Origin of the sequence: Acinetobacter terrestris, assembly GCF_004331155.1 — a bacterium.
Classification (GTDB): domain Bacteria; phylum Pseudomonadota; class Gammaproteobacteria; order Pseudomonadales; family Moraxellaceae; genus Acinetobacter; species Acinetobacter terrestris.
Genome location: NZ_SJNZ01000006.1, coordinates 1 through 57,671, shown reverse-complemented (window position 1 = coordinate 57,671; position 57,671 = coordinate 1). Strand labels below are relative to the sequence as shown.

49 protein-coding genes, 4 tRNA genes and 1 riboswitch (1 of these 54 running past the window's edge) are annotated in these 57,671 nt (G+C 41.0%); of the genes, 31 read left to right on the top strand and 22 right to left on the bottom strand.

The window, feature by feature from the left end:
• The 3 genes from E0H81_RS04975 to E0H81_RS04965 all read left to right on the top strand — a co-directional run.
• Positions 1-729, top strand: the 3' portion of a protein-coding gene (locus tag E0H81_RS04975; protein WP_131317033.1) for a branched-chain amino acid transaminase. Its footprint begins 198 nt before the window's first position; 729 of the gene's 927 nt are visible here — the last part of the coding sequence; the start codon falls outside the window, past its left edge; the stop codon is at positions 727-729.
• Positions 730-820: 91 nt separating this feature from the next.
• Entirely contained in the window at positions 821-1,711 is an 891-nt protein-coding gene (locus E0H81_RS04970; RefSeq protein ID WP_131317030.1) for a mitochondrial fission ELM1 family protein, read from the top strand.
• Positions 1,712-1,724: 13 nt separating this feature from the next.
• A complete protein-coding gene (locus E0H81_RS04965; protein ID WP_131317028.1) occupies positions 1,725-2,531 on the top strand; it encodes a polysaccharide deacetylase family protein in 807 nt (268 codons plus the stop codon).
• 9 nt (positions 2,532-2,540) lie between these two features.
• On the opposite strand, the gene E0H81_RS04960 is transcribed toward E0H81_RS04965, so the two are convergent.
• Positions 2,541-3,467, bottom strand: a complete 927-nt coding sequence (locus E0H81_RS04960) for a glycosyltransferase family 2 protein (protein WP_131317026.1) — start codon at positions 3,465-3,467, stop codon at positions 2,541-2,543.
• Positions 3,464-4,438 (bottom strand): ELM1/GtrOC1 family putative glycosyltransferase, encoded by a 975-nt coding sequence (locus tag E0H81_RS04955; RefSeq protein WP_131317024.1) that lies wholly within the window; start codon positions 4,436-4,438, stop codon positions 3,464-3,466. The genes E0H81_RS04960 and E0H81_RS04955 overlap by 4 nt, the downstream gene beginning before the upstream one ends.
• A 90-nt stretch (positions 4,439-4,528) precedes the next feature.
• Here E0H81_RS04955 and E0H81_RS04950 point away from each other — a divergent pair, with 90 nt between their 5' ends.
• The 3 genes from E0H81_RS04950 (at position 4,529) to E0H81_RS04940 (ending at position 7,563) form a co-directional block, all read left to right on the top strand.
• The gene (locus E0H81_RS04950; RefSeq protein ID WP_131317022.1) at positions 4,529-5,596 is read left to right on the top strand and encodes a glycosyltransferase family 4 protein; all 1,068 of its coding nucleotides are present in this window, start codon (positions 4,529-4,531) and stop codon (positions 5,594-5,596) included.
• A gap of 90 nt (positions 5,597-5,686) precedes the next feature.
• Positions 5,687-6,835 carry a UDP-galactopyranose mutase gene (gene glf, locus E0H81_RS04945; protein ID WP_131268156.1) on the top strand — a complete coding sequence of 383 codons (1,149 nt, stop codon included), beginning with the start codon at positions 5,687-5,689 and terminating at the stop codon, positions 6,833-6,835.
• The gene (locus E0H81_RS04940) at positions 6,835-7,563 is read left to right on the top strand and encodes a DUF4422 domain-containing protein (RefSeq protein ID WP_131268155.1); all 729 of its coding nucleotides are present in this window, start codon (positions 6,835-6,837) and stop codon (positions 7,561-7,563) included. The genes glf and E0H81_RS04940 overlap by 1 nt, the downstream gene beginning before the upstream one ends.
• Before the next feature lie 3 nt (positions 7,564-7,566).
• Here E0H81_RS04940 and E0H81_RS04935 read toward each other — a convergent pair whose 3' ends face one another.
• The 5 genes from E0H81_RS04935 to E0H81_RS04915 all read right to left on the bottom strand — a co-directional run bounded on the left by E0H81_RS04935 (position 7,567) and on the right by E0H81_RS04915 (position 12,733).
• Positions 7,567-8,493 (bottom strand): capsular polysaccharide synthesis protein, encoded by a 927-nt coding sequence (locus E0H81_RS04935; RefSeq protein WP_131268154.1) that lies wholly within the window; start codon positions 8,491-8,493, stop codon positions 7,567-7,569.
• Between the two features lie 110 nt (positions 8,494-8,603).
• Entirely contained in the window at positions 8,604-9,467 is an 864-nt protein-coding gene (locus tag E0H81_RS04930) for a lysophospholipid acyltransferase family protein (protein ID WP_131317020.1), read from the bottom strand.
• Positions 9,468-9,664: 197 nt separating this feature from the next.
• Entirely contained in the window at positions 9,665-9,883 is a 219-nt protein-coding gene (locus E0H81_RS04925) for a hypothetical protein (protein WP_131268152.1), read from the bottom strand.
• A gap of 114 nt (positions 9,884-9,997) precedes the next feature.
• A complete protein-coding gene (gene aspS / locus E0H81_RS04920) occupies positions 9,998-11,788 on the bottom strand; it encodes an aspartate--tRNA ligase (RefSeq protein ID WP_131317018.1) in 1,791 nt (596 codons plus the stop codon).
• Between the two features lie 177 nt (positions 11,789-11,965).
• The gene (locus tag E0H81_RS04915; RefSeq protein ID WP_131317016.1) at positions 11,966-12,733 is read right to left on the bottom strand and encodes a DUF4184 family protein; all 768 of its coding nucleotides are present in this window, start codon (positions 12,731-12,733) and stop codon (positions 11,966-11,968) included.
• Positions 12,734-12,974: 241 nt separating this feature from the next.
• Here E0H81_RS04915 and znuD point away from each other — a divergent pair, with 241 nt between their 5' ends.
• Positions 12,975-15,032, top strand: coding sequence for a zinc piracy TonB-dependent receptor ZnuD (gene znuD, locus E0H81_RS04910; RefSeq protein ID WP_131317014.1), 2,058 nt, complete (start codon positions 12,975-12,977; stop codon positions 15,030-15,032).
• A gap of 106 nt (positions 15,033-15,138) precedes the next feature.
• Positions 15,139-16,602: a phospholipase D family protein gene (locus tag E0H81_RS04905; protein ID WP_131317012.1), complete on the top strand. Its 1,464-nt coding sequence runs from the start codon at positions 15,139-15,141 to the stop codon at positions 16,600-16,602.
• A 208-nt stretch (positions 16,603-16,810) separates the two neighbouring features.
• Here the strand turns inward: E0H81_RS04905 and E0H81_RS04900 are convergent, their stop codons facing one another.
• Positions 16,811-17,260, bottom strand: coding sequence for a hypothetical protein (locus E0H81_RS04900; RefSeq protein ID WP_131317010.1), 450 nt, complete (start codon positions 17,258-17,260; stop codon positions 16,811-16,813).
• A gap of 200 nt (positions 17,261-17,460) precedes the next feature.
• Between E0H81_RS04900 and E0H81_RS04895 the strand changes: the two genes are divergently transcribed.
• Positions 17,461-17,952, top strand: a complete 492-nt coding sequence (locus tag E0H81_RS04895; RefSeq protein WP_131317008.1) for an RcnB family protein — start codon at positions 17,461-17,463, stop codon at positions 17,950-17,952.
• Between the two features lie 51 nt (positions 17,953-18,003).
• Here E0H81_RS04895 and E0H81_RS04890 read toward each other — a convergent pair whose 3' ends face one another.
• A complete protein-coding gene (locus E0H81_RS04890; RefSeq protein ID WP_131317006.1) occupies positions 18,004-18,501 on the bottom strand; it encodes a phosphate-starvation-inducible protein PsiE in 498 nt (165 codons plus the stop codon).
• Between the two features lie 180 nt (positions 18,502-18,681).
• Here E0H81_RS04890 and E0H81_RS04885 point away from each other — a divergent pair, with 180 nt between their 5' ends.
• Complete coding sequence (locus tag E0H81_RS04885) at positions 18,682-18,891, top strand: hypothetical protein (RefSeq protein ID WP_131317004.1); 210 nt, start codon at positions 18,682-18,684, stop codon at positions 18,889-18,891.
• A 56-nt stretch (positions 18,892-18,947) separates the two neighbouring features.
• Here E0H81_RS04885 and E0H81_RS04880 read toward each other — a convergent pair whose 3' ends face one another.
• From E0H81_RS04880 to E0H81_RS04870, 3 genes are all read right to left on the bottom strand, one after another.
• Positions 18,948-20,729, bottom strand: a complete 1,782-nt coding sequence (locus E0H81_RS04880) for an acyl-CoA dehydrogenase C-terminal domain-containing protein (RefSeq protein WP_131317002.1) — start codon at positions 20,727-20,729, stop codon at positions 18,948-18,950.
• Between the two features lie 171 nt (positions 20,730-20,900).
• A complete protein-coding gene (locus E0H81_RS04875; RefSeq protein WP_131317000.1) occupies positions 20,901-22,703 on the bottom strand; it encodes an acyl-CoA dehydrogenase C-terminal domain-containing protein in 1,803 nt (600 codons plus the stop codon).
• Between the two features lie 297 nt (positions 22,704-23,000).
• Positions 23,001-23,633 carry a hypothetical protein gene (locus tag E0H81_RS04870; protein ID WP_131316998.1) on the bottom strand — a complete coding sequence of 211 codons (633 nt, stop codon included), beginning with the start codon at positions 23,631-23,633 and terminating at the stop codon, positions 23,001-23,003.
• 138 nt (positions 23,634-23,771) lie between these two features.
• On the opposite strand from E0H81_RS04870, the gene baeS reads away from it, so the two are divergent.
• From baeS to E0H81_RS15975, 4 genes are all read left to right on the top strand, one after another.
• The gene (baeS, locus tag E0H81_RS04865; RefSeq protein ID WP_131316996.1) at positions 23,772-25,418 is read left to right on the top strand and encodes a sensor histidine kinase efflux regulator BaeS; all 1,647 of its coding nucleotides are present in this window, start codon (positions 23,772-23,774) and stop codon (positions 25,416-25,418) included.
• Positions 25,419-25,431: 13 nt separating this feature from the next.
• The gene (locus tag E0H81_RS04860; protein WP_081406183.1) at positions 25,432-26,118 is read left to right on the top strand and encodes a response regulator; all 687 of its coding nucleotides are present in this window, start codon (positions 25,432-25,434) and stop codon (positions 26,116-26,118) included.
• 96 nt (positions 26,119-26,214) lie between these two features.
• The gene (locus E0H81_RS04855) at positions 26,215-27,630 is read left to right on the top strand and encodes a hypothetical protein (protein ID WP_244926502.1); all 1,416 of its coding nucleotides are present in this window, start codon (positions 26,215-26,217) and stop codon (positions 27,628-27,630) included.
• 54 nt (positions 27,631-27,684) lie between these two features.
• Positions 27,685-28,761: a hypothetical protein gene (locus E0H81_RS15975; RefSeq protein ID WP_171458577.1), complete on the top strand. Its 1,077-nt coding sequence runs from the start codon at positions 27,685-27,687 to the stop codon at positions 28,759-28,761.
• A 57-nt stretch (positions 28,762-28,818) separates the two neighbouring features.
• Here the strand turns inward: E0H81_RS15975 and E0H81_RS04845 are convergent, their stop codons facing one another.
• From E0H81_RS04845 to E0H81_RS04825, 5 genes are all read right to left on the bottom strand, one after another.
• Positions 28,819-30,264: a protein adenylyltransferase SelO gene (locus E0H81_RS04845; protein ID WP_131316994.1), complete on the bottom strand. Its 1,446-nt coding sequence runs from the start codon at positions 30,262-30,264 to the stop codon at positions 28,819-28,821.
• Between the two features lie 103 nt (positions 30,265-30,367).
• Positions 30,368-31,531 (bottom strand): acyl-CoA desaturase, encoded by a 1,164-nt coding sequence (locus E0H81_RS04840; protein WP_131316992.1) that lies wholly within the window; start codon positions 31,529-31,531, stop codon positions 30,368-30,370.
• A gap of 339 nt (positions 31,532-31,870) precedes the next feature.
• Positions 31,871-32,587 (bottom strand): glycerophosphodiester phosphodiesterase, encoded by a 717-nt coding sequence (locus E0H81_RS04835; protein WP_131316990.1) that lies wholly within the window; start codon positions 32,585-32,587, stop codon positions 31,871-31,873.
• Positions 32,588-32,844: 257 nt separating this feature from the next.
• Complete coding sequence (locus tag E0H81_RS04830) at positions 32,845-33,423, bottom strand: cob(I)yrinic acid a,c-diamide adenosyltransferase (RefSeq protein ID WP_131268136.1); 579 nt, start codon at positions 33,421-33,423, stop codon at positions 32,845-32,847.
• Positions 33,424-33,519: 96 nt separating this feature from the next.
• Positions 33,520-35,388, bottom strand: coding sequence for a TonB-dependent receptor plug domain-containing protein (locus E0H81_RS04825; protein ID WP_131268135.1), 1,869 nt, complete (start codon positions 35,386-35,388; stop codon positions 33,520-33,522).
• Positions 35,389-35,427: 39 nt separating this feature from the next.
• Positions 35,428-35,632, bottom strand: a riboswitch (cobalamin riboswitch).
• A gap of 156 nt (positions 35,633-35,788) precedes the next feature.
• Here E0H81_RS04825 and E0H81_RS04820 point away from each other — a divergent pair.
• The 4 genes from E0H81_RS04820 (at position 35,789) to E0H81_RS04805 (ending at position 39,867) form a co-directional block, all read left to right on the top strand.
• Positions 35,789-36,433, top strand: coding sequence for a phosphoribosylanthranilate isomerase (locus E0H81_RS04820; protein WP_131316988.1), 645 nt, complete (start codon positions 35,789-35,791; stop codon positions 36,431-36,433).
• Positions 36,414-37,658: a tryptophan synthase subunit beta gene (gene trpB / locus E0H81_RS04815; protein ID WP_131316986.1), complete on the top strand. Its 1,245-nt coding sequence runs from the start codon at positions 36,414-36,416 to the stop codon at positions 37,656-37,658. Before E0H81_RS04820 ends, trpB begins: the two co-directional genes overlap by 20 nt.
• Positions 37,659-38,182: 524 nt before the next feature.
• On the top strand, positions 38,183-38,701 hold the full coding sequence (locus tag E0H81_RS04810) for a DUF1543 domain-containing protein (protein ID WP_131316985.1): 519 nt from the start codon (positions 38,183-38,185) through the stop codon (positions 38,699-38,701).
• Between the two features lie 173 nt (positions 38,702-38,874).
• Positions 38,875-39,867, top strand: coding sequence for a DUF2804 domain-containing protein (locus E0H81_RS04805; RefSeq protein WP_131316984.1), 993 nt, complete (start codon positions 38,875-38,877; stop codon positions 39,865-39,867).
• A gap of 101 nt (positions 39,868-39,968) precedes the next feature.
• On the opposite strand, the gene E0H81_RS04800 is transcribed toward E0H81_RS04805, so the two are convergent.
• Positions 39,969-40,847, bottom strand: a complete 879-nt coding sequence (locus E0H81_RS04800) for a metal-dependent hydrolase (RefSeq protein WP_131316982.1) — start codon at positions 40,845-40,847, stop codon at positions 39,969-39,971.
• Between the two features lie 135 nt (positions 40,848-40,982).
• Between E0H81_RS04800 and E0H81_RS04795 the strand changes: the two genes are divergently transcribed.
• Positions 40,983-42,020, top strand: a complete 1,038-nt coding sequence (locus E0H81_RS04795) for an AraC family transcriptional regulator (RefSeq protein WP_131316980.1) — start codon at positions 40,983-40,985, stop codon at positions 42,018-42,020.
• A gap of 44 nt (positions 42,021-42,064) precedes the next feature.
• Here the strand turns inward: E0H81_RS04795 and E0H81_RS04790 are convergent, their stop codons facing one another.
• Positions 42,065-43,396, bottom strand: a complete 1,332-nt coding sequence (locus tag E0H81_RS04790; protein WP_131316978.1) for a Na+/H+ antiporter NhaC family protein — start codon at positions 43,394-43,396, stop codon at positions 42,065-42,067.
• 364 nt (positions 43,397-43,760) lie between these two features.
• On the opposite strand from E0H81_RS04790, the gene trpA reads away from it, so the two are divergent.
• From trpA to E0H81_RS04770, 4 genes are read left to right on the top strand one after another with little or no spacing between them, the layout of a single operon-like run.
• Positions 43,761-44,564 carry a tryptophan synthase subunit alpha gene (gene trpA / locus E0H81_RS04785; RefSeq protein ID WP_131316976.1) on the top strand — a complete coding sequence of 268 codons (804 nt, stop codon included), beginning with the start codon at positions 43,761-43,763 and terminating at the stop codon, positions 44,562-44,564.
• A complete protein-coding gene (gene accD / locus E0H81_RS04780) occupies positions 44,561-45,457 on the top strand; it encodes an acetyl-CoA carboxylase, carboxyltransferase subunit beta (RefSeq protein WP_131268126.1) in 897 nt (298 codons plus the stop codon). The genes trpA and accD overlap by 4 nt, the downstream gene beginning before the upstream one ends.
• Complete coding sequence (folC, locus tag E0H81_RS04775; RefSeq protein ID WP_131316974.1) at positions 45,454-46,737, top strand: bifunctional tetrahydrofolate synthase/dihydrofolate synthase; 1,284 nt, start codon at positions 45,454-45,456, stop codon at positions 46,735-46,737. The genes accD and folC overlap by 4 nt, the downstream gene beginning before the upstream one ends.
• Entirely contained in the window at positions 46,728-47,768 is a 1,041-nt protein-coding gene (locus E0H81_RS04770) for an SPOR domain-containing protein (protein ID WP_205677717.1), read from the top strand. The genes folC and E0H81_RS04770 overlap by 10 nt, the downstream gene beginning before the upstream one ends.
• Positions 47,769-47,787: 19 nt before the next feature.
• On the opposite strand, the gene E0H81_RS04765 is transcribed toward E0H81_RS04770, so the two are convergent.
• From E0H81_RS04765 to E0H81_RS04755, 3 genes are all read right to left on the bottom strand, one after another.
• Complete coding sequence (locus E0H81_RS04765) at positions 47,788-48,369, bottom strand: dual specificity protein phosphatase family protein (RefSeq protein ID WP_131316970.1); 582 nt, start codon at positions 48,367-48,369, stop codon at positions 47,788-47,790.
• 11 nt (positions 48,370-48,380) lie between these two features.
• On the bottom strand, positions 48,381-49,196 hold the full coding sequence (locus E0H81_RS04760) for an MBL fold metallo-hydrolase (RefSeq protein WP_131316968.1): 816 nt from the start codon (positions 49,194-49,196) through the stop codon (positions 48,381-48,383).
• Positions 49,197-49,470: 274 nt separating this feature from the next.
• Positions 49,471-50,112, bottom strand: a complete 642-nt coding sequence (locus E0H81_RS04755) for a peroxiredoxin (protein WP_131316963.1) — start codon at positions 50,110-50,112, stop codon at positions 49,471-49,473.
• A gap of 339 nt (positions 50,113-50,451) precedes the next feature.
• On the opposite strand from E0H81_RS04755, the gene secA reads away from it, so the two are divergent.
• The 8 genes from secA to E0H81_RS04715 all read left to right on the top strand — a co-directional run bounded on the left by secA (position 50,452) and on the right by E0H81_RS04715 (position 56,859).
• Positions 50,452-53,172 carry a preprotein translocase subunit SecA gene (gene secA / locus E0H81_RS04750; RefSeq protein ID WP_131316961.1) on the top strand — a complete coding sequence of 907 codons (2,721 nt, stop codon included), beginning with the start codon at positions 50,452-50,454 and terminating at the stop codon, positions 53,170-53,172.
• A 183-nt stretch (positions 53,173-53,355) separates the two neighbouring features.
• On the top strand, positions 53,356-53,715 hold the full coding sequence (locus tag E0H81_RS04745; RefSeq protein ID WP_131316959.1) for a hypothetical protein: 360 nt from the start codon (positions 53,356-53,358) through the stop codon (positions 53,713-53,715).
• Between the two features lie 159 nt (positions 53,716-53,874).
• The gene (gene argJ, locus E0H81_RS04740; RefSeq protein WP_131316957.1) at positions 53,875-55,095 is read left to right on the top strand and encodes a bifunctional glutamate N-acetyltransferase/amino-acid acetyltransferase ArgJ; all 1,221 of its coding nucleotides are present in this window, start codon (positions 53,875-53,877) and stop codon (positions 55,093-55,095) included.
• A gap of 150 nt (positions 55,096-55,245) precedes the next feature.
• On the top strand, positions 55,246-56,313 hold the full coding sequence (gene nadA, locus E0H81_RS04735) for a quinolinate synthase NadA (protein WP_131316955.1): 1,068 nt from the start codon (positions 55,246-55,248) through the stop codon (positions 56,311-56,313).
• A gap of 150 nt (positions 56,314-56,463) precedes the next feature.
• A tRNA-Pro gene (locus E0H81_RS04730) sits at positions 56,464-56,540 on the top strand.
• Between the two features lie 44 nt (positions 56,541-56,584).
• Positions 56,585-56,661, top strand: a tRNA-Arg gene (locus E0H81_RS04725).
• Positions 56,662-56,703: 42 nt separating this feature from the next.
• Positions 56,704-56,779 (top strand) — tRNA-His (locus tag E0H81_RS04720).
• Between the two features lie 3 nt (positions 56,780-56,782).
• Positions 56,783-56,859 (top strand) — tRNA-Pro (locus tag E0H81_RS04715).
• Positions 56,860-57,671 lie beyond the last annotated feature (812 nt).

Sequence of the window (57,671 nt, the reverse complement as noted above, 5' to 3'; positions counted from 1 at the left end):
AAAATTTATCAAATGAAAGTTCCATTTGATCAAAAAGCTCTAGAGCAAGCTCAAATTGATGTCGTGCGTGAAAATAAATTAGCCTCTTGCTATTTACGTCCAATTATCTTTATCGGTTCTGAAAAACTAGGTATCGCTGCAACTGACAATACCATTCATGCCACTGTTGCTGCATGGAGCTGGGGTGCTTACCTTGGTGATGAAGCGATGGCGAAAGGTATTCGCGTTAAAACTTCATCATTTACCCATCACCATCCTAACGTGACCATGTGTAAGGCAAAAGCATCAGGTAACTATACTTTGTCTATTCTTGCACACCAAGAAGTTGCACATTCGGGTTACGACGAAGCGATGTTGATGGACCCACAAGGCTATGTATGTCAGGGTTCAGGTGAAAACGTATTTTTGGTAAAAGATGGCGCTTTGCATACACCTGATATCTCGGGCGGCGCATTAGACGGGATTACCCGTCAAACCATTATTACCATTGCCAAAGACTTGGGTATTGAAGTATTCGAACGCCGTATCACCCGTGATGAATTCTACATTGGTGATGAAGCATTCTTTACCGGTACTGCAGCTGAAGTCACCCCAATTCGTGAATATGATGATCGCGAAATTGGTGAAGGCTGTCGTGGTCCAATCACCACTCAAATTCAAAAAGCATTCTTTGATGCAGTTCAGGGCAAAGACCCTAAATATGCACATTGGTTGACTTACGTAAAATAAGTTGATCAGCTAAGATCAAAAGGCGAAAACTCGGTTTTCGCCTTTTTTATTGATTAAGATTCAAGTTTATTTTCTTTTAAGGAATCTTGTTATGCATATTGTCTATGTTAGTGATGGCAAAGCAGGGCATCGCTCGCAAGCAGTCGGCTTATATACAGCTATGCAAAGACAAAGTACAAATGAAGTCACTTTTGAAGAAGTATCCATAGATCATTTGCCAGTTTTTAGCCTGTTTTCAGCAATGTTTAAAAAGAGTATGGCCACGCTAAAGCAACAGCCGGATTATATTTTTGGCGTAGGCAGTCATACCCAGTTGCGCGTTTTATTGCTTGGCCGGATCTATCCTGAAGCGAAAACGATTATTCTAATGAAACCAAATTTTCCAGTGACCTGGTTTGATTACGCCATTATTCCTGAACATGATGGAGTTGAGGCATCGGAGCATGTGATTACCACACAAGGTGCACTCAATCCAATTGTGAATGAACAGAGGCATCAGCAAAATAGATTTCTAATCGCACTCGGTGGATCGTCCAAACGACATCAATGGAATGAAGCAAAAGTTTTAGCTTCCATTCAGCAAATCGTCGATCTTCACCCTCAAGCTGAGATTATACTGACCACTTCACGACGGACTCCGAAAGAATTCTTGGATCATTTGAATGAAAAAGCATGGGCATCAAAGCTAAAAATATTCCCGGTTGAGCAGACACCGCAAGGCTGGATTTTTGAAGAAATGCAGCAGGCCGAAGCAGTTTGGGTAACTGAAGATAGTGTTTCGATGATTTTTGAAGCCTTAACAGCGGGATGTCGGGTGGGAGTGATCAAGGTTGATCGTTTAAAACAAGACCGCATTACTCAATCCATAGATCAAATGATTCAATCTAACCGGGTTTCCGATAGTGCTTCAATTCTAGCGTTAGCTGAAGCTCATGCTTTTAAAGAAGCAGAGCGTGTGGCAACATATCTCTTAGCCCAATGATTAGGTTTAAACTGTGATTTATATTTTTCTTCTATTGCTGATTCTCATGATTGCATTTAGTTATAAATATGCGTGGTGGAAACCAGCAGTAGACTGGAAACGTCCTCGGGTTTTAATGTATCACATGGTCAGAGACCATATTGACGGTGCAAAGTTTAATAAATTGCGGGTTAAACCGAGTGAATTTGAAAAACAGGTCGCATGGATGAAGGCTGATGGTTTTCATTTTGTTACCATGCAGGAATTAAAGGCCAATTGGGGTAAGCATCCTGAAAAAACTGTCGCGATTACCTTTGATGATGGCTATCTGGATAACCTGGAAAATGCCTATCCAATTTTAGAAAAATACCAAGCTAAAGCGACCATTTATGTGGTGGTTGATCGTCATGACCGAGATTGGTCAACTTATAAGAAAGCCCATCATAATAGTGGTGAACTGGCTCGTGAATCTAAATTAAATGATGAGCAGGTGAAGTTTTTGGCACAAAGTGGTTGGGTAGAGATCGGCTCGCATACTTTAACCCACGCCAATCTTGATAAATTAGATGATGCTGAATGCTTAAAGGAATTATCTGAATCTAAAGTTCAACTGGAACAATTAACCCATATGCCTGTCAGAAGTTTTGCTTATCCCTTTGGTATTTATTCTGTACGTGATGTGGAGATGGCAAAACAGGTCGGCTATAGCAATGCTGTAACCACAAACGAAGGCATAGATTCAGAGCAGCCTGATTTTATGCAGTTACAGCGCATTAAAATCAGTGGTAAAGATTCGATGTTCGCAGTGAAATTGCGTCTTAAATTGGGTCAGCGGGCTTAATTATCCTGTTTACTTTGAAATTTTGCGTACATGGTCGAGCTGATTAAAATATTTAATTAAATGCTGATGGTGTTTATCCCAGGTTTTCAAAGGATTCATCCGGCTACCCAAATAAATCAGTACATCCGAAAATCTTTGCTGAGGGGTTTTACGAATGCTTTTCCAATACGTAGATAATGCTTTCTTCACCAGAATCTTTTTATTTTCCTGGTCAATTTCCGGATAATTATGTAAAAAATCATGAATGGTAAAGAACATATCGAAGTGTTGTTGTTCGAGGTGACGCGAGAGGCGATTTTCACCTCGAGTACGTTTCGTTTCTTCGCTATCTAAGATGACAAAAACACTGTGTAGTTCAGTCGAAATAATTTTTTGCGAATGTTTACCTAGATTTAATGCTAAAGATTCGTCTTGAATAAACAAATGTTCATTACAGCCACCTGCTTTTAGAAACAGCGCGCGCGTACACATCACACACATTTGCATAATATTATTTTTTAACATGTAATGAAGCACATGGGTGCTACTTTCCCACACCGCAGCAGTATGCTTTTGAATTTCATTCAGATCATGGATTTTAACTTTTTTTGCATAGCACAGATCGGCCTGTTGCTTTTGCATTTCATTTAAAAAAACTTGCAGTCGATTTGGCGCCAGGACATCATCCGAGTCCATAAAAAAAAGATAATCTCCAGTTGCTGCAAATCCTCCCTGATTCAATCGAATTGCTGGCCCTTTATTCTCGGTGTTTTGAATCACTTTTATTTTAGGATAGGTATGCACAATATATTCGGTATTTTTTTCCCATTCAGGATCACTGGAATGATCATCGACTACAATAATTTCATGCACGATATCATCCCAAGGCTGCAAAGACTCGATTGTACGGTTAAGTAGCAAACCCTTATTAAAGTGGGTGAGAACAATAGAAATCATGGGTGAGCGTCCAAATGATGTTGAATAGCAGCAATAAGAGGTCGGCTTAGGTTTAATTTGGCTAAATTGCGCTGTTGTGGCAGGCTAAAGGTTTCGTTTAGAGCTTGTCTGCTGATTAGTCCCTCGGCCAGGTATTTTTTATTCAAGGCTTCAAATACAGAGTTTGGCGTATAAATGGAAGAGATAAAGCGCCCTGACTGGATGGCTTCGGCAAGCATGGAGGTGCTGTCCTCAGTGACAAAAATATAGCTGGAAAGTTCTACAAGTTCATTGAATTTTTTTGATTGAGAATCATGAATAAGCTCGAGCTGAACATTGGCGTTTTTTTTGAGCGTATTCCAGGTTGATGCTAAGTCAGGTGTTCTTCGTGAATTGGTAATGTAAGCGGTGAGATGATGATCTGAACATAATTTCAAGAATTTCGAAATAATCATTTCATAGTCTGTGGTTTGAAAAGGGTGTTCTGATGTTGGTCCGCCTAGGACCAGTAATGCAGACTTTAAATCAAGAGGGTTGGTTTGAAGTTGAGTAAACTCTTTTTTTACCGGAGGGGTGGCCAAGACCACTTGTTGGGTCTGAATATTCTGTGGTAGTGCGGTAATGGTGCAGTTTACCAGTTGCCCATTTACCTTACGTAAATCACCTGCGTAAAACAGCGGAACTTTCAATCTGCGACTCACAAAAATGCCATAGAGCAAATTTGGCATGCCTGAACAAATAATACAGTCAATATTTTGCTTTGACTGAAAATTTTTGAAAAAAATGGCTGAGCAAAAATCAAATAAATGGGGATACCAACTGAGCTTTTTTAAAAGGCTTATTTGCCATTTTTTTATGCTTGGTGTGATGATTTTTTGCAATGTAGTCGTATAAGCTTTTTCTAAACTATCAACAATTCCTAAGCTAGGATTTAGATGTCCTGCACGTTGATCATGAATAACAGCTATGGAAAGAGTTGGATGTTTGTTCATGTGTTTAGTTGGCTTAAAGTGATCACGCTATAATAGCAGGCTGACAGCTATGATATAATAAAAAAAATATTGAATAGTCTTCTCGTGTTCATGGAAAAGTCACTAAAAATTATCAACTGTGTATACGGTGATGCGACAGGTGGTCGCTGGCAGGCAATGCTGAATATTGCTGATACATTGGAGCTGGGGGGGAACGAGGTTGTCTTATTGCGTGGAGAAGAAAACCAGCACTTAAGTAGTGGTGAGCGTTCAATTCATGTCATCCCTAATACTGGTTTTTACAGTGTTAATGCGGCATTGAAAATTAGAAATTTTTTGCAAGAGCAACAACCTGATGTCGTAATTGCTCATAGTGGTAAAGCAGTATGGTTGTTTAAAAATGCCATGATTGGTATGCAGAAAAAGGTTCCAGTCATTGCAGTTAACCATAGTCATAATGTGAAACGTACTGTACGTGCAGATGCTTTTATCCACATCACCCCTCATATTCAAGATTTAGTAAAATCACGTATGACGCAACAGCAGGATGCGAAAAAGATGCATCGCGTGATTTCTAATCTCATACATTTACCAGCAGAACAGGCTTTACCGGCAACACTACGAGATCCTGTCACAATAGCAATGCTTACTCGTATGATCCCGAATAAGGGGGTGCATATTTTGATTGAAGCAATTCATTTATTGAATCAAAAGAATATTCAAGTTAAAGCAATTCTTGCTGGTGATGGTGATAATAAAGCTGAATATGAGCAAATGGTCAGAACTTTTGGGATAGAGCATTTAGTTCAATTCCCAGGATGGGTGGGTGCTCAACAAAAAATTGAGATTTATCATGCTGCCGATATGATGGCGATACCATCCCTTACTGACATTCAGCCGCTCGGTATTCTTGATGCATTTGGTTGGGGGAAAGTGGTGCTAAGTAGCGACCATATTGGACCTCTACAAGTGTGTAAACATCGTGAAAATGCTTGGGTTGCTAAAGTCGGTGATGCTCAGGATTTAGCCAATGGTATTGAGCATCTCATTAAGCATCCAGATGAAGCCTTAAAAATTGCTCAACAGGCGAAGAAAGAAGCTTTGGAAATTTATTGTTTTGAACAGATTGCTAAAGAACATAATGCCTTTGTACGCGCCGTTGCTGAAAATTTTAACTAAATATTGCAATAGTAAGATTATGGCATTAATGAAAATTGAAGCCAGATTTTTATTGAATAACGATTAAATTGATGTATTAGAGAGTTAATAATGAAATTTCTCATTGTAGGTGCAGGCTTTAGTGGCGCAGTGATTGCGAGAGAATTGGCAAAAAACAACCACCAGATTACGATTATTGATCAACGCTCACATTTAGCAGGTAACTGCTACACTAAAAGAGATGAAAATACTCAAATCATGGAACATGTTTATGGTCCGCATATTTTTCATACCAGTAATGAAACTGTATGGGAATATATTAATGGTTTTGGTGAGTTTATGCCTTATATTAACCGTGTTAAAACGACCTATAATGGCGAAGTTTATTCACTCCCAATTAATTTACATACGATTAACCAGTTCTATAAAAAAAGTTTAAACCCAACTCAAGCCAAAGCTTGGATTCAATCGATTGCGGCAACAGATATTGAAGAGCCGCAAAATTTTGAAGAACAGGCCTTAAAGTTCATTGGTAAAGATTTGTATAGTGCATTCTTTAAAGGCTATACCAAGAAACAATGGGGCTGTGATCCAACTAGCCTACCCGCCAGTATTCTCAAAAGATTGCCAGTGCGCTTTGACTACAATGACAATTACTTCGCACACAAGTATCAAGGTATTCCAAAAGATGGATATACCAGCATTATTGAATCAATTGTTGACCATGAAAATATTGAAATCCAATTAGGATGTGGTTTTGAAACTGAAATGAAATCTCAGTTTGATCATGTCATTTGGACAGGAAAATTGGATGAATGGTTTCATTATCAAGAAGGTCATCTAAGTTATCGAACATTAGATTTCATGAAAAGTGAAGCTGTGGGGGATTTTCAAGGTACAGCGGTCATGAATTATGGCGATGAAGACGTTCCGTATACACGTATTTCTGAACATAAGCATTTCATGCCTTGGGAAAACCATGAGAAAACCATTTATTTTAAAGAATACAGCCGTGCCTGTGGTGAAAATGATATTCCCTATTACCCAATTCGTTTGGTTGATGATAAGGAGGTATTGAAGAAGTATATCGAATTAGCCAAGGTACAGAATCAAGTGACTTTTGCTGGTCGTTTAGCGACGTATCGATACATGGATATGGATGTAACTATTCGAGAAGCTCTTGATCTTGCCAAGAGTTTACTGGAGGATATCAACAATCAGCAAAAAATCGCAAGCTTTTATCATCAAGAGACGCTCTAATGATGAAGATTGAAATTTATATTGCGACACATAAAGCTTATGAGTTTCCTCAGATCGATTCCTATATTCCAATCCATGTAGGAAAGGAAAAGGCTAAAGTAGATTTGGGCATATTGGGCGATAATATTGGTGAAAACATCTCAACATTAAACCCTTCATTTTGTGAGTTAACCGCATTGTATTGGATGTGGAAAAATGCGCAGGCAGATATCCTTGGCTTAGTTCATTATCGTCGTTACTTTGTTGGTGCTGCCGAAGATATTTTAACCTCCCAAGAAATTGAATCTTTGGCGCAAAATGAAGTGATCGTTGCGAAGACGAGCCAATTTTATAAAGTGAGCAAAGTCCTCGGTGTACGTTTAGCAAAACGTACTTTGAGTGTGCGTGAACACTATGCTAAGGATCATTATGAACAAGATTTGAATAGCTTAAGACGTGTCATCGTTGAGCAGAGTCCAGAATACTTAACGGCCTTTGATTATTTATGTCAAAGCAAAGAGGGGATTTCACTGTTCAATATGTTTATCATGCATAAAGGTTTGGTGAATGAGTATTGTCAGTGGATGTTTAAGGTTCTATTCCAACTGGAGCAAATCATTGATATCTCATCTTATGATGCTTACCAAAAACGTATTTTTGGCTTCCTCTCTGAACGTATGTTTAATATCTTCTTGATTAAGAATCAAGCTAAATTAAAAATTCGTCAGCTTGATGTGGTACTAAAATAAATCTTATTTCGACAGAATGTATTTCTCATAATAGGTGCCGTTGATGTTATCTGGTGTAGCATCAACGCGATAAGACAGTTTATAGATTTGAAGAGGATCTTGTGCTATACGAAGATCATTTTCCTGTGAGATTGGTATAAGTAAAATCTCAGACATTAAAAAGATCTGATCCGCCATTGGTAGGGTTTGGTTGATTTGTGAATTAAATCGTGGATTATGCAAGTAATTGACCTTTATAATAAAATCAATAAGGAAATAATCTATTAGATGATTGTTCTTTTGCCAATAATTGATGAAGCATTGAAAGATAATCGAAGGCGTTGGATCATCTTTATTGAATTTCATAAAATTACCAGACCATTTGCCTTCAGGGATCCATTGCTTAAAAAAATCTAGCTTGCTCGATAGTGTAAAGAAATTACTTTCAAATATTGTATTTGGAAGTTTATCCAAAATTAGATAAGTTGAATCTATCCAGATTCCACCATGCTGAGACATTAAAGCGAAGCGTAAGATATCTGAAAAATGTGTTGGAGTAATAATTTTACTTTGGAATTTCTCGATAATGAATTGGGGAATATCAACATAAGTCATATAATTATTTAGGTCGATCAATACCACATTATCATGATGATATTTTAACTGATCGATGCATTTCTTCACTAAAGTAGGTGCATTTTCATAGCCTTGCAACCAACATACCCAAATAGTATTGCTGGGCTGAGTTTTAATATTTTTAGTGTTTAATCGCTTTAAGAGGGATGAGTTCTGCTGATACAAGTATTGAATCAGACAATTTTGATAATAAATTTGCGCGGATTGAGCTGCTGTAGTTAAACCAAGCTTGCGTAAAAACTTGGGTAGCTTTTTGATGACCCGAATAAATGTAAGATTCAAAGCTAACCCCAAAACAAGATGATGAGCAAACATTAAAATACTGAGTATTGATTCAAAGATTCTAGTTAGATTTCATTCAGTATAAATAAGCAGAAGTATTATGCCATGCACGCTAGGTGACCACAATGAATGGACAATTATGCTTATCTATAATAGATATTATCTTCTCCTTCAACTTTACGAAACCGCTTATAAGACCAAATATATTGCTCAGGTGCGACATTAATCATGGCTTCAACATCTTGATTTAGCTGGTTCACTGAAACCTGTAAATCTTTAGACAAAATATTTTCGGATAATTGAGTGCAGTGAATATCAAAGTGAGTATCTGTATTACGCAGACAACTTATGCCAATCACATTACATTGGGTTTTACTGGCAAGTTTGGAAAGTAGGGTCGTGGACAAGGCCTTTTGTCCAAAAAAATCGGCATAAATACCGCCAGATTCTTTGGGTAGATGATCCGGTAAGATCACTGTTAAGCCGCCTTGTTTTAGGTGCTTGAAAATCGCACGTACGCCATTTTCATCTGTAGGCACAAGCTTGGCTCTTGTGCTTTGTCTCGCCTCTAACATAAAACGGTCAATGCCCTTATTTTTACTGGGCTTGTACATGATCACAGGCGCGGTATATTGATTTAGCCAAACATTCACCAACTCCCAATTACCTAAATGTAACAGCACAACAATCGTGCCTTTTTCACTATCTAGTGCTTCGGTCAGATGCTGTTCACCAAAAATATTTTTGATTAAGCCAACATTATATTGTTGTGGCATACCCCAAATCTTAATCGACTCTACATAAGTTAAACACTGATTTTTGAGTGTTTTTTTTAGTAAGGCTTGATGTTGTTCAATATTTAATTCTGGATATGCAAGTTTTAAATTAATGCTGCTCACCCGTTTCATGGATGAATTAAAGCTATTAAGTAATAGGGCAATCCAGGAAGCAATCCATTGCAATACACAGAGCGGAAGTAAAGAAACAACTTTGAATAAAAAATACATAACAACGCAAACTCTTTATGGCCAAGATAATTATAAAAAGAAGATTTTGGAAAGAGTTTTAGTGCATCAAAGATGCTGCGTCATTTTAAAGAAAAAAATGAAGTCAAAAGTCTTGAGAACAAAATATATAAAAAATAGTGGGGGTGAAATCACTGGAATAAGAATCTGATTAATCCAGTGGAAATATCAAAAAATGATTAGGGTTTGTCTGCGTTGCCCTTCAAAACCATATAAATCAAACTCACAAAAATGATCAGGGCTCCGCCTAAACTACTCACACAAAAATATAGAATACGTTCATTGGTATCCATATTGAACAAGCCATTGGCCAAGATATAACGCATAAACAACCATTGAGCTATAGCAAATATAATTAATACAAGTGCACGACGACGGACAGCAGGACGCATAGCCATAGAGTTGCTCACCAAAAAGCAGAAATAGGCAGCTATTATGCCATTCTCAAGTCTTGATCTCAATGCAATAAAAAACCCTGCATATGCAGGGTTTTTTATCACTGAATTAAAGTATTAAGCTTCTACTTTAACGTCAGCCTTAGGTTTTTCACGTAAACGAATACCCAAGTCACGCAATTGATTCGGTTCAACTGGCGCAGGTGCTTGAGTCAATGGACATTCAGCAGTCTTGGTTTTAGGGAATGCAATCACGTCACGAATTGAAGTCGCGCCAGTCATCAACATCACTAAACGGTCAAGACCGAATGCCAAACCACCATGCGGAGGCGCACCGAATTTCAATGCATTCAACAAGAAGCTGAATTTCTCTTCCGCTTCTTCTTCAGAAATACCTAAAGCTTCAAAGATGGCTTTTTGCATTTCAAGGTTGAAGATACGAAGTGAACCACCACCAACTTCAGTACCGTTCAATACCATATCGTAAGCAACAGACAATGCAGCACCTGGGTTGTTTTTCACTTCTTCAACGCTTGATTTAGGTAGCGTGAATGGGTGATGCACAGAGGTCCATTTACCATCATCCGTTTCTTCGAACATTGGGAAGTCAACTACCCAAAGAGGTGCCCACTCGCAAGTTGCCATCTTCATGTCATGACCGACTTTGATACGTAAAGCACCCATCGCATCGTTCACAACTTTGGCTTTGTCTGCACCGAAGAATACGATGTCGCCATTTTCAGCACCAACACGTTTTAACAAGTCAAGCACGATTGGCTCGATAAATTTAACGATTGGAGATTGAAGACCTTCGATACCTTTTTCAAGTTCGTTGACTTTAATATAAGCCAAACCTTTCGCGCCATAAATGCCTACGAATTTGGTGTATTCGTCAATTTGGCTACGTGGAAGTGAACCTGCACCCGGTACGCGAAGTGCAACAATACGGCCTTTAGGATCTTTAGCAGGACCTGCGAACACTTTGAACTCAACGTCTTGCATCATGTCTGCAACGTCAACCAGTTTCAAAGGAATACGCATATCCGGTTTGTCAGATGCATAGTCACGCATTGCATCTGCATAAGTCATACGCGGGAATTTGTCGAATTCAACGTTTAGAAGTTCTTTGAACATCTTGATCGTTAAAGTTTCCATCAAATCCATAATGTCATCGTCACTCATGAACGATGTTTCAACGTCGATCTGGGTGAATTCTGGCTGACGGTCAGCACGCAAGTCTTCATCACGGAAACATTTCGCGATTTGGTAGTAACGGTCGATACCACCCACCATCAACAATTGTTTGAATAATTGTGGTGATTGTGGAAGCGCATAGAAGCTACCGTTAGATACACGACTTGGCACTAAATAGTCACGCGCACCTTCTGGGGTCGCACGTGTCAAGATTGGAGTTTCAACGTCCAAGAAACCATTTTCTTCGAAGTAGTTACGAATCAGGTTGGTCAATTTAGAACGGAAACGTAAACGGTCAATCATTTCTGGACGGCGAATATCAAGGAAACGATATTTCAAACGTACTTCTTCAGAAATATTGGTGTTTTCGTCATTCAACGGGAATGGAGGCGTTTCAGAAGCAGCAAGAACTTCGATTTCTTTTGCTAGAACTTCGATTTGACCGCTCACCATATTGGCATTTTCTGTGCCTTCATAACGACGACGTACACAGCCTGTAATTTTTAATACGAATTCTGAACGTACTTTATCAGCAGTTGAGAAAGCTTCGGGAGTATCTGGGTCAATCACCACTTGAACAAGACCGTCACGGTCACGCATGTCAAGGAAGATCACACCACCGTGGTCACGGCGACGGTGTACCCAACCGCATAATGTTACGGTTTGGTCAATTTGGGCTTCGGTTAAAGTACCGCAGTAATGAGTTCGCATCATAGCGTAAAAAATCCAACTATATGGGTTAAGGTCAGCGAATACGTAAACAGCGTACCGCCTTTGAATAGTGAATTATGCCTCTTTGAGGATTTTGTCACAAGAACTAGATCAACAAACGCCATCATTTCCATGTGGAGATGAGACAAAAGATTCTAAATTGATTCGATTTTTAGCAATTTAATCACCTAAACGTCGATTTCGATCCAGAAATAAGAACAGGAGACAGCCCAAGCTAAAAGTGATTAAAAATGCACTGGAAAATTGGTTTACCGAGCGACCAATAAATGAATAGAGGTCGGTTGACCAAGGATTTGATCCCAGTGTCTTTAAAAATTGCAGATAATAAAAACCAGCAGCGAGCAATGATGTCAGCAGAATAAAGAAGCCAGAGATCTTGATTTTAGTTCCAACAAAACCCGCCTGTTTATGTTTCAGATAATAATGTACGCCCATCCATGCCATAAACGGCAAAGCCAGAATGGATGTGCCAATCTGTAATACCCGGTGCATCGGATAGACGTGATCAAATAATGCAACAGACCGATTCAAAAAATGATCAAAAGCAAAGGTTCTAAAATCTGAATGGGTCAGTCCATCCCAAATTAAATGAGTGGATATTCCAACAATCAAAGCCATAATCACACTAAGGATAAACCCCAGCATTTTATCAAAAGAGCCCCAATCAATCGGCTTTACCATCCCAATCCATCGAAATATCGCGGGTCGATACAGGCCATACCACAGCAAGCAAAAAGCTAAACCAATCAATAGATTTGGAACAATCAAGCCTTGCCACTGATGTGAAGCATCATAACTTTCGGAAGTGAATAAACGATATAAATCAGGTGTCATGCTGCCAATCGCCAATGCCGAAATTGGCAATCGATAGCCGGTGAGTTTGGCAATAGGCGGTGCTAAAACAGCATGTGAGATCGTAAAGGGCATATTTAAAGAAGTGAACTGGGATACGTTAAAATAAGGTGAATCACCATAGCAAATTATTGAACAGGATATGTTCGAGAAAACAATTGTTTTGTAAATAAATGATAAATATAGATGATTTAAAGTTGGAAGTTGTTTTGATTAGTGGGGAGTTATTTTTGATTAATTGGAAGATCGATATTGCAAAAATAACGAAATGTTATATTATAACATTATTCAGAAATTGCAGCTTTGAGCCAGTTCCATGTCCTTCCATAAGAATCTAATTACACTCTCTATTTTTGCAGTTATCGCACCTGTTGTCTTTGCAGAGAACCCTAGCCAAAATCAACAATTAGACACCATTAAATTACAGGCGCATCCCTTAGTGCAGTCGGCTGCAGATTTTGCAGTGGTTGATCAGGTGATTGATCATCAAAAGCTTGCACAAGGTGGGGTGACCATTGGCGATGCTTTGGCGGGTGAATTGGGCGTATCTTCGAACCAGTATGGTTCTGGTTCAAGCCGTCCAGTAATTCGCGGGCAAGATGGTGCGCGCGTTAAAGTTTTACAACATGCTTCTGAAACTGCTGATGTATCCACACTTTCACCAGACCATGCGGTAACGGTAGATCCCATTTTAGCCAAGCAAGTAGAGATCATTCGCGGACCATCGACTTTACTGTATAGCGCAGGCACTGTCGGTGGATTGGTGAATGTCACTGACAATAAAATTCCAACGCAAATGCCTGAAGATGGTTTAGAAGGTACAGCCGGTCTACGTTATAACTCTGGAAGTGATGAGAAATTAGCCAGTGCAGGAATCACGGCAGGGATGGGGGAGAATTTTGCGCTGCGTGTGGAAGGTTCAAAGCGTAAAGCCAATAACTATATTGCACCTGATTATTTCCATGAAGGCGAAAAAGCGCGTCGTGTAGACAATACTTTTGCTGAAGGGGAAACGATTAATATCGGTGGATCCTGGATTCACGACCGTGGCTTTGTCGGTGTAGCCTATAGCAATCGTCAGGATCAGTATGGCTTACCAGGACATAGTCATGAATATGAAGACTGTCATCCGCATGGTAATGAGTTGCATTGTGGTGATCATTCAGGTCATGCGTTGAACCATGATGGACATAATCATGATGAAGAACATGATCATGCTGCCGGGCCTTGGGTAGATTTGAAATCAGAACGTTATGATTTCCGTACCGAACTCAATGATCCTTTTGCCGGTTTCCAAAAGCTGCGCGCGCATGCCAGTTATACCGACTATAAGCATGATGAAATTGAAGAAAATTCAGTCATGACCAATTTTAAAAGCCAAGGTTATGATGCACGCTTAGAACTGGTCCACAATCCTGTTAAGGATTGGGAAGGGGTGATCGGTGCGCAATATAACCAGCAAAAGCTGGATATTAGCGGGGAAGAATCTTTACTTGATCCGAACAAAACGCAAAAGTGGAGCTTGTTTGCCTTAGAGCATAAGCAGTTTAATGATGTGCATGTTGAACTGGGCGCACGCGTAGATCAGCAGAAAATTGCGATTGATTCAAACAAAAAAGATTTTGACGATTATGGCTTCTCTTATTCAGGCGCAATGAACTGGGAATTTGCACCGAGTTATAAATTGTCTTTGGTCGGCTCTCATCAAGAACGTCTGCCTTTGGCGCAAGAACTGTATGCAAAGGGTAAACATTTTGCGACCAACACTTATGAACGTGGCAATGAAAATTTAAGTGCAGAAAAATCCAATAATCTGGAGCTTGGTTTGCATTATGAGCAAGACAAGTTTGATTACCATGTGCATGTCTATCACAACTGGTTTGATAACTATATTTATGGAGCGACAACGAGTCGTGAAGAAAATTTCCGTTTAGTCGACTATACGCAGGATAAAGCCAAGTTTTATGGTACAGAAGCACAAGTCTCTTATGCTTTGAATGATACTTATAAAGTGGGTGTATTTGGTGATTATGTGCGTGGCAAAATTGACAGTAAAAATGCACCACGTGTACCTGCAGGTCGTCTCGGTACCAAAGTCGATGCAAGCTTTGATGACAACTGGTCCGGTTTAGCCGAGTATTACCATGTGTTCAATCAGGACAAAATCGCCAGTTATGAGCAGGAAACCGATGGCTATAACATGGTCAATGTTGGCGTATCTTATGCAGGTCAATATGCTAAAAACAATGATTATCGCGTGTATTTTAAAGCCAACAACCTGCTAGATCAGCAAGTCTATTCACATGCTTCATTCCTGTCGAATATTCCACAAGTCGGACGTAACTTTAGCGTTGGTTTAGAATTTGGCTTCTAGGCAAAAGTTAGCGTAGATCAAACCATTCAGCCAGGATTCACAGAAATCCTCTTGAAAAATAAAGCAATAAAACCTAGTCTGATGCCATTGGACTAGGTTTTTTGTTATGCGCATTTTTCAACGAATTCATCAGAAATTGAATTGGTCACGCCGTCGTTATATCAGCGTGATTGTCGGTTTATTGGCTTTGGGATATCTCTCATCGGCAATTTATCACACCTATAAACCCTTGCCAGAAGGCTTGGATTTTAGTGGTAAATTGCGTCATGCCGAAGTGAAATTTCTAGCAGATCAAACCTATATAGATGCCAGTGGGAAACAGCAACAGAACCAGGTTATTTTTAATGAAATCTTAAAAATGATTGATGATGCGCAGACGACCATTGTGCTGGATATGTTCTTATTCAATAAGGAAGTGGGGGAATCAACGCTTGCGCATCGACCACTGGCGCAACAGCTCACCGATGCACTCATTTTAAAACGTGGCGTTCAGCCGAACATTGACATCAAAGTAATTACCGATCCGATTAACTCGGTCTATGGTGGTGTTGCGCCTGAGCATTATCGTCAGTTACGTTCAGCGGGCATTGATGTGATTGAAACGGATTTAAGACCGTTACGCGCATCCAATCCATTGTGGTCGGGCTTTTGGTATATCTGCTGTCAGGATGCCGGCAATAATCCGGAAAAAGGCTGGTTAAATAATCCATTTGGTTCTGAAAAAATTACCTTACGCAGTTATTTTAATTTATTTAATTTTAGAGCCAATCACCGCAAGACCATGGTTGTAGATACAGCACAGGGCTGGAAAGCCTTGGTGACTTCTGCAAATCCGCATGATGGCAGTTCACGTCATTCCAACGTGGCATTGCTGGTTTCAGGCAATACTGCAATTGATGTGTTAAAGACCGAACAAGCTGTAGGGCGAATGTCCAAAGGCGATATTCCGATGGTGATTGTCGGCGAGTTTGAAGGTGAAAAATCTTTGCCGCAGGTTCAGGTACTGACTGAAAAAGCCATTTTTGATAAAACGATAAAACTGATTGAAACAGCGAAGCCCCAACAACAGATCGATCTGGCAATGTTCTATTTGTCTGAACGCCATATTGTGAAAGCATTAATCGCAGCTCATGAACGTGGGGTAAAAGTTCGGGTGTTACTTGATCCGAATAAAGATGCTTTTGGTCGGCAAAAGAACGGTATTCCCAACCGCCAAGTCGCATCAGAGTTGAATGATGCAGGTGTGCCTGTGCGCTGGTGTAATACGCAAGGGGAGCAGTGTCATAGCAAGATGATTGTGAAACGGGATGCACAGAACGCAGAAATGATTTTAGGTTCTGCAAATTTCACCGCACGTAATATTAAAAACTATAATCTGGAAACCAATTTACGTGTAGTGGGTGCATCAGAAGCGCAAGTCTTTAGCGATGCCAAGCAATATTTTGATACCGCATGGTCAAACCTGGATGGCAAAAATATGAGTGTTGATTACCGTCAATATGCAGATGAATCGAAACTCAAATATGGCATTTACCGCTTTATGGAATGGAGCGGGTTGTCGACGTTTTAAGTAACCTTCATTCCAGATGGAGAAGTAGTTCCCTCTACTTTCAGGAGAGGGCTAGGGAGAGGTAATAAAAAAAATAATCGATTGCAATTATTCCGTAGCAATCTCTCACCTTTAATAAAATAGGATGAAAGTCCCTTTTTAAAAAGAGGAATTTAGGGAGATTAAAGAATAAAAAAGAGCGCTTATGCGCTCTTTTCATATCCATATTTTATAAAGGGTTCGGTGGAATTAATTTATCCAGATCGGCATCTTTCATTTTATCGAGTTCTTTTAAATCAGTTTTAATTTTCCACTGACTTTCATCTTCAACCGGTTGCGGTAAACGCGCTTCTAACCAGTCGCACACCACATCTGGTGAAAAGTCAGGATGATTACATTGAATCACCCAAGCCAAAAATTCTTTGGCTTCACCGTTCATGTAGGGTGGTGGTGAAACAGGCAAGAACTGGGTTGGAAGACGTTCATTCTTGGAAATGTAATTCAGCACATGACCCAATTCCTGAACAGTTTGCCATGCAAGCGGGTGTTCCACATTGATTTGAAATTTAAACCACCATGCATGTTGACCATCTGAACCATAAGCATCAATCAATGCTTCTTGTACGCTCGGCACTTTGCAAAAAAATTGATGTAGGCGGTCAAAACTTAAATCAGCCACTCTGTTTGATCCAGTAACAAAAAAGAATATCTTAGCATAAACATATTCAGCACCTAGATGCAGGAAAGCATGATATTACAGCAAAATTTAATTTACAAAACGTTGCATTAGATGCTTTTTTATCCATTTTCTATCCTAAACTAGAGATTAAAATGAATTTGTAAACTATATGATGTGAGCAACATCGTTCGGAGGCTCTGATGAAAGTAGCGGTTATTTGTGCTCTTGGTGGCATCGTGCTCTTGGGGGCTTCTGCGACGACGCAAGCAGAAAATCAGTGGTCCAATTATCGTGGGGTGGATACAACTAAATATCAGCATCGGCCTCACTATCCGCAAAATCCGCAAACGAACTATCCACATCATAATTATCCACAAAACAGCTATCCACAAAACAGTTACCCGCAAAATAACTATCCACAAAATCGACCCTATTATCCGCAGCGTCCATCACACCATCAGAATTATCCGACTATTCAAAATGGCATTAGCATTCAATATCAGGCGCCAACGACCATCACTCATAACTCGCAAAGCTATAGCTGGGTGAATGGTGATCCGAATACGGCACGGATTGAAAGTTCAAGCTATACCTTGATTACGGATTGGAAACGTTTAGGTTTGCCTGCACCGCCGAATGGAACCTACTGGATTTTTGAAAATGGACGCTATGTGTTGGTGCCGAATCGTTAAGAATCCCCCTAAATCCCCCTTTCAAAAGGGGGACTTTTTTATAAGGAACTTCTAAGCCAACTCATCATCTTGCGGACGTGGGGTTTTACCTTCAGGTAAGGACTTTTCACTATGCTTGTCACGAATTACAGATGGATAAGTCCAAGAGGCATAGCGCACCACGAGTATCGCAAAAGCCAGAATCAGAATCGAACCGGTAATGATCACCAAGTCCAGATCTGCTTTATGGTCGTGCTGGATATCTGAAATGAGTAAGCGAGTGAGTGCGGTAATCGCGATATAAATCAGGAAACGCACCGGCATATGGTTGGTCTTGAAATAGATACCGACCATGGCACCTAGTTCAAGATAGATGAATAACAGCAGAATATCGTCAATGGTGGCAAATTGTTTTACGGTAAGAATGTGAAATACCGTATGACCTGCAGACCAGATCACCATACAGCCAATAATAAACAGCGCAATATAGTGAAAACTTTCTACAGCAATATTTCCGAAACGGTCGAGGAGGGTTTCAATTTTTTCAACTTTGGCATCAGATTTTGGCATGTTTTTCCTCCTTTCTATTAGATGAGCATTTATATGAAACTGCTATTAAGCAGCATGCAAGTTTCATGCACATTAACAGCTAAAAAAATGAATGTTATAAATAATTCAATGGACTGTATTTTTTTCATACGGAATTGATATAGTGTATGAGTGGTTATTTCATTAATCAGGGAAACGAAAATGTTAGAAACAATTCAAACAAAAATTAATAATTTACAAAATGGCAAAAAACTCATTTTAGGCTCGGGTATTAAGGGAGATGAAATGCAGAAGCTGATTGCATTATGTGAAAATTTACAATCCGAGGGTGTGATTAAAATCGTGAAAATTCAACCAGACGCACAAACTAGCAAAAAAACCTCAGATTCCATTATTGTTGAAAAGATCTAATTTAAATCAGATATAAAAAAACGCCTGACAATGCAGGCGTTTTTTATTGCATTAAATTAAGACTGGTTGGTGAAGTAATCTTCACTAAAGTTCATGATCACTTCTGGACCTGCTTTTACCTTAGTAATGCGCAGAGCAAGTTCTGGTAAAATACGTTGCGCGAAGTATTTAGCAAGTGCTACTTTGTTTTGATAGAATTCGCCATCTTTCGATTTCGCCGCATTTGCGATTTTTGCGAACATATAAGAGAAGCTTAAAAGACCGACAGCGTGCAGGTAATCTACAGCAGCAGAGTTCGGAAATTCAATGTTTTCATGTGCAGCTTCAATCACGTATTGAGTCACCGATTCTACTTCAGTTGCGGCATCCAAGGTTGCATCTTTAATGAAGTTAAGATCAGCATCTAGACTGTTGGCGAAGTCACGAATCTCCTGGATGTATTCAGCAATGAATTCACCATTACATTTAATGGTTTTACGACCAATTAAATCTTGCGACTGAACGCCATTGGTACCTTCATAAATTTGCGCAATACGTAAGTCACGTACACACTGTTCCATGCCCCATTCACGAATATAACCATGCCCACCAAACACCATTTGCGCATCAATCACCGCATCAAAAGCAGTATCGGTTAAATAGGCTTTTGCAATTGGGGTAAGCAGGGCAACGCGGTTATTGGCCGCTTTGACTGCTTCAGCATCGGTAGAGAACTTGGTGATATCCAGTTGCTGACCCACATAAACTGCAAATGCGCGCGATGCTTCGTTGTTGGCACGGGCATTGAGCAGCATACGGCGTACATCACCATGTACCAAGATGCTGTCCGCAGCTTTGGCTGGTGATTGAATTCCGGAAGCGCTACGGCCCTGAATACGGTCAGTCGCATATTGCGCTGCATTTTGATAGGCAAATTCAGACGCACCTAGACCTTGGATCCCCATCGATAGGCGTTCGTAGTTCATCATCACGAACATGGCTGCCAAACCTTCATTTTCCTTACCTACAAGGTAACCTTTGGCACCATCGAAGTTCATTACACACGTTGCAGAGGCTTTGATCCCCATTTTGTGTTCAATTGAACCAGGACCTGCATGGTTGCGCTCACCTAGAGAACCATCTTCATTCACCAGGAACTTCGGTACGATGAACAATGAAATGCCGCGTGAACCTGCAGGTGCATCTGGAGTTTTAGCCAAAACCAGATGGATGATATTTTCTGCTAAGTCGTGGTCACCACCGGTAATAAAGATTTTGGTACCGCTAATGTTGTAAGTACCATCTTCATTACGTTCAGCTTTAGTTTTGATAATGCCTAAGTCTGTACCTGCGTGCGGTTCAGTCAAGCACATGGTGCCTGACCATTCACCCGAATAAATTTTAGGTAAATAGGTTTCTTTTTGCTCTTGAGATGCATAGCTGTTGAGTGCCATACCTGCACCCACAGAAAGAAGCGGATAAAGCAGGAATGATGGATTGGTTGCGAACAGCATTTCGTCCGCAAGTACCGTCAGCATTTTCGGCATGCCTTGGCCGCCCCATTCTTCATCTGCACCTAAGCCAATCCAACCGCCATCTGCATATTGTTTGAATGCTTGTTTAAAGCCTGCAGGGGTGGTGACCTTGCCATTTTCAATTTTCGCGCCTTCTTCATCACCGCTACGGTTAATCGGTAAAGTGACGTTTTGGGCAAATTTTGCCATTTCTTCAAGAATGGCTTCAGCTGTTGCAGCATCCACATGGGTAAGATTTTCATTGGCTTGCCAGAATTGCTCTGCATTAAAAACATCATTCAGGATGAATTTCATATCGGCAAGCGGTGCATTATAAATTGGCATAAAGTATTACCTGTTTATTGTTTGATTCAGTTTGGTTTAGTTGAGTCTAAGCGATGGAAAATATTGTTGTTAGACGACTAAAGATTAATTTTTGCATCTTTTATAAAGAAAAAGGACTGCCAAATCAATGACCGTCCTTCTCCTGTTGATCAAGTTAAAACTTGATAAAAATTAGAATGCGAAATGTTCAGCATCTAAAGCAAGTAATGGCTCTACACCACCTGCAATCACGTCTACGTGTGAACGTACACGTGGAAGGATTTTCTTGAAGTAGAAACGGGCAGTGGTTACTTTGGCGTTGTAGAAGTCAACGTCAGTCGTACCAGCAGCAAGTGTTTCTTGAGCAAGAAGCGCCATACGAGCCCATAGGTAAGCAAGGGTTACATAACCAGAGAAGTACAGGTAATCAACTGCAGCTGCACCGACTTCATCCGGATTTTGCATTGCACGCATACCAATCTGCATGGTTAAATCACCCCACTCTTTATTTAGAGCAGCAAGCGGTTCAACAAATTCTTTCATTGCAGCATTGTCTTTGTTTGCTTCAGCAAATTTGTGGATGATCTTGGTGAAGTCTTTCAACATTGCACCTTGAGTACCCAAAACTTTACGGCCTAACAAGTCAAGCGCCTGAATTTCAGTAGTCCCTTCGTATAGGCAAGCGATACGTGTATCACGTACGATTTGTTCCATACCATGTTCAGAAATAAAGCCATGACCACCGAACACTTGAACACCGTGTTTCGCAGATTCAGAACCTGTTTCAGTCAAGAATGCTTTTGCAATCGGAGTAAGAAGTGACAACATGTTGTCCGCAGATTTGCGTTCTTCTTCCGTTGTACCGTGTTCAACCACATCAGCGTATTGAGCCAATAAGTAAACCAGTGCACGACCACTTTCTGCATATGCTTTTTGAGTTAAAAGCATGTTACGCACAGCAGGGTGAACAATAATTGGATCTGCTTCTTTTTCTGGCGCTTTAACACCTGAAAGTGAACGCATTGCCAAACGATCTTTCGCATAGGCAAGTGCACCTTGGAAAGATGCTTCAGAAGCTGCAAGACCTTGTACAGCAGTACCAATACGTGCAGTGTTCATGAAGGTGAACATGCAGTTTAGACCACGGTTTTCAGGACCAATCAGGAAACCTTGTGCTTTATCAAAGTTGATCACACACGTTGCGTTACCATGAATACCCATTTTGTGTTCAATTGAACCACAACGTACTGCATTACGTTCACCAATTGAACCGTCTGCATTTACATTGAATTTAGGTACGATGAACAACGAAATGCCTTTCGTGCCTTTCGGTGCACCAGGAAGGCGAGCAAGAACGATATGGATGATGTTGTCAGCCATGTCATGTTCACCAGCAGAGATAAAGATTTTCTCGCCAGAAATTGCAAAGCTACCATCAGCATTCGGTTCAGCTTTGGTACGGATAATGCCCAAGTCAGAACCTGCATGAGATTCTGTCAGGCACATGGTACCTGTCCATTCACCTGAAACAAGTTTAGGCAGGTAAGTATCTTTTTGTTCTTGCGAACCATGGTGTTCCAAAGTACGTACCGCACCATGAGAAAGACCAGGGTACATACCCCAAGACCAGTTTGCAGTACCGACCATTTCAGAAATGGTAATACCTAAAGAATTTGGTAGAGCTTGACCGCCATATTGTTCATCCGCAGATAACGATGGGAAGCCAAGTTCGATATATTTTTTGTATGCTTCTTTAAAGCCGGTCGGTGTGGTTACAACACCGTCATTCCAAGTACAACCTTCACGGTCGCCGACTTGGTTAAGAGGAGAAAGTTCATTTTCACAGAAGTCAGCAGCAGCTTCTAAATATTGATCAACCAACTCACGGCTTACGGTTTCTTGAAATGCAGGGAGTTTTGCATAATGTTGTTCAGCATTTAATAGTTCATGTAGAATGAATTGCATCTCACGTAAGGGCGCTTTGTATTGTGGCATATCGGTTTCCTCAATACTGGTTTAACCAGCTTATAATCCTAATCAACATTTGAACGTGCCTTCTAGGACACGTATTTGTATGGCTTAATCGTGCTACATCTTCTGGGTGGGCACAAGCGTTTGCATGCTTTTTCTTGGTGACTGTAAAGTCAAAGATTTCTGACTTGAAATTGCTAAGTATCTTGAGTGTAAATGCTTTTATGATTTATTAAGTGGCATAAATAGTCAAATCGCCATTTTTTTGATCAGCAATAAAAAAGGCGCTCGAAAGCACCTTTTTGAATTTTGAAGCGATATTTATGCAGCAGATTTCACTGCAACAGGGGCTTTAGGCTGGAAACGAATTGCACACTTGCCATCGATGGTTTGGGCACCGGCTTTGACTTGAACCGCTTTACCATCGGTTTGACCTTGGCAAGCTTTTAAAATGGCTTGCTGCTTTGCTTGTCGTTCGGCCAGGCGTTGATCAAACTGCTTGGTCAACTCGGCACGTTGAGCATTGGTGAGTGGTTCACCGCGTTTCATCTGCATGCTGTTGATGTCACCACGCATTGGGCGATGTTCACCTTTCATTGAACGGTGTTCGCCACGCATGTGTTTAGCTGCTTTATGATCAGCTTTAAATGTCATCACGCAAGTGCCATCAATTGTTTTGTCACCCGCTTTAACTTGCACTGCTGTACCTACAGCTTTGCTATCACAGGCTTTTTGAATTTGTTCAATCAGCTGTTTGCGTTCAGCACGTGCTTGCTGGAACTTTTTACGCTGTTCTGGTGTCATTTTACGATCATGCTTTTGATGATGATCGTGCATCATGCGAGCGTGGTCACTATCTTTGTCTTGAACCGTATTGGTGGATTGGCACGCTGTCAAAGCACCTATGCTCAGAACACTTGCGCCCACTAAAGCAATTTTTGTCATCGAATTCATTGTTTTTATCTCCAATGAAAAATAGTATCAATTTAATAAGTTAAGATTAAACAATAATGATGAAGAAACAATGAAGGGTTTTTTTAGACAGTGTTGGTTACAATCATAAATTGAGAAGAAAATATTGAGATTTTGCTTTTGAATATTCGCCGTGTTCCGATTGCCTTACGCCTGTTTTTGACCGTATTACTCACGACTCTGGTGATTACGACGGTTAGCTTGGGGGTGTTGCATTGGACCATGCAAAAGAACTTTGCCAGATATGTAGCCGATGTTGAAATGCAGAAGCTAGATCATGTGATTGGTAATTTGGCCGGGGTGTATACGGTTTACCAGGACTGGGGCAATGCGATTCAAGCGCAGATTTTGCAAATTGAAGGTGATGCAGCTCCCGATGATTATGACAAGTTGTCACGCTGGTGGCTACGTCGTCAATATGATATTGCCTTGCAGCAGCGTTATTTTCAGGAAAATACATTGCTGAGTGTTTCCCCTAGTTTGAACCCGGGAGAACAAAGCAAACCGGTGGTTGATGCGGGAGAACTCCGCATGATGGAGTTGAATTTACCTTCTGAATATCAGCCTTTTGAAGGCCTCAAATTTCCTTTAAGCTCTAATCAGAATATATTTCGCACAGATAAAAAAGCGGATGCAACCCAAAATCAAGGCAAGAAAAAGCAGTTTATTTCGATGCCTGACCGCTTGGGCTTAAGTTCCCGATTATCCTTATATGATGCCAATAAACAATTTGTGGTCGGTGAGCCATCCGACATTCCGGTTTCATACCGCCCGATTATGGTGAACGATAAAATTGTCGGCTACCTCGGTTTGAAACCGGTACTGGATAAAGATGATGCCTTAAGTATTAATTTCTTTAGTAATCAAAAACGCTATTTACTGCTGATTTACGGCTTAACTTTTTTAACCAGTTTAATTGCCGCTCTATTGTTGGCGACTTATTTTAAAAAGCCGATTCAACGCTTGTTAAATGCGACCCGTGAATTGACCAAAGGGCATTATCAGCATCAGGTAAAAATTAACCGTAATGATGAGCTAGGCGATTTATCCAATGAAATTAATCAGCTGGCAGTGATTCTGGATCAACATGAACAATCACGCCGTCAATGGGTGGCAGATACTTCACACGAGTTAAAAACCCCACTGGCAGTACTGCAAGCTCAAATTGAAGCGATGCAGGACGGAATTCGTAAACCAACGCCGGAACATTTTGAATCGATGCTGCGTCAAGTCACCAGCTTGAAAAAACTGACTCAGGATCTGGCCGATTTAGCCCAGGCTGAAGCGCAACAGCTCACCTGCTATTTGGCCGATGTCAATCCCTGGACGGTGGTGCTACAGGAAGTTGAAAACTTCAAACCCAAGTTTGCCCAAGCGGATTTATCGATTTCAGTGCAAGGCGAAGGTGCGAATTTACAATTAGATATAGATCGTTTTAAACAAATTATGGTCAACTTACTTGGCAACAGTATTCGCTATACTGAAGCGGGTGGTGAAGTTCGCATTCATACCGAGCAATCGGCGACCCATTGGAGTGTGATTGTTGATGACAGTCCGCTTGGGTTGAGTGATGAACAATTGGCACGTTTAGGCGAGCGTTTCTATCGTGTTGATGATTCACGGACACGTAGTACCGGTGGTACAGGTTTAGGTTTGGCATTATCTGGTAAAATTGCGCAAGCATTGGGTGGGAAATTGAGTTTTGAACATTCTCCATTAGGTGGCTTGCGTTGCAAACTGACATTTCCAAAACAGTTAAACAAATAAAGGGATGAGATTCATGAAACATGTCATGCTGGTTGAAGATGAAGTTGAACTTGCACAACTGGTGCGGGACTATCTGGAAGCTGCGGGGTTTGAAGTCAGCATGTTTCATGATGGCCAGGAAGCCTATGACAGCTTTATTCAGCGTAAACCAAGTTTGATGATTTTGGACTTGATGGTTCCGCGTATGGATGGCTTAACCATTTGCCGTAAAGTGCGTGAACAGTCTGATTTACCGATTATTATGGTGACTGCGCGGACTGAAGAAATTGACCGTGTCTTGGGTTTGAACATGGGTGCAGATGATTACATTTGTAAACCTTTTAGCCCGAAAGAACTGGTTGCGCGTGTACAAGCGGTTTTACGTCGCCTAGACCGTCATGCAGAACCTGAACAAAACAGCTTGTTCCGTATGGATAAAGCACAACAACGCATCTGGTATCAGCAAAAAACCTTGAACTTGACGCCAACTGAATTCCGTTTGCTTGAGTTGTTTCTGGAACATGTTGGACAAGTTTATTCACGTGCACAACTACTCGATCACATTAATCCAGACAGCTTTGATGTGGCGGACCGTGTGATTGACAGTCATATTAAAAACTTGCGTCGCAAAATTTCCGATGCTGCGGAAACCGGTAACCGTCATGAATGGATTCAAGCTGTTTATGGCGTGGGTTATCGTTTTGAATATCCTGAAGACTGATTAAAATATAATTTTAAAATCATTGTAAAGCTCCTGAAAAGCCTTTATTTTTTAGGAGCTTTTTTTTATTTATAATTTTTAGAGGGTAGGGGCAAAATGATTTTTAAAAAAACAATATTAGCACTTAGTTGTTCTGTATTTTTAGTGGCTTGTGGTGGTGGTGGCGGGTCATCTTCATCTAGTGGAACAGAGGGTGGACAGGTAACGGCACCTGCTTCAGATTTAGAAAAAGCAAAACAACTTGTAAAAACAACCAATTCTATTATTTCTTATTATGATGGTTTTCAAAATATTGCTGATCAATATAAAGTTCCTGCACAAGTAATAAATGACACATCTTCAGATTTGAGTCGTGCAACAAATTTATTATTAGTGATTGCAGAAGTTATTACTCAGGATGCACAGGGTCAGACCAAGACTTATACAGCGCAACAAATACAGACGCTAATGAATCAAAATACGGATGATTATGGGGATTTATCTGATTTTAACTTTAAGAGCAATAATTTAACAGCTAAGGTGGTCGGTGATTCTATTACCATTTCAGGTAATGCAAATGTCCAGTATTGGCAAGCGTTTAATTGGGATAAAATTAATGCTGATAATGCTTGGAATAACTCAAATTCTTGGTATAGCGATCGTGCATACTCAATTTATGGTGATGATGCTGAAATTGCGGTCTCTAATTTAGTTTTAGAAGCACCTTTTATTGATATAACCCGTACAACTTATAATTATAAGATTCAGAATAATGGAAAAATTTCTACAACGAATCTTAAAAATCAAACTGCTAGTTTTAGTTTCACTGCTGATAGTACTGCCTCTATAGTTTACACCCTAGCAGATACTATGGAAAACCGTGAAGATATTCCGAATCAGGCAACCATGAGTTTAAAAGGGCTTTCATTTGAAAGTGCAGGTGTAAAAGCCAATTTAGCTGAAGTTTCTTTAATTGCAAAAAAAGCTATATTTAATAATGGTACAGGAACGCTTGAACAATTGATTCCATCGGAGTTAGTGCTGAAAGGTCTTGTAAATTATCAGCAGGAATCGTTGAATTTAGACGCCAAATTTAATTTGAATAATGATTTATCTAAAGTCATTGATGTGAGTGCTGGACAGGAGACATCGACTAATTTCATCAATGCGAATTTAAATGTCAAATTAAGCGGTAATTTAAAAGGCGCCAATGCTGTACCTACACCATTTAGCATTGATATTGCTGCAAGACGTGCTGAATTTACTAAAGGTACAGCTGCTGTCGCCGTTATCGTTGATAAAAATGCATTGGATATTGAGTTAACCGCAAAAGACTTAGATCAAGAACATCAAATTATTGCGGGTGTGATTAAGCATAAAAATGGAGCATCGATCAGTATTGCAGATGTAGAGAACTTTACTTCAGCGAATATTGCGGTTTCAGGAAAAAGTTACGGCACACTCACTAAAAACTCATCTGGGCAATATGTCGTGAAATTTAATGATGACACAATAACTTATATTGCTCCTTAATCTAAAACTTAACTTTGAGAAGAAGGCAGCATTTGCTGTCTTCTTTTATATCTAATGAAAAAATATTTATTCATATTGGCTGTAAGCTTGCCATGCTCTGCATATGCAGAAAGAACGATTCAATACAGTATAAATACAGATATTTATAGTGAACCTGTGGGTGTACATGCCTTTTTAGATGGTTGGGAAACGCCCAATTTCAAAAAAGGTAATAATGCTTTTGCGCATGGGAAAATGAAATTAGAAACCAAACAGGACAATTGGACTATTGGTTGGATTTGGACTTATGACTATCAGATTCATTTTAGTGATGATATGGCAAAGCTATATTATCAAATTGAAAATGATCAGTTAATTGATGCAAATAAATACAATCAATTAGAATTAGAAGCTCAACATGTCGATACAGTGGGAACTCGTTTTGCCTATGATTGGAAGGTTTATCCTGATTGGACAATTGTGACAGGAGCAACAGCGCTCATCGGACGTCATTATGTAGATGGTAAATTCCAAGCAACAGGTCAAACAACCAATATGACTGAATTGATGGATCGGGTTGCTTGGTTAAATGGTTCATTGGATTATAGTTATGACCGTCCTGCATTAAAAGAAGATGAGCTAGGCTGGGATGGAAGAACGAGTCAAGGTTATGGCTATGCCCTGGATTTTGGTTTACATGGACAAATTAAAAAGGATTGGAAAATTAATCTTCAGGTCGATGATTTATTCAGTTATTTATATTGGAACAATGCCCCATTTACCCGCTACAACCTTCATTATGATCAAAATCAACGTCCCCGAATGGAGTTGAGTGGACAGTTAAGCAAGAGCAAACAGTACCGTCAAAAACTGCCCTTTAAATTAAGTTCGGAAATTAGCTATGATGTTCAAACTAAGCCGTGGAGTGCAAGTATCAGTAGTTTTTCAAATGAATATATAACATTAGCTCAACTGAATGCCTTTTGGAAAATGAAACAATTAAAATATGGCCTGCATATAGAACCGCAAACACATGCTTTGGGATTATCGGTACAGCATAAAAATTTTGGTGCTAAATATATAACCGATAATTTAGAGAGCAATCAGGCGCATCGTTTTAGTGCCTCTCTATACGCTCAATATCACTGGTAAAATCTTTCAACATTAAAAATGTCATAATAAAAAACGGAGCATATCGCTCCGTTTTTGTTATGAAGAACAACTCACCATCACTTCAGGCACGTCACTTGGTAATGGTGCTAGATCTTCAGGCTTTTCCAATTCAGGCTGCTTGATATAAGGCCGACTGAGTAATTTAAACAGTCGTTCTACTTCAGAATAATCATCACGTTCAGCCAGTTCAATCGCTGTCTGTGCCATGTGGTTACGTAAAATATATTGCGGATTGGCTTTAAGCATTTCAGCATCAAGTTCAGCCGTTTCCTGGTTTGCTCGAATGGCTTGATATTGTGTAAGGAATGCATCGAACTGGCGGGTATCCAGGCAATCATCACGAAGGGCGGTGTAGGCTTTGTTTTGTAGACGAATAAAGCTGTCGGTGTAATCCAGTTGTTCAGCTTGCATAATTCGAAGGAAAGCCATTCCACAATCAAAACTGTCTTTATGGAAACTCGGCAGTCCCATTTTTTGACATAAACCCAGAGTGTAATGTTCCAGAAAAGTTGCTTCAAAATGCTCTAAGCACTTCGACAGATCTTCTTTGAACTGTTCCTTCTCAGCAGGATCTTTAACTAATGGAATTAGATTATTCAACCATGTCCATAAATTCCAATGACCAATACTCGGTTGCTGCTGATAGGTATAACGTCCCTGATAATCTGAGTGGTTGTTAATCCAATTCGGACGGAAACGCTCCATAAAACCATAAGGTCCAAAGTCCAGGGTTGATCCTGTAATATTGAGATTATCAGTATTCATCACGCCATGGGCAAACCCAACCAGTTGCCATTTGGCAATCATCACTGCGGTACGCTGGATGACTTTGGTGGCAAAAGCCAAAACAGGCTGTTCAGCTTGAAGGCATTCTGGATAATGCCATTCAATACATTTTTCTACGAACTCAGGCAGTAATTCAGGTTGATATTGATTGATCCATTCAAAATGACCCAAGCGAATATGGCTGTCTGAAGTCCGCAACATCATCGCGCCGGGTTCCATTTTTTCCCGTTGGATGCCTTGAGTTGAGGAAGTAAACCCAACGGCATTACTGGATGCAATACCCAAAGCATTGAGTGCATGACCTGCCAAATATTCACGGATCACCGAGCGTAAAACTGCACGGCCATCACCCATACGGGAGTAAGGTGTCGAACCTGCTCCTTTTAAATGCAGGTCGATGGTCTGATTGTTTTTATCCAGAATTTGTCCGATTAATAAACCGCGCCCATCACCCAATTGTCCAGCCCATTGACCAAACTGATGTCCTGCATAAACCATCGCCAGCGGTTCAAATTCGGCAAAGGTTTTTTGCCCGCTACAGATTTCGACCCATTGGGCTTTATCTTTATCTGACCACTGTAATTCATCGGCCAGTACTGCATTAAAATGACCGGCTTTTGCTCCCTTTAAAGGAACAGGCATTTGATGGTGAAAAAGCTTGGGACTGAGTAATGGATAACGCGGATTAAATTGCATAGGACAATCTAAAAAATGGGGGAGATGTGATCACTATAGCAAATTTAAACTGCCAAAATAAATAAAGCCCCAACAATGGGGCTTTATATTGAATCAAATTTTATTAAGAAACTGGATTCTTTTTAATGGTACGCATCAAGATATTTAAAGTGTTGCGATGATGTGAAAGACGTTGTTCAACCAATTGAAAATCCACTTTAAGTTTGCTGTCGATCTGGTGAATCTTTTCAGCAACAGAAGCTTTTTTCGCTTGAATCTCTTGTTCTTTCAGCTTTGCCCAGTCATTTAAGGTTTGGGTAAACGCTTCATATTCTTGTGCAATACGGAGTTTTGCAGTCGCCATATCTTCATTGACATTGTGACCATAAACCGCCAAATCCTGTTCAGCATATTTAAAGCGCATTGCCAATTCTGCTTTTTTAATATTAAAGCTTGGAATACGACGCAAGTTCTTTGCTAAACCTAGTTTTGAGCATGACCAGATCAGCCATTTGGTTGGATCATACTGCCACCATTTCACACCATTTCGGTAGTCATACTGGAAGATGTGATGATAGTTATGATAACCCTCACCCCAAGTTGCAATCGCCAAAACGAAATTGTCACGTGCAGTGTTTTCGTCAGTATATGGACGTTTGCCCCACATGTGGCAGAGTGAGTTAATGAAGAAAGTGACATGGTGACTCAAGATCAGGCGGAGTAAACCACCCAATAATATTACCCCCCACATATCGCCAACGGCCCAACCCACAGTTGTGAGAATTACGGCATGTACAGCAATAACAAGAGGGATGTAATATTTATCCTGGAACATCACCACTTTGTCATTTAACAAATCGGGTGCATTTTTATAGTTTGATTCTGCTGCTGGATAGTTGCGAAGCATCCATCCAATATGCGCATACCAAAAGCCGTTATTAATTGAATAAGGATCTTTTTCAACATCATCGACATGACGGTGATGGGTACGGTGACCTGAAGCCCAGAACAAAATACTATTTTGAACGGCAAAAGTACCCATAAGCATTAAAATAATTTTTAATGGCAAGGTTGCTTCATAAGCACGATGTGCCCATAAGCGGTGATAACCCGCAGTAATCCCTAGACTACTCACACCGAGTAGTACAAATAAACTAATCCATGCGCCTAAGCTAAAATCATGATGATAAGCATATAGAGGGATAGCGATTACAGCCACAATGGGTAAAAGTACCAGTGCGAACACTGCAATCCAGTTAATTGGGGCTTTGGGTAGGGGAGCATTCATCTCCAACAGCACTCCTAGAACCTTTTAAAAGGTAAAGGTAAGGTATAAATGATTTCTTAATTCAATACAGTTTATAAGGATTAAGACTGTTTCAATATTAGCATGAGCGAACAAATCTTCACTAGTATTATTCTACAGTCGTATTGTACTAAACAGTAACAGAATAGCGGTTTGTGTTGATTGATTTTATCGAAGGTTTCGACATCTTATTTATAGATCGACGATAGGAGTTAAAACAAAATATTCAAACAATAGAATAAGCAATTGTTCTGTCTAGATTTATTAAGTCGACGCATGCTTTTTATTATAGTGAAGGATATCATCTGCCTATCTTTTACATCATTTAAAGTGTTGCAACATCATTTTAGGGAAATCAGTAATTAATCCGTCAATGCCTAAACTTTGCAGATGTTTGGCACGGTCAACATCATTTACCGTCCAGACACTGATATTTAAATGAGCTTGCTGTGTTGCTTGAATGATTTCATCTGTTGCCAGTGCATTCATCCAGCCAATTTGACAGCAACCCAGTTCTAAAGCCTGCTCTATGGCACGTTCTTTAATGTCTTGTTCAATCAATAAGCCACGTTTAAAAGTAGAGTATTGCTGTTTTAAAGTCTGATGGATTTTTACATCGAAACTGGTGATCACGGCGGTTTGTTCAAAACCATGTAATTGTTTTTGTAATTCTACAACCAGTTTTTCAGCTTCAGTCATAGTTGCAACCGCTTTGACTTCAACTTCAATGTGCTCAAAATCCTGCATGATGTTAAGGGCATGTTGCAGGGTAGGGGTTACTTCAAAGTTTTTCCAGTCTAGCCAAATGGAGGCCTGATTATAGGACTGTAGTTCAGAAATGGAACATTGGTAAATATTTTTATCGATACCTGTGGTACGCAGGAAATTGTCATCGTGCATGATCACGAGTTCGTTATCTTTGAGTTGGAGAACGTCAAATTCAACGGCCCGAATACCTAAGTCATGAATATATTGAAAGCCACCCAAGGTGTTTTCAGGGGCTTCACCACGTGCGCCACGATGTCCAATGATTCGCATATTTATCCTTTTTATGGGAATTTTATATTTTCACAACGGTGTCTTAGCATTTATTCATCCCATATAAGGAGCACATTGTGTCACTTTTAAAAAGTGAGTGAAACTTCACCATTCACAAAACCTGTTTAACAATAGCCATCTATTTTTTGTTTCGCAGAAACTTTATGTATCAAATTTCAACAGGTTGTGAATGGGACTTAGCGTGCAGCAAAGACCATGATTTTAATCAAAAACCGAATAAATCACTGGCACTGAGCTTAGATTGTTTCATTAATATTCTTTTGCCACAGCACTTCAGAGCCACCTTCGGCACGTTGCAAGGTACGTGATGCCACAAATAACCAGTCAGAAAGACGGTTTAAAAGTTGCAATGAAGTCGCTTGAATATTTTGATCGCGACTTTGTACAGTCATCAGGCTGCGTTCAGCACGGCGACATACGGAACGTGCTTGATGGGCATAGCTACATGAAAGTGTGCCTGCAGGTAAAATAAAGTCTTTCAGCATAGGTAATGTTTCATTCATGCGGTCAATTTCATTTTCCAGAAATTCAACTGAAACAGGCAAGACCATGTTGTAGTTTGGAATGCAGACTTCACCGCCCAGGTCGAACAGCCAATGTTGAATCAGGCTCAGCGATTTATCCCAAGGGGCTTTGTCTTCAATTGAGCTGACGGCAATTTGCGAACGTAAAACACCAATACAAGAGTTCAGTTCATCAACATCACCCAAAGCAGCAATGCGCAAATCATCTTTGGCTACACGAGAACCATCGCCTAGTCCAGTTGTGCCTGAATCGCCTGTACGGGTATAAATTTTACTTAAACGGTGGCCCATAGCTATGTCCTTCATTTTTAGATATTTCAATTTAAAAAGGATAATGCCATAGGCGTGACATTATCCTCAAAAGTATTTACTTAAACTTGGCTGGAATTAGTATTTGAACGTTACACCGGCAGAAGCAAGGCGGCCACCATTGACGTAAAAGTAATTACCGCCATATGAAGCATTTTTATATTCCACATCACCGATGTTTTGAATGTTGGCAAATAATTTCACATTCGGGTTGATATTCCAGTAGGTATTTACATCTACAGTGGCATAACCTGTTACACCTGATCCGTTTTTAGGTTTCGATTTGGCAGATAAAGATGTGCTAATACCATATACCTCATTTTGCAAACCTGTAGTAAGCGTTAAGCTCTGACGAGCTCGACGTGGTAAATCAGCATCAGTTTCTTTATCTTTAGGCTGTACATAAGCGTAACCTACATCAAGGAATAGCTCATCTTTAGCCCAATTAAGATTCAGCTCACCACCTGTTAATGTGGCTTTATCTACATTTATATTTTGAGAGTTTTTCCAGCTAATGAGATTATCCACTTCATTACGGTATGCAGATAAGCCTAGTTTAAAGTGGTCTGTGAGGTGCTGATCTAAGCCAATCTCATAGGAAATGCTTTCTTCAGGTTTTAAGTCAGGATTGGCGCCCCAACCTACCGCATAAAGATCATTATTGGTGGGTGCGCGAAAAGCAGTACCGATATTGCTGTAAATGCTTGTCGATGGCAGAATTTGATAACGTGCAGCAAGTTGGCCTACGGTATGTGTCCCAAAGGTTTCGTGATCTTCAACACGAAGACCCGCTTGAGTACTCAAATTATTGTTCTGATATTGATGCTGGATAAAATATCCCGTACTGCTCACATCTTTATCATATTGAACTGTACTCCAATCTACAGAAAGTAAATCAGTTTCAGTGTTTCGATGTGACACACCAGCCATCACATTTTGATGAGGTGTAAATTGCCATTTACCGTATAGCTCGGCTTCTTTTGTGATGTTCTCAACATAATCTGGTGCGTCATTTTGAATGAGCTCATCTTTAAATTGCGATACACGAGCATTGACTGAAATTTTATCGTTTAAATTTACACGACCTTTTAAATTCATGATTTCATTTTTAAAATCTTGTGATTTATTTTTTAAAGCAAGTAATTGAGTATAAGAAGGATCAAAAATACCATCTGTATAAATTGAAGTCCCTTCATTTTGTGAATAATCTATAGATGCAGCATACTGTTTTTGTTCAATACCAAATTTTGCACTAAAGCCTTCTTGATCATATGCCCCAGTTTTAGCATTTGAATTTTTAAAATCTGTAACTTGAGTACCTTCAGATTCTAAATGTTGACCACGGATTTGTGCATAAACACCGTTTTCAGCTAGATCAGCTCCAACTACAGATTTGTAAGTTTTATGCTCGCCTATTTCACCAGTAATAAAAGCACCTGTTTTTTCAGGAGTTTTTGAGACCAATTGAACGACACCACCGATAGCATCTGTCCCGTATAAAACAGATGCGGGGCCTTTTAGAACTTCAATCTGCTTAATATCTGTTGTATCAATAAAAGCTAATGAGGCAGAACCAGCAGATCCTGTATTTAGGCGAACACCATCACGTAGAACTAAAGTGTGTGGAGAGTTTGTGCCACGTGTAAAAATTGAAGCAGCTTGACCATAACCCCCATACTGCATCATATCAATAGATGCATCATTCATGAGTAAGTGCGGTAACTCAGCGATTGGTGATTGTTCCAACATTTTAGGTTTAATAATTGAAATACGTGCAGGCACATTTTCAATTTTTTCTTCAGAACGCGTGGCTGTAACCACCAAAGTTTCTAAAGATGAATTTACTGCAGTTTTGGCAGGAATTTTATTTGCAGAAACGGCAGTTGAAAAACCCATTGCAATAGCGATTGCACCTACGAGTGCAGTAGGTTGAAAAAGAGTAGGCATGTTTTTACGCTCCATACATTCACCCCCCGTGAATGATTGAGTTTGAGGGCGCAACAAGCAGGTATCCGGACTTAAATATAAATATTGATTTTCAATATTGGCATATCCACCTTCCCACATTTCTGCAGTGGTGTAAGTGAGAGCTTATAAAGATATGTTGTTCATTTTACCGTTGCGGGGGCAGTGTCGGATTCTCACCAACTTCCCTAAAGCCTGAGCTTGGACTCGTTGCAATTGCGCGCAGTATAAGGTTTGTGTCTACATTAGACAATCTATGTCAATATTATTCCGGATGAACTTTACTCAAGCTTTTAAAATTGCATTACAATGATTCGCCCCCATATTTATAGACTGACTATAAGCCGGGCAAAGTTTAAGCCAAAGAATTAGAGCGAAGTGTATGCGAACCCGTGCCAAAATTTGCGGAATAACACGAATAGAAGATATACATTCTGCTGTGAATGCAGGGGTGGATGCGATTGGTTTTGTCTTCTACGCACCCAGTCCAAGAAGTGTGACTATTCAACAAGCCCAAGAGCTGGCAAAGCATATTCCTGCTTATGTACAAATCGTAGGTTTATTTGTGAATGCAACAGCCGATGAAATCACTCAGGTTCTAGAACAAGTACCTTTGGATATGTTGCAGTTTCATGGTGATGAAACTGCAGAGCAATGTCAGCAGATTGCATTACAAACCAAATGCCGTTGGTATAAAGCCATTCAGGTTAAACCTGAGCTAGATATCATAAAAGCCATAAAAAGCTATCAACATGCAGGTGCAAGCGCAGTATTATTAGACGCCTGGCATCCTGAGCTAAAAGGTGGAACAGGGCACAGCTTTGACTGGTCACAGTTCCCCACACTGAATGTTCCTTTAATTTTGGCAGGCGGTTTAAAACCTGAAAATATTGAAGACGCTATAAAGACGACTAGGGCTTATGCAGTAGATGTCAGCGGAGGCGTAGAGTCCGCAAAAGGTATAAAAGACCAACAACTCATTGAACACTTTATGCAAGGAGTCCAGCGTGGATCAGCAAACTGTTAATCAGAAAGATCAGGTGACTGACTATACCCAATTCCCCGATGAGCGTGGGCATTTCGGTATCCATGGCGGACGTTTTGTGTCAGAAACACTGATGGCAGCATTAGAGGATCTAGAAAAGCTCTATTTCCGCATGAAAAATGATGCACAGTTTTTGGCAGAATTCGACCGTGATTTAGCCTACTATGTAGGTCGTCCTAGTCCACTTTATCACGCTGAACGATGGTCTAAAGAGTTAGGCGGTGCACAAATTTACTTAAAACGTGAGGACCTAAATCATACCGGTTCGCACAAAATCAATAACACCATTGGTCAGGCACTGCTTGCAAAACTTTCAGGTAAAAAACGGATTATTGCCGAAACTGGCGCAGGTCAGCATGGTGTAGCAACAGCTACGATTGCTGCACGTTTAGGACTTGAATGTGTGGTATTCATGGGTGCAGACGATGTTAAACGTCAAGCCATGAATGTATACCGCATGCGTTTGTTGGGTGCGACTGTTGTGCCTGTGCAAAGCGGTTCAAAAACATTGAAAGATGCCATGAACGAAGCGATGCGAGACTGGGTGACCAATGTTGATTCAACTTATTATGTGATTGGTACTGTGGCTGGTCCACACCCATATCCGCAACTGGTTCGTGATTTCCAGTCGATTATTGGTCGTGAAGCACGTAAACAGATTCAGAAGCAAGCAGGGCGTTTGCCTGATGCACTGGTTGCATGTGTCGGTGGTGGTTCTAATGCGATGGGCTTGTTCTATCCGTTCCTGAACGATGAAGATGTGAAAATGTATGGTGTTGAAGCCGCAGGTCATGGTATTGAAACCGGTAAACACTCTGCGCCGCTAAATGCAGGTCATGTCGGTGTGCTACATGGTAACCGTACTTATTTGATGTCGGATGAGCAAGGTCAGATCATTGAAACACATTCAATTTCAGCCGGTCTGGATTATCCGGGTGTGGGTCCTGAACACAGTTTCTTAAAAGATATGGATCGCGTGAAATATGTGCCAATTAATGACCAGGAAGCGCTGCAAGGTTTCCGTGATTTGACTCAAATCGAAGGGATTATTCCAGCGCTTGAAAGTGCACATGCCATGGCTTATGTATCTAAACTTGCGCCAACCATGTCTAAAGACCAAATCATTATTGCGACGGTTTCAGGTCGTGGTGATAAAGATCTAATGACGGTTGCCCGTATTGATGGCGTAGAAATGGTTGAGATGTAACTTCTTCTATAAGCTTCTCCCTAGGGGGGGTGGTGAGTTATAAAATCGTGTTGGGTGCAAACTCAGCACGATTTTTTTTGAAATAGAAGTTTGTCTAAAACATGAATAAAGTGAAGGCGACATGGATGTCGCCGTAAGGCTGAGGTATAGGGATATACCTTCAGCCTTACAAAAGATTTTTGTTACTTTTGATCTTTCAAAAGTAAAGAACCACTTATGAATGAAAAGTGATGTAAAAAGAAAAAATGAGTGCATGTGTGATTTTGATATATAGATAAAGAACTTTAATGATCGACAACTGATAAACACTAAGTTTAGGTTTCAAGATGTGGAACTTATATTTACTTTTGTTTCGGCAAAAGTAACAAAACCATTTTGTTGAGCAGACATTACATCCATGTAATGCTGCTCAACGGGCGACATCCCTGTCGCCAACGCATATCATATTTTGACTACAAGTTATAAGTTCTTAAAATTACTTATCATATAGCTATTCATTTCCCTGAGTTTTAAGGAGTAAAACCATGCCCAGCCTATTTATCGTCATGCTCGGTGGTCGTCATGCACGTGCCAATACAGAAGTCCATGATGTGGTACTGGCAATCGGTGATTCTCTTGAAGAAGTCTATCCTCAATTAAAACAAGCATGGTTTGGCGAGCAAAAAGGTTTGCACATTGATGCCTGGGCGCAAATCCATGGCGTGGAATTTGAGGGTGAAAAATATCAAATTCAATTCAGTAACGCACAGCCAAATTCATCTGAACAAAAGCTTTTTCTAATTAATCTGGGCGGTTATGATGCCCGGGAGTTTGGCGAATTGCATCGCTATATTTTGGTGGTGGCGCAAAATGCCATGGTGGCAAAACAACGTGGTAAAGCATACTTTGCACAGCATTGGCAAAAACAGCATACCGACCGTGTGTTGGATGTAGATGATTGTATTGCGATCGACCAAGTGCATGGCCGTTATGTGCAGTTGGTGCAAGGTGAATTTAGCGGAAATAGATGGGAAAATACGTATTTAATGCTATCTGATCACTGATTTATATCTACTTGATTAATAAATTATATTTATAAAATATTAAACATCTGGGAATAATATATCTTTTTATATATTTTCGACGAAAAGAAGGGTGTTGATACTTTTAAGTTGAATTTATATGGGCATAATAAGGTTAAGGATTTGTGATCTCTTAGCTAGATGGAATTTGATAAATGGATTTGATTCAATCAAATGGACAACCGCATTATGGACGTTTTAGTACTCTCCCAAAGACCATCGATTTAAATAAATACCAGTATAAGACGCCTTATGGGGAAGTCTTAAAAGGCTGGCGTAAACGGTTAAAATATAAGAAATTTAAATTTTGCTGTATTCAACATGAACATTACACTATTGGTCTGGCCATAGCCGATATCGCATGGGCAGGACATGGTTTTTTCTATATTTATGATCATCAGCGTTCTGAAGTTTTAGAGTGGAATGCAATTAACTTTTTTTCGCGGCATACCGTGGTTGATGAACAACCGCTTTATAACCAGAGTTTTTTCTCCAAGTCGCCTTTTCAAATCGATATTCAACATGCCAATGGTGTGCGTTATATCCATGTGACTAAACATGGTGAAATCAAGCTAAGTGCGCGGATATTCTGTGCAGGTACAGATCCTTTAAGCATGTGTAGCCCGACAGGGATCAATGGTTGGACTTACACCCAAAAACTTACAACTTTGGGCTGTGAAGGTTTTTTCATAAATAAGCAGGGTCAAACCATACAGTTTCATGAAAAAACCTTTGCTTCACTCGATGACACCTGTGGTTTTTTACGTCCAGAAACAGCCTGGTTCTGGTTATCCTGTAATTTTTGGGATTCGCAAAATAATCGTATCGGATTGAATTTGGCATCAGGGGTAAATGAAAGTTTTGGCAACGAAAACTGCCTATGGATTAATGGCATTTTATATCCCTTAAGCGACATTTTATTTCAGCATCAGGAGGATGATCACTGGACTATTCGTTCACTGGATGAAAAGCTAAATTTAGATGTGAAAACCGGTTGGCGACGCTATGAAAACCTGAATCTAAGACTGGTCGGCAGTCAGTTCAGTCAATGGCAAGCCAAAATTAGCGGAACCATTCAGCAAGGTGATCAGGAAATTATTTTGTTAAATGAATATGGCTTGTTAGAACAGCATTATGCCAAGTGGTAATACATTGTAAAATGATAAAAAACTAGTCCATATTTATACGGACTAGGTGAGTGATAACTATATTAAAATTAAAGAATAAATATTAAATACAATAAATATGATTAGTCTTTAGCAGCCTGCCAAAAAGCTTCTCCAGCTTGGATTGGATCACCTGTTTCTTCCAGGGTTTTTACCCAGACATCGTATTGGGCAATCACAGGATGCTGGCTAGGGTGAAAGTCTTTTTTAAACCAGTCGCGATATTGCTTGCTCATTTTGCTGAGCGTACCGTTTTTCCCAAAGAACCACGGTAGGCCGCGAATATTCATTTGCAGGCGTTGCAAGGGCGTGAAGCCATCATACTTTAACATCACATTGGAGCGGTAAAGCGTAAAGCCGAACATTAAGGCTGTTGTCCATGCCAGTGTGAATTTGCGCATAGACTCCGGCACATTTCCCACCTGTTTCATCACATCAAACGCTACATCACGATGTTCCATTTCTTCAATCGCATGCCAGGCAAACAGTGCGCGAACATAAGGATGGCCCTCTCTTATTGTCGCTTTAGAACTGAAAAAGGTTTCTGCCATTAAGGCAGTCAGATGCTCGGCCGCAGCCGTCATGGCAATGTTGTATTGCGGTGAGCGTTTTTCCAGCTCAAACTTAAATATTTTGTTTAAACGCTGAATAAATTGATCGACGGGCATTCCCTGATCTTTCAGAACCTGATTCATTTTTTCATGCGCGATCCCGTGCTGCGCTTCCTGACGGATAAAATCAGCCACACGCCGTTTTAAGTCTGGATCGGTAATCTGGTCGCGGAACAAACGTACCGACTGAATAAAGTAGCGTTCACCATCGGGAAAAGTCAGGCTGAGCGCATCAAACATGCGGGTAATAAACGGATCACCTCCGAACCAAAAACGCGGCACTTCATTCAGTTTAAAGTCAAGATTGCTGCGAACCACCGGTTCAACTTGATATTGGGCAAGAGCATTCATTTTATTTTACTTCAATCGCCTTGGATGAATGCAGTATGTCGGGCTTTTTCAATTTTGTTTTGACAGTACTTGCCATTTTTTATACATTTTACGCCAAGTTGAAAATTTAAAATGTCAAAAAAATAAGGATGCGTTGTGCAAGAACTACAGATTCCCAATGGTTATTTTCAGCTGCTGAATATGTATTTGCTGCAGCAAGGAATGGATATTTTTGCCTTGTCATTTTTGCAGCAGCATCAAGCGCAATTGCGTCATGTATTGTCATTGCCTATCGATTCGCAATCGACTTATTCATTTTTCCTCGATGTGGTGGAACTCACCCGTCAACACGTCCATTGCCCAGAACTGGTTTTGGAAATGGCCCGCTTGATTCGTCCTGAACATTTTGGTGTGTTGGGTTATATGGCCTCACGTAGTAATAGTGTGGCCGAAGCTTTGCACAATATTATTCGTTTTAGCCGCTTGGTGATTGATGGGGCAGCAGTCATTCCCATACAAATGCTGCATCAGGATAAAGAGATTTATCTCTCCTGGCCGCTCCATGATGAACGATATGCGATGATTAATGAGCTGACTTCAGCATGTATGGCACATTTGGGCAAGCAAATTTTTCCAGCATCGCTGCAATTGCTGAGTATGCAGTTTGCGCATGCTCCGCAGATGGCGCGTTATCATTATGAAAAGTTTTTTGGCTGTGAAGTCAGCTTTGGTCATACCCAATATTCTTTTGTGATTAGTTCTGACAGTCTGGATTTAAAATCGGAACTGGCTGACCCTTCTTTAATGCAACTTTTACTGCGTCAGGCAGAAGAAGCGATTGCTTCCAGGCACAGTTATGAAAGTTTAGATCAGCACATTCATCTGCGGGTGGCTGAATATTTACGTGTGCAAAATAGCGCACCCAAGATTGAGCAGATTGCCAATGAATTGCATGTATCTGCACGGACACTGCAGCGGCAATTGAATGACCTCGATTCATCATTTAAAAAGATTGTTGAGGCGGAGCGAATGAAACGTTGTGATCAGTTGTTGCAGCAGGATATGCAATTGACCGATATTGCCATGCAATTGGGCTATTCGGATCAGTCTGCTTTGGCACGTGCTTATAAAGCATATAGCGGCCACACCTTATTACAAAAGAAACAACAGTTGAAAGCATCACCTGAGTCATAAAAAAAAGCGACCTACTTGGGTCGCTTTTGACATGGATATTAAAATTAAGCGGGTTTGAATCGAGGGAAACGCAATGCAATGGCCAGGATCGCCATGATGGCTAAGACCCAGCAATAGTAAATATTACCGATCAGCTCGATAGGGGACATTTTCGCAATAGAGCAGGCAAGTAGCAATTGCGCCCCGTAGGGAATCAGGCCCTGTACTACACAGGAGAAAATATCGAGCAATGCTGCAGCACGTTTCGGTTCTATGCCGTATTCCTTGGCCACTTCACGGGCCATGTCGCCAGACAGAATAATCGCAACGGTATTGTTGGCAACGAATAAATTGGCGAATATCACCAGAAAACTTAATCCCAATTCACCGGCACGTTGGCGTCCAACTTTAAATAAACGGGTCATACTGTAAATGCGTTGGATGAGCCATTGCAGTCCACCTTCTTTTTGCATAATCGCAGATAAACCACCCAAGAACATCGAAAGCAGCGCAACCTCGAACATGCTTACAAAGCCATCATAAATCGCAGTATTGAGTTTTAAGACGCCAAAATCGGGGCTGACCATAATGCCCATCAGACCTGAAAGTACAATGCCTAAGGTTAAAACCGCCAGTACATGCAAGCGTGAGAAAGCCAGAAAGAACACCGCCACATAAGGCAAAATCAGCCACAGGTCATAATCTTTGTATGCAATGGTTTGTGAGTCATGGCTAATCAATGCATAAATCAAAATACTCAGGATCGCGGCAGGAACCGCAATCCAGACATTGACTCTGAATTTATCGCGTAGCTGAACTTTTTGACTGCTGGTTGCGGCAATGGTGGTGTCTGAAATCATCGACAGGTTATCACCAAACATGGCACCGCCAACCACCGCACCAATGGCATAGACGGCTTCAATATTGGTGACTTGGGAAAAACCAAAAGCAATCGGCGCACAGGCAGCAATGGTGCCCATGGAAGTCCCCATCGCGGTTGCGATAAATGCCGAAACAATAAACAGCATTGGCAGGACAAAGGACGGCGGGATAATTGACAGGCCCAATTGCACGGTCGCATCGACACTGCCAATGCTACTTGTGGTACTGGCGAATGCTCCGGCCAGCATAAACACCATAAACATTAGAATTAAGTTGGGATGACTGGCACCTTTTAAAAACTCATCAATGGCTGAATTTAATTTTCCACGGTAAAGCAATACGGCAAGAATAATGGCCGGCAGAGCCGCCACAGGCGCTTTAACCTGGTAAAAAGCAAACTCGGTGCCAATGAGGGAATGATAGAGACCACTGCCTAAAAAAATGGCTAAAAATACAATAAGAGGTAGCAGTGCCAGCGCGCGCGCCTGCACTTTACCTTGGGATTCGGGAGTCATATAAAATAAGAAAAATAAAAATCGTGCGTAGTATAGTGCAGGTTTTGCTATTAGATAAAACTTTAAATGTAAAAGCTAACTCAATTATTTTTATCAATTTTTTACCAATAAAAATAAGTTTATCTTAATATTGGATATTTTTTTAAATAGCAAAATTAGGCATCTTTGATCATTGAGAAAAAATCGTAAATATCAGTAAATGGTGTACTCGGATTGTTCTGAAAAAATGAGATTGTCAGTCTAATGTAGCGCGAAATGTTTGCACTCTATTCAATGAGTAAAAAATAGCGTTACAATGCGTTGTCTTGTATTTCTACAAAGCCAACTCCTCAGTTTTTAAATAATTCAAGGAAAGCATAGCCTTATGTCACGTTTAGCCACTCGTTTTGGACAGCTTAAATCTCAGCAGCGTAAAGCGCTAGTTTCTTATGTAATGGCTGGTGACCCTCATCCAGAAGTAACTGTTCCATTGTTACATCAAATGGTTGAGGCAGGGGTAGATGTGATTGAACTTGGACTTCCATTTTCAGACCCTATGGCAGATGGTCCGGTAATTGCCCTTGCAGCAGAACGCGCATTGGCAGGCGGAACCAATACCCTAGACGCTTTGAACATGGTGAAAGAGTTCCGCCAGAAAGATACAGAAACACCCGTGGTTTTGATGGGTTATTTAAACCCGGTCGAAGTGATTGGTTATGAAAAGTTTGTGTCCTATGCGAATGAATGCGGTGTAGATGGTGTACTTCTAGTGGATTTACCGCCTGAAGAAGCAAAAGTTTTGGGTGATGTGTTGAAAAAATTCGACATGGATCAAATTTTCCTGCTTGCACCGACCTCTACTGATCAACGTATTGAGTATGTGGCGAAACAAGCCAGCGGCTTTATCTATTATGTGTCCTTGAAAGGGGTAACCGGTGCAGCAACTTTAGATGTAGCTGAAGCGGCAGCCCGTATCCAGAAAATTAAAGCTGTGACTGATATTCCTGTTGGTGTGGGTTTTGGTATTAGCGATGCGGCCTCTGCGAAAGCAATGGGTGTAGCGGCTGATGCGGTTATTGTGGGCAGTACTTTTGTCAAACAATTTGCCAACCTGGCGCCAGAACAAGCTGTTGTTGAAACGGTTAATAAAGTCAAGGAGCTTCGAGCTGCGCTCGATGAGTTAGTATGAATCAAGAAGTGAAAGCAGGCCAAATTCTTAGCCCAGCGACGCCGTGGACGGAACGTCATGTTCCGGGTATTCACACCCCCGATGAGCAAACCGCACTCAAAGCAACCTTTACAGAGCCAACTATTGAGTGCCCTGAGTGTCACGCACTGGTTACACGTACCGCGATGTCATTTAACGCTTATGTTTGTCCGCAATGCGACGAACATTTGCGTATGAAAGCACGCGACCGTTTAAACTGGTTCTTCGATCAGGTTCAAAATGAACTAGGTCAGGAATTTGTTGCCAAAGATCCACTGAAATTTGTCGACAGCAAGGCCTACCCGGACCGTATGTCTGAAGCGCAAAAGAAAACCGGTGAAACTGAAGCATTAGTGGTCATGCAAGGTTTGCTAAAAGGCATTCCTTTAATCGCATGTGCATTTGAATTCGACTTTATGGGCGGTTCAATGGGTACTGTGGTCGGTGACCGTTTTGTGCAAGCCGCTGAGCGTGCCATTAAAGAGAAACAGCCTTTAGTTTGTTTCGCGGCATCTGGTGGTGCGCGTATGCAGGAAGGCATGTTGTCACTTATGCAAATGGCCCGTACTGCAGCCGCGATTCAGCGTATGAAAGATGCAGGATTGCCGTATTTAGTGGTACTAACCCATCCAGTTTATGGCGGCGTAACCGCTTCACTTGCAATGTTAGGTGATGTACATATCGCTGAACCTAAAGCCATGATTGGTTTTGCGGGTAAACGTGTAATTGAGCAAACCGTACGTGAAAAACTGGAAGAACCATTCCAGCGTGCAGAATATTTGCTTGATCATGGTGTAATCGATCAAATTGTTCATCGTCACGCATTACGTGATACTGTATATCGTATTGTCGCGAAACTGATGAATTTGCCTTGAACACAGCACCACTTGCAACAGACTCTTTAAACACATGGCTCGATTATTGGAGCCATGTTCACGTTACGGGGATTGATTTAGGTCTGGAACGCGTCATTCCAGTGGCTGAAAAGCTGGGTGTGACACGTCCACAGGCAAAAGTCCTGACCGTAGCGGGAACCAATGGTAAAGGCTCAACCACAACCACTTTGGCTGCCATTCTAAATGCGCAGGGCTATAAGGTCGGCTTGTATCAATCACCGCATATTTACCGTTTTAACGAACGGGTGAAATTGTCGGGCATTGAAGTGGATGACCAGACCTTGGTGGATGCGTTTGTGCAAGTGGATCAAGCCCGTCGTGATTGTGATTTAACCCTTTCTTTCTTTGAAGCCACCACACTGGCAGCCTTTGTTATTTTTAAAACCAAGCAATGTGATGTCTGGGTGCTGGAAGTCGGACTCGGTGGCCGTCTCGATGTAGTCAATGTAATTGATCCTGATGTCGCTGTGATTACCAATATCGGTTTAGACCATACCGATTGGCTGGGCGATACGATTGAAAAAATTGCTTTTGAAAAAGCCGGCATTATTCGTCCGAATATTCCTGTGATCTTTGCGGGTATACAAACTTTGCCGCAAGCCATACAAAATAAAGTCAATGAATGCAATGCGACATTGTATGTGGCTGATCGTGATTATTTCTATCAATATAATGACGATGGTCAGTCGTGGATGTTTGCCTCTTCAGGCACGACCTTAAAATTACCGACAGGCACTTTGGCGCTGGAAAATATTTCCACGGCGGTGGCTGCAATTTTGGTCAGTGGCTTAACCGTGACTCAAGAAGCAATGGTGCAAGGAATTGGACAGGCACGCCTGCAAGGTCGCTTTGAAATTCGCCAGATTCAGGGCAAAACGGTAATCTTTGATGCCGGACATAATCCGCATGGCGTAGAATTTTTGTTAAATCAGTTGCGAAAATTCCTGGAATACAATAAACAGTACACAGAAGTGATCAGTGTGTTTTCCATGTTGGCGGATAAAGATATCAATTCTGTCGCAGAGTTGTTGAAAGATACTGTTTTAATATGGAAAATTGCGCCATTAACGGTTCCGCGAGCAGCTAAAATTGAACAGCTCGATGAAGCGTTACAGGGTGAAACAGTACAGCACTTCGAAAGTGTTCAATTGGCTTTTAAATCAGCGCTGAATGAAACTAAAAATAATCAGCTGATCTTGGTATGTGGTTCATTTCATACCTTAGAAGCGGTGTGGGAGTATTTGGAAGAATGTCAATGAATAGCAAACAACGCTGGATGGGTGGCGTTGTTTTATTAGGTGGTGGTGTTTTATTGACAGCATTGCTCCTGAAAGGCAAAGAAGAAATATATCAAAACGAACTTAAGACCCCAGAGCTTGCAGCTCAGGTCACGCAGCAAAAGCCTGGTACAGAAGGTGAAATGGTTCAGCTGCAGGCTTTAACAGTCGATGTGGAAACAGAAAAGCGTTTGCTTGAAGAGCAACGCCGTGCGCGCGAAAAAGCGGTTGCAGAACAAGAAGCACGTGCCGCTGAATTTTTAGTGATGCAGCAACAGGCTGAAGCAGAGGCTGCACGTAAAGCGGCAGAAGAATATGCGGCTTTAAATGCCCATCGTGCTGGCGCACAGCAAAGCTCGGATAATATTCCGCCTGAACTGGTGGAAGATGAAAAGGTGAAACAAAAGCGTTTAGCTGATGAAAAGCTGCTTGCGCAAAAAAAGTTAGATCAGCAGAAAGCTCAACAACAGCGAACTGATGCTGATAAGAAAGCAGTTGAAGATAAACGTAAAGCTGAAGCTGATAAAAAAACAGCGGATCTAAAAGCGGCTGAAAAGAAAGCAGCAGAGAAAAAAGCAGCTGACGATAAAGCTAAACATGAAGCCGAAGTAAAACGTAAAGCGGCTGAAAAGAATGAAGCTGAACAGAAAGCACTAGCAAAAAAGAAAAAAGCACAAGCTCAGCATGAAGCAGAAGCGAAGAAAAAAGCTGAAGCGGCTAAACAGGCAGAGGCTGAAAAAGCACGTGATCTGTTGGAAAATGGCGACAAACAATGGATGGTACAAGTGGCTTTGGCAGCCAATGAAGCCAATGCAGACGCAGTTGCATCCAAGTTACGTGCCAAAGGTTATAAAGTCACCAAGAGTCCAACATCGAAAGGTGTTCGAATTATGGTTGGGCCATCGAAAAACCGGGATGCAGCAGATGCTGCACGCAAGAAAATCAACAATGATGCGAGCCTAAATATGAAATCGGCTTGGGTGATTGAATGGGTGCCACTCGATAAGCGTTAAATTGAGCTTAAGCCAAAAACTAAGATGGATTCGACAGTTGCTGTTGAATCCATTTTACATTTTTAGGGCTGAATATTTTTTCAATATGAATCCAAACCGGATGAAAGCCGTAACCACCGTGTTTCATTTCATTCAGTGCATCTTCAATTTTCCAGTTTTCAAAAATAATCCGGTACATGGCTACACTTGCACCGGTGCGGTCTGAACCGTGATAACAGTGAATCAGAACCTTTTGATTGAGTACTTTGGCTTGCTGAATTTGTTGCATAACCTGCAATAAATCTTCACGGGACATGGCCCAGGTGTGAATGGGTACATGAACCAATTTAAAATCTGTGGAGGGCAGTACAGCCAGATTCTTATTTCTTGACCTTAAATTAATGACCACATCAATATCATGTGCTTTTAATTGTGGAATCAGTTCAGCCGTGGGCTGTTCACTACGAAACACCTGCTCGCTAATTTGATAAAAATTATCTTTTTGATTCAGCATGGTTCCCCAGTGTGGAGGACGCTGCTCCAAGGAAAGTGCAGGTGAGGTGATACATCCCACCAAACTTGAGCTACTCAGTAAAAGGGCAGCTGCTATTTTTTTATTCATACGTCTTTTATTCATGCGAGATAACGTTTCAATTCAACAGGATCATGCGCACAGATAATTTCAATGCTTTTTTCGCTTTGTGCCAGCTGTTGAATTTTATGCAAGTTATCTAGGCGCATCTGATTGTTTTCGGCAAAGACACGTTCCAGTTTATCCAAAGTTCGGAGTTTGTTTTTGGGATTAAGCTGTCGGTGTGAATAGTAAGCATCACCACAGAAGAACAGCCAGCCATCCTTTTGTTTGATGGCAATCCCGCAATGACCTTTGCTATGACCCAACAGCGGAATCAATAAAATTTCATCCTGAAATAAATTAAAACCTTGCACCTGATGCAGGTTAAACCAGGCTTCACCTTGATTCGGTTCAATAAAATTCCAGTAACGATGCTGTTTAAATTGTTGGGTCTTATAACGTGCTTTATTTTTTAGGGAGAAAAAATTTTGCGTTGCATTATATTCACTGGACAGCACATGTACGGTGGCATGCGGAAAATCTGAGATACCACCGGCATGATCAAAATCCAGATGTGAAACCAGAATATGCCTGACATCTTGCGGGCTAAAGCCTAAGCGCTGGATTTGTGCAATGGCAGTCAGTTCTAAATTGTTTTCTATCCGACCTAAACGCGAAACCAGGTTGCCTAAGCGGGCTTTGCTATGCAGATAATCCTGTATGCCGAGGCCAGTATCAACCAGAACCAATCCTTGATCGGTCTCGAGTAGCAGGCAATGACAAACTACTTTGGCATGTAAACCTTTTTGTCCAAACAGTGGACCACAAACCGGGCACATGGTGCCACAGTGCAAATGATGAATCTTATAAATCACAATATTTATTCTTAAGATGATTAGGCGTATTTATAAACTGTCGCTGATATAAACACCAACTTGATTTTGTAATTCAATTGATTAGCCCAATAAAAAAGCCCGTCCTAAGAGAGGCTTTAGCAAGATCAGGATCTGGCTCGTCATTTATTTATTTCCTGACAATTGAGGCATAGCTTCTTCTCTTCTTGCGGAATGTATTCCTCAGGGCAAAGTAGTGCTTTGCTTATCTTGTACTACGCGCTTCGCTTGTCTTGCGAATACTTAAAGCAGTGCTTTAAGTATTCTCAGGCTGTGGCGTCAAACGTAAATAAGGTGTAACCGCCGTATAGCCTTTAGGGAAACGTTGTTTGATTTCGTCCTCATCTTGAAGAGAAGGCACGATCACCACATCTTCACCTTGTTGCCAGTTGGCAGGGGTCGCTACTTTATGATTATCCGTCAGTTGAAGTGAATCGACGACACGTAGAATTTCATTAAAGTTACGGCCCGTAGAGGCAGGATAGGTAATAATTAAACGCACCTTTTTGTTTGGATCAATAATCACCAGAGAACGCACAGTCAAAGTTTCACTGGCATTCGGATGGATAAAGTCATAAAGCGTAGACACTTTACGATCTTGATCGGCAATGATCGGAAAATTCACTGCAGTGTTTTGCGTTTCGTTAATGTCGTTAATCCAGCCTTTATGGGATTCAACATCATCAACCGACAGGGCAATGGCTTTTACGCCACGCTTATCAAATTCATCTTTCAGCTTTGCAGTATAGCCAAGTTCAGTGGTACAGACCGGAGTGTAGTCGGCAGGATGGGAAAACAAAACCCCCCAGCTGTCACCCAAAAAATCATAGAAATTAATGGTGCCTTCACTTGAGTCCTGCTCAAAATTGGGTGCGGTATCGCCTAGACGTAATGCCATTTTTTATTGCCTCAAATTATTTGTTATAAACTTTGATGAGATCTAATATGGCGCAATTTTTTTTCCAAGGAAAATAGCGTTTTTGTATTTCTTTATGAGGAAATGGAATATACAGCCTGGGTCTGATTTGTAAAATCTGTATAAATGACGGATTTAATGACTATATTGGCTGTTTAAAATTTGTTACATTGTTTTCCTTAGCTGTCATGTGCTAGAACAAATGATCAGAATTTTTTTATGGGTTTTGTGCAAAACCCTTGTACTTCAAATTTCTAGCACCATAATAACGACTGAGAAAAAATTTATTCATTCGACAAGCAAGATTTAGAGAGTCTATTCATGTTGGCAAGTCTGATCGGAGGCATCTTCGGTACCAAAAATGAGCGCGAACTCAAACGCATGCGTAAAATCGTAGATAAGATTAATGCGCTCGAGCCGACGATATCTGTACTAAGCGATGCAGACTTATCTGCAAAAACTGAAGAATTCAAACAACGATATAACAAGGGCGATGGCCTGGATAAATTATTGCCTGAAGCATTTGCGGTTTGTCGCGAAGCGGCAAAACGAATCATGGGGATGCGTCATTACGATGTACAGCTGATTGGTGGTATTACCCTTCACGAAGGTAAAATTGCAGAAATGCGTACCGGTGAAGGTAAAACCCTGATGGGTACCTTGGCGTGTTATCTAAATGCGATTAGTGGTCAAGGGGTGCATGTCATCACCGTGAATGACTATTTGGCACAACGTGACGCCGAACTCAACCGCCCATTATTCGAATTCTTGGGTTTAAGCATTGGTATTATTTATTCAATGCAAAATCCGAGCGAAAAAGCCGAAGCCTATCGTGCCGATATTACTTACGGTACCAACAACGAATTTGGTTTTGACTATCTTCGTGACAACATGGTGTTTTCGCTGGCAGAAAAAAAACAGCGTGGCTTATGTTATGCCATTATCGATGAGGTCGATTCGATCCTGATTGATGAAGCACGTACACCCTTGATCATTTCCGGTCAAAGTGATGACTCTTCACAACTCTATGCTGCAATCAATAGCATTCCACCAAAATTGACCCCGCAAAAAGAAGAAAAAGTACCAGATGGCGGTCACTTCTGGATTGATGAAAAACAACGCTCTGTTGAAATGACAGAAGTCGGTTATGAAACCGTTGAACAAGAACTCATTGAAATGGGCTTGCTGGCAGAAGGCGAGAGCTTGTATTCATCGGCTAACTTGAACTTGGTTCATCATGTTTCAGCTGCCATTCGTGCGCATTATCTTTATCAACGTAATGTCCAGTACATCATCAATGATGATGAAGTGATTATTGTGGATGAAAATACCGGTCGTACCATGCCGGGTCGTCGCTGGTCAGAAGGCTTGCACCAAGCGGTTGAAGCAAAAGAAGGTCTGGAAATTCAACCTGAAAACCAGACCCTTGCGACCACTACTTTCCAGAACTATTTCCGTTTATACAAAAAGCTTTCAGGTATGACCGGTACTGCTGATACCGAAGCTGCGGAAATGAAAGAAATTTACGGTCTGGATGTCGTGCTGATTCCAACGCATCGTCCAATGATCCGTAATGACCAAAACGATTTAATTTATTTAAACCGTAATGGTAAATACAACGCGATTATTCAAGAAATTCAAAATATTCATGAAGCAGGTGTTGCGCCGATCCTGATTGGTACAGCAACCATTGAAGCCAGTGAAATTCTTTCTGATAAATTGAAAGAAGCCGGTATTGTTCACGAAGTGTTGAATGCAAAACAACACGAACGTGAAGCTGACATTATTGCGCAAGCGGGTTCACCCAATGCGGTAACCATTGCCACCAATATGGCGGGTCGTGGTACCGATATTTTGCTCGGCGGTAACTGGAAAGCCAAACTGGCCAAAATTGAAAATTATACCGCTGAAGATGAAGCACGCTTAAAAGCCGAATGGGAACAAAACCATGAAATGGTGTTAAGTTCTGGCGGTTTGCATATTATTGGTTCAGAACGTCACGAATCTCGTCGTATCGATAACCAGTTGCGTGGTCGTGCCGGACGTCAAGGTGACCCGGGTGTTTCGCGTTTCTACCTGTCGCTTGAAGATGATCTGATGCGGATCTTCGCGGGTGACCGTGTTGTTGGCATGATGCGTGCGATGGGCTTGCAAGAAGATGAAGCCATTGAACACAAAATGGTGTCACGTTCGATCGAAAATGCGCAACGTAAAGTAGAAGCACGTAACTTCGACATTCGTAAGAACCTGTTGAAATACGATGACGTGAATAATGAACAACGTAAGATTATTTATTCACAGCGTGATGAAGTGCTTACTGAAAGTACTTTGCAAGAATATATCGAAGAAATGCATCATGAAGTGATCAAAGGTGTAATTGCGAATTATATTCCACCTGAATCAATTCATGATCAATGGGATATTGACGGTTTAGAACGTGCATTGCGTGATGATCTGGGCATCGATTTGCCGGTGAATCAATGGTTGGAACAAGATCGCCGTTTAGATGAAGAAGCTTTGGTTGAACGTATTTCTGATGAAATTGTGAATCGCTATCGTGATCGTCGTCAGCAAATGGGTGATGAATCTGCAGCCATGCTGGAACGTCATTTCATGTTAAGCGCTTTGGACCGTCACTGGAAAGAACATTTGGCGGCAATGGATTACTTGCGTCAAGGCATTCATTTACGTGGCTATGCACAAAAAAATCCAGAGCAAGAGTATAAGAAAGAAGCATTTAACTTGTTTGTAAATATGCTTGCAGTGATCAAGTCGGATGTGATCACTGACCTTTCACGTGTACATGTGCCTACAGCTGAAGAATTGGCTGAAATGGAAGCACAGAAACAGGCTCAAGCTGAAGCGATGCAGTTGAATCTTTCTCATGCGGAAGTGGATGGCTTAATCGGTGATACGGCTGAAGACCTGGATGCACAATATACGCCAGTCGATGAGCAAGAAATTATTCCACCTGCAAGTCGTAATGCGCCATGCCCATGTGGTTCAGGTTTAAAATACAAACAATGTCACGGTAAAATTTAATTTTACCCAGACTGTGAAGCCACTTTAAATATTCCTCTTGTTGGTTAAGAGGGGCGATCTAAAGTGGCTTTTTTAATTCTTTCTAAATACACGATTTAGTTTTTCAAGATGTGAATACGTTTGCAGAGAATTAGATTAAATGGTATTTAGTTGCATATCGAACATTGAAAAGCGGAAAAGACAATGAAAAAAGTATTACAACCATTGATGATTGCAGCTTTAGCTATTCCTACTTTGACTTTTGCAAATAATGCAGCTCAAACCACAACCGTAGACAAAGTACAGGCTGCCCGTGGTGCAACAACAGCTCCGGCAGTTGCTCAAGACGGTAACATTACAGTTGCAAGCCCACGCACTGGTATCCGTTATACTTTTGCTAATCCGAATCAACGTCCAGTGGTATTGGAAACTGCAGCGGTGACTGCAGCCAATGCGGCCAATGTGAACCGTATAGTGGCTTCAAACCCTGCTTTGTCTCCAGCAAGTCAAGAAAAAGCCAAACAGGTATTATTGTCAGAAGCGACCCAATTAGCATCTAACTAAACCGATGCTATTTTTTAAAACCAGTCTGCGGACTGGTTTTTTTTGTGCGTGGAAACCTCAATCCGATAAAAAATAAATCAAACCAAGTGTTCTGCTCGATTTTTTAGCCAATTTCTACTAAGCTGTGTTTTTATCACGAACTTATTTGGAAGTTTAAAAATGGCGGTCGGCGACGTAACAATGCCACAGATGCATGTGGTTAAAGGTGTGAAAATTGGTTCAGCTGAAGCGTATGTGCGCTATCCGAACCGACGCGACCTGGTCATTTTTGAATTTGCTGAAGGTTCCAATGCGGCCGGTGTATTTACCCAAAATGCATTTTGTGCTGCGCCGGTACATATTTGCAAAGCACATCTTCAGCTAGGCAATCCACGCTATTTAGTGATTAATACCGGTAATGCCAATGCAGGTACTGGTAAAATCGGCATGGCGAATGCTGAAGCGACTTGTGTGAAACTGGCTGAACTTGCTGGCGTATCTGCAAGTGAAATTTTACCCTTTTCAACCGGGGTGATTGGTGAGCAATTGCCTATTGAACGTTTAATGACAGGCCTGCAACCGGCACTGGATTCATTACGCGATGATGCCTGGTTAGATGCCGCGACTGGCATTATGACCACAGATACTTTACCTAAAGGTGCATCTGAACAATTTGAGCTAGATGGCCTGATGTATACCATGACCGGGATCTCAAAAGGTGCGGGCATGATTCGCCCGAATATGGCGACCATGCTCAGCTATGTAGCCACAGATGCACCAATCAGCCGTGAATTGGTACAGCAGCTGTTAAAAACAACAGTAAACGTTTCATTCAACCGTATTACGGTCGATGGCGATACCTCAACCAATGACTCCTGTATTTTTGTAGCGACTGGTCAAGCTGGTGGTGCAGAAATCACCTCGACTGATGATGCACGTTATGCTGCGGTTCTGGATGTTTTAATCCGAGTGATGAAGCGTCTAGCACAACTGATTGTTCGTGATGGCGAGGGTGCAACCAAATTCATTACTGTGGCAGTAGAAGGCGGTGCAGATACCCAGGAATGTTGCGATATTGCCTATAGCATTGCGCATTCACCTTTGGTGAAAACTGCATTTTTTGCGTCTGATCCAAACTGGGGACGTATTCTTGCCGCGATTGGTTATGCCGGTGTTAAAAATTTAGACGTTGAAAAAATCCAGGTTTGGTTAGATGATGTACAGATCTGCAAAGATGGTGGTGCGGCAGCGGACTATACGGAAGAAGCTGGCGCGCGTGTGATGTCTCAAGCTGAAATGACCATTCGTGTTGATTTAGGACGAGGTCAGGCTAAAGACACGGTCTATACCTGCGATCTGTCTTATGACTATGTCAAGATCAATGCAGATTACCGTTCTTAAGTTTAGTTGAATGAAAAAAGCCTCCGTAGTGAGGCTTTTTTATAATGTAAAGTTTTTAATGACTGGTCAAAAAAGCAAGCTGCCATTCTGATCGGTGAATTGAGTGTACTGCTTCTAGTCTAACAAGCACTAAGGATAGAGAATACGTTTATGAATGATGCGACCAATTTAATTGCCAATGAGGCTAAATCGATTGTGCAGGCGCATTTAGATCGTTTAGGCGAGCCTAAAGATATTCATTTGAGTGATGAAGTCAAACAGGAAAAGTTTGCGCAAATTATCGCAGAACTCAAAAAACGCGACGCTGTCCTTGTCGCTCACTATTATTGCGATCCCGAAGTTCAGGAACTGGCTGAACTGTCTGGTGGCTGTGTTTCAGATTCATTGGAAATGGCACGTTTTGGCCGTGACCATCCCGCTTCAACCTTGGTTGTGGCGGGTGTGAAATTCATGGGAGAAACATCGAAAATTCTTTCTCCTGAAAAAACCGTGTTGATGCCAACGCTAGAAGCGACCTGTTCTCTGGATTTAGGTTGCCCTGTCGATGAGTTTACTGCGTTCTGTGATGCGCATCCTGATCATACTGTGGTGGTATATGCCAATACATCCGCAGCCGTCAAAGCCCGGGCTGATTGGGTGGTGACATCGAGCTGTGCAGTCGAAATTATTGAACATCTAGATAGTTTGGGTGAAAAGATTATTTGGGCTCCAGATCAGCATCTCGGTCGTTACATCCAGAAGAAAACCGGTGCAGACATGTTGCTTTGGGATGGCGCTTGTATCGTGCATGAAGAATTTCGCGCTCGTGGCATTGCCAACATGAAAGCTCTTTATCCAGATGCAGCCGTTTTGGTGCATCCAGAGTCACCAGAATCAGTGGTGGATATCGCAGATGCGGTGGGAAGTACCTCGCAATTGATTAAAGCGGCACAAACGCTGCCAAATGAACGTTTGATTGTGGCAACCGACCGCGGCATCTTCTATAAAATGCAGCAAGCCGTGCCAAATAAGATTTTGATTGAGGCGCCAACAGCAGGCGAAGGCGCAACGTGTCGCTCTTGCGCACATTGTCCTTGGATGGCAATGAACGAATTGGATGGAATTTTAGCGGTTTTACAAAAGGGTGATCAAGAAATACACGTCGATCCAGCCCTTGCAGAACGCGCTAAATTACCTCTTGATCGCATGTTAAACTTCAGTACCAATTTAAAACGCTAATAATTGTATATAAAATGGCTAAAGTGCTTGATAAATATACATTCGAAGCGTTTTTTTGATTTTTTTTAACTCTAGGTGTTGACGTTGCGAAGCGTCACGCCTAGAATGCACACCGTACCGCATGAAGTGCAGTATGAAGCTAAGATGAATCGGAGCATGGCGCAGCTTGGTAGCGCACCTGGTTTGGGACCAGGGGGTCGTAGGTTCGAATCCTACTGCTCCGACCAATTCTTCAAGGCGAAGGTTTTGTGGTATTTATATCATAGTTCATGCGCCTGTAGCTCAGTAGGATAGAGCATCCGCCTTCTAAGCGGATGGTCACAGGTTCGAATCCTGTCAGGCGCACCATTTATGGTAGCTTGATACTTTAGAATCTGAAATGTTGTAACGGTGGATGTAGCTCAGTTGGTAGAGCCCCGGATTGTGATTCCGGTTGTCGTGGGTTCGAATCCCATCATTCACCCCAATTCGGAGCATGGCGCAGCTTGGTAGCGCACCTGGTTTGGGACCAGGGGGTCGTAGGTTCGAATCCTACTGCTCCGACCATCTTTCTAAAAGATGATATAAATAATCCGCTTAAATGCGGTTTTTTTATGCCTGAAATTTAATAATAACATTCAACATTCAACATTCAACATTCAACATTCAACATTCAACATTCAACATTCAACATTCAACATTCAACATTCAACATTCAACATTCAACATTCAACATTCAACATTCAAATGGTTTGAATAATCTTTAGTGATCACAATTTAAATATCAGAAGCAATTTAATCATTGTCGAGGATGCAATATAAAACCAGTTGAGCAGGGAGGGAGCTCATTTAGCACATGAAAGGATTTTCTTAAATAAAATAAAAAAAGCTTCGTTGTGTTGATTTGTTTGATGGGTGATTTTTTTTAGATCTGGCGACTCTATTTGGATTTTATGTATTTTTTACTGGTCTATATTGTATTTAGCAGTGAGTTTGATTCTCTGGTTTGAAGGTGAATAAGAATATGATGAATGCAGGATATAAAAACAGAAATGAAAATAATAAAATGATGCGGATTTGGGTTTTATTTAGCTGGTTTGTAAGGTTTAAGCCAAAAACGTTGTGAATTTAAACTTAAAAATAAGAAAATCGCTCGATTTTGCAGAATAAATAAACAGTCGAAAGATTATTGGTAAAATAATGCGGAAAAGGGGTTGCAGCTGCCCTGAAATACTGTAGAATGCACATCCATCGGCGGTGATGTTGATTAAAACTTGTTGAGAAACAAGGATTTAGCCTGAAGGGTAAAATCTGGAAGTCTTGAAGAGGTTTGGAAATAATCAACAAAACCTGTTGACTATTCTTGTAAAGAGAGTAGT

What these genes read in the sequence shown, in the direction of transcription:
- E0H81_RS04825 (WP_131268135.1), bottom strand. Translation starts at nt 35,388, where the DNA reads ATGCCTACTCTTTTTCAACCTACTGCACTCGTAGGTGCAATCGCTATT.
- E0H81_RS04745 (WP_131316959.1), top strand. Translation starts at nt 53,356, where the DNA reads ATGAAAAAAGTATTACAACCATTGATGATTGCAGCTTTAGCTATTCCT.
- E0H81_RS04875 (WP_131317000.1), bottom strand. Translation starts at nt 22,703, where the DNA reads ATGCCACAATACAAAGCGCCCTTACGTGAGATGCAATTCATTCTACAT.
- E0H81_RS04790 (WP_131316978.1), bottom strand. Translation starts at nt 43,396, where the DNA reads ATGACTCCCGAATCCCAAGGTAAAGTGCAGGCGCGCGCGCTGGCACTG.
- E0H81_RS04800 (WP_131316982.1), bottom strand. Translation starts at nt 40,847, where the DNA reads ATGAATGCTCTTGCCCAATATCAAGTTGAACCGGTGGTTCGCAGCAAT.
- E0H81_RS04860 (WP_081406183.1), top strand. Translation starts at nt 25,432, where the DNA reads ATGAAACATGTCATGCTGGTTGAAGATGAAGTTGAACTTGCACAACTG.
- E0H81_RS04950 (WP_131317022.1), top strand. Translation starts at nt 4,529, where the DNA reads ATGGAAAAGTCACTAAAAATTATCAACTGTGTATACGGTGATGCGACA.
- E0H81_RS04805 (WP_131316984.1), top strand. Translation starts at nt 38,875, where the DNA reads ATGGATTTGATTCAATCAAATGGACAACCGCATTATGGACGTTTTAGT.
- E0H81_RS04830 (WP_131268136.1), bottom strand. Translation starts at nt 33,423, where the DNA reads ATGGGCCACCGTTTAAGTAAAATTTATACCCGTACAGGCGATTCAGGC.
- E0H81_RS04880 (WP_131317002.1), bottom strand. Translation starts at nt 20,729, where the DNA reads ATGCCAATTTATAATGCACCGCTTGCCGATATGAAATTCATCCTGAAT.
- E0H81_RS04930 (WP_131317020.1), bottom strand. Translation starts at nt 9,467, where the DNA reads ATGTATTTTTTATTCAAAGTTGTTTCTTTACTTCCGCTCTGTGTATTG.
- E0H81_RS04765 (WP_131316970.1), bottom strand. Translation starts at nt 48,369, where the DNA reads ATGAATAAAAAAATAGCAGCTGCCCTTTTACTGAGTAGCTCAAGTTTG.
- E0H81_RS04895 (WP_131317008.1), top strand. Translation starts at nt 17,461, where the DNA reads ATGAAAGTAGCGGTTATTTGTGCTCTTGGTGGCATCGTGCTCTTGGGG.
- trpA (WP_131316976.1), top strand. Translation starts at nt 43,761, where the DNA reads ATGTCACGTTTAGCCACTCGTTTTGGACAGCTTAAATCTCAGCAGCGT.
- aspS (WP_131317018.1), bottom strand. Translation starts at nt 11,788, where the DNA reads ATGATGCGAACTCATTACTGCGGTACTTTAACCGAAGCCCAAATTGAC.
- E0H81_RS04835 (WP_131316990.1), bottom strand. Translation starts at nt 32,587, where the DNA reads ATGCGAATCATTGGACATCGTGGCGCACGTGGTGAAGCCCCTGAAAAC.
- E0H81_RS04840 (WP_131316992.1), bottom strand. Translation starts at nt 31,531, where the DNA reads ATGAATGCTCCCCTACCCAAAGCCCCAATTAACTGGATTGCAGTGTTC.
- E0H81_RS04810 (WP_131316985.1), top strand. Translation starts at nt 38,183, where the DNA reads ATGCCCAGCCTATTTATCGTCATGCTCGGTGGTCGTCATGCACGTGCC.
- E0H81_RS04955 (WP_131317024.1), bottom strand. Translation starts at nt 4,438, where the DNA reads ATGAACAAACATCCAACTCTTTCCATAGCTGTTATTCATGATCAACGT.
- znuD (WP_131317014.1), top strand. Translation starts at nt 12,975, where the DNA reads ATGTCCTTCCATAAGAATCTAATTACACTCTCTATTTTTGCAGTTATC.
- E0H81_RS04890 (WP_131317006.1), bottom strand. Translation starts at nt 18,501, where the DNA reads ATGCCAAAATCTGATGCCAAAGTTGAAAAAATTGAAACCCTCCTCGAC.
- E0H81_RS04925 (WP_131268152.1), bottom strand. Translation starts at nt 9,883, where the DNA reads ATGGCTATGCGTCCTGCTGTCCGTCGTCGTGCACTTGTATTAATTATA.
- accD (WP_131268126.1), top strand. Translation starts at nt 44,561, where the DNA reads ATGAATCAAGAAGTGAAAGCAGGCCAAATTCTTAGCCCAGCGACGCCG.
- glf (WP_131268156.1), top strand. Translation starts at nt 5,687, where the DNA reads ATGAAATTTCTCATTGTAGGTGCAGGCTTTAGTGGCGCAGTGATTGCG.
- argJ (WP_131316957.1), top strand. Translation starts at nt 53,875, where the DNA reads ATGGCGGTCGGCGACGTAACAATGCCACAGATGCATGTGGTTAAAGGT.
- secA (WP_131316961.1), top strand. Translation starts at nt 50,452, where the DNA reads ATGTTGGCAAGTCTGATCGGAGGCATCTTCGGTACCAAAAATGAGCGC.
- E0H81_RS15975 (WP_171458577.1), top strand. Translation starts at nt 27,685, where the DNA reads ATGAAAAAATATTTATTCATATTGGCTGTAAGCTTGCCATGCTCTGCA.
- E0H81_RS04915 (WP_131317016.1), bottom strand. Translation starts at nt 12,733, where the DNA reads ATGCCCTTTACGATCTCACATGCTGTTTTAGCACCGCCTATTGCCAAA.
- E0H81_RS04755 (WP_131316963.1), bottom strand. Translation starts at nt 50,112, where the DNA reads ATGGCATTACGTCTAGGCGATACCGCACCCAATTTTGAGCAGGACTCA.
- E0H81_RS04885 (WP_131317004.1), top strand. Translation starts at nt 18,682, where the DNA reads ATGTTAGAAACAATTCAAACAAAAATTAATAATTTACAAAATGGCAAA.
- nadA (WP_131316955.1), top strand. Translation starts at nt 55,246, where the DNA reads ATGAATGATGCGACCAATTTAATTGCCAATGAGGCTAAATCGATTGTG.
- E0H81_RS04935 (WP_131268154.1), bottom strand. Translation starts at nt 8,493, where the DNA reads ATGTTTGCTCATCATCTTGTTTTGGGGTTAGCTTTGAATCTTACATTT.
- E0H81_RS04940 (WP_131268155.1), top strand. Translation starts at nt 6,835, where the DNA reads ATGATGAAGATTGAAATTTATATTGCGACACATAAAGCTTATGAGTTT.
- E0H81_RS04845 (WP_131316994.1), bottom strand. Translation starts at nt 30,264, where the DNA reads ATGCAATTTAATCCGCGTTATCCATTACTCAGTCCCAAGCTTTTTCAC.
- E0H81_RS04960 (WP_131317026.1), bottom strand. Translation starts at nt 3,467, where the DNA reads ATGATTTCTATTGTTCTCACCCACTTTAATAAGGGTTTGCTACTTAAC.
- E0H81_RS04820 (WP_131316988.1), top strand. Translation starts at nt 35,789, where the DNA reads ATGCGAACCCGTGCCAAAATTTGCGGAATAACACGAATAGAAGATATA.
- E0H81_RS04770 (WP_205677717.1), top strand. Translation starts at nt 46,728, where the DNA reads ATGTCAATGAATAGCAAACAACGCTGGATGGGTGGCGTTGTTTTATTA.
- E0H81_RS04970 (WP_131317030.1), top strand. Translation starts at nt 821, where the DNA reads ATGCATATTGTCTATGTTAGTGATGGCAAAGCAGGGCATCGCTCGCAA.
- E0H81_RS04855 (WP_244926502.1), top strand. Translation starts at nt 26,215, where the DNA reads ATGATTTTTAAAAAAACAATATTAGCACTTAGTTGTTCTGTATTTTTA.
- E0H81_RS04870 (WP_131316998.1), bottom strand. Translation starts at nt 23,633, where the DNA reads ATGAATTCGATGACAAAAATTGCTTTAGTGGGCGCAAGTGTTCTGAGC.
- E0H81_RS04905 (WP_131317012.1), top strand. Translation starts at nt 15,139, where the DNA reads ATGCGCATTTTTCAACGAATTCATCAGAAATTGAATTGGTCACGCCGT.